Here is a 42,394-nt window from a genome sequence, read left to right as displayed (position 1 = left end):
TCTAAATACCTTCTTTGCTTATCCAGCCGAGATACGCAAAGCCATCTATACCACCAATGCGATCGAATCATTAAACAGCGTAATACGTCAGGCGATCAAAAAGCGTAAAGTCTTTCCAACGGATGATTCTGTACGTAAAGTGATTTACCTGGCAATTGATGCAGCGTCTAAAAAGTGGAATATGCCTATTCGCGACTGGCGTTTAGCCATGAGCCGCTTTATTATTGAATTCGGTGACCGCTTAAGCAATCGCCTTTAAATTTATGAAAAGCAATTACACAAAATTATTTACAGACTCTTTGTTTCTTGCCAAATCCATAAACGGTGGCCCCTTGCTCTTTAATGCGTATTGCTAAGGCTGTAAAGTCACTGTCACTTGATACAAGGCAGAAGCCATCAAAACGGTCTGTATAAAGTAAATCCATTGCATCAATAATCATAAAACCATCGGTTGCATTTTTACCTGTTGTATAAGCAAATTGCTGCATAGGTTTAATCGCTAAATTATTAATAGCTTGCTTCCAACTACCATTTTGACTGACAAAGTTACCATAAATACGTTTTACCGTTGCCTCACCGTATTGAGTGATCTCATTTAAAATATTTTCAATATCTTTTGCAGAAGCATTATCTGCATCAATTAATACTGCTAATTTTGCTGTTTTTTCTTCTGAAACATTAAAGATCGTCTTTAAAACCATTATTTTCTCTAAAAATAAAACCCTACACAAGGTAGGGTCTTTATCTCATAAAAACAAAGAATTAGTCAATTAATCAACCAATCATATTCTTCATCAATTTATTCACCTGTGTAGGGGAATCCGACAAACTTAATCTTTGGCTTTCCATGAGTACTTTATAGGGTTACTAGCCCCTTTTTTTCTGAACTTTTCAGGAATTCTTTTGCCTAAATACTTGGTCTGAAATTCTGGAGGTGCATTTTTCCCAGTGAACCCGTATCTTTTTGAGCGTGTTTCGTGATTATAGACATCCTCACCCAACAGCATAAAGTTCGGGAAGTTTTCTTGTGTGGCTTCTAACCATTGTTCAGCCACAAATACGCCTTTGATCACACCTTGTACCGTGGCTAAAATTATTTTTGCTTTATTGGCTTCTGAAGGAGTAAGTTTCCATGCAAATCTAACTGCATCATATACGCCACGTTCTAAAGCAGTTCTATTAATTGAAATCAATAGAGCATCATCTGTAATTTCTACGGTTTCAGTTTGATATGCTGTAACAATTTCATGAATATTAGCTACTCCATATTCATTACTACCTTTGCCATTCATAATATTTGTTAGACCTGAATAAGCATCAATTAATGAAGCCTCAACAACTTCAGCCATATTTTTGCTTTCTAAAGCATGGCGATGAATAATATGGATAACATCTAAACCCGATAATTGAATATCTCTGATCTGTTTCATTTTTAAACTAAGAAGATCTTCTTCTGCATCTTTATCAGTTAGTAGCCCATTTACATGATCAAATATACGATTGTTAAGTCCACGACCGATGTAAAAGGTCGAACCATCTCTTGGATCGACTAATCGATAAACATACCATTTAAGATTTTCACAGCCTTCTGGACTGAATTTTTCTATTTTCATTTTATTAACCGTAAAAAAACCCTACATAATGTAGGGTTTTTATCTCATAAAAACAACGAATTAGTCAATTAATCAACCAATCAATTTCTTCATCAATTCATTTACTTGCGCAGGGTTAGCTTTGCCTTTCGCAGCTTTCATCACTTGACCAACAAGACCGTTGAAAGCTTTCTCTTTACCAGATTTATACTCTTCAACCATCTTCTCGTTCGCAGCAAGCACGTCTTTGATGATTGCTTCAATCGCGCCTGTGTCAGTTTCCTGTTTCAAGCCTTTTTCCGCAATAATCTCGTCCGCAGATTTGCCTTCGCCCCACATAAAGCCGAATACTTGCTTCGCGATCTTACCGTTAATCGTGTTGTCCACAATACGCGCGATCATACCGCCAAGTTTCTCAGCAGATACAGGAGAGTCCGCCAATTCCAAGCCTGCTTTGTTTAAAGCACCAGAGAATTCACCCATTACCCAGTTTGCAGCAATCTTACCTTGTGCCGCACCACCAGCCGCAGCAACTACAGCTTCGTAAAATTCTGACATTTCACGAGTCAATGTAAGTACGTGAGCATCGTACTCAGTCACACCAAAGTCCGCCACGAAACGCGCACGACGTGCCGCAGGAAGCTCAGGCATAGTTGCTTTAATGGCTTCAATTTGCGCATCAGGAATAATCACAGGCAACAAGTCTGGGTCAGGGAAGTAGCGGTAGTCATTGGCTTCTTCCTTCGAACGCATTGAACGCGTTTCCATCTTCACAGGGTCGAACAAACGAGTTTCCTGATCAATGGTACCATCCCATTCCAAAATTTCCATTTGACGTTCAATTTCAACATTAATCGCTTGTTCAATGAAACGGAATGAGTTCAAGTTTTTAAGCTCACAACGTGTACCGAATGGCTGACCCGGACGACGTAGCGACACGTTACAGTCCGCACGGAATGAACCTTCTGCCATGTTACCGTCAGAAATGCCTAACCAGCGTACCAAAGTGTGAATTGCTTTAATATAAGCAACCGCTTCTTCAACCGAACGCATATCGGGTTCAGATACGATTTCTAATAAAGGCGTGCCTGCACGGTTTAAGTCAATGCCTGACATACCTTCAAATTGGTCATGGATGGATTTACCCGCATCTTCCTCAAGGTGCGCACGAGTTACGCCAATGCGTTTCACCGTGCCATCTTCAAGTTGAATGTCGATATGACCCAAGCCCACAATCGGGTTATCCATCTGGCTAATTTGGTAGCCTTTAGGCGAGTCAGGGTAGAAGTAGTTTTTGCGCGCAAACACAGAAGCTTGGTCAATGTAAGCATCAATGCCCAAACCAAAACGGATTGCCAAATCCACCACTTCTTTATTCAATACAGGCAAGACGCCCGGCATAGCTAAATCAACAAGGCTGGCTTGCGTATTTGGGTCTTGACCAAATTCGGTTGATGAACCTGAGAAAATTTTAGAATGGGTTGCAAGCTGAGTGTGAATCTCAATACCAATCACGACTTCCCAACCATCAATCAGGTTTGATTTTGGTTTAGCAGTATTCTTCGCCATTACGCGTTCTCCTCAGCAATTGCAGCGCGTTGAGTATGCCAATCGGTCGCTTGTTGATACTGATGTACCACAGATAGCAGTTGTGATTCAGACCAGTAATTGCCAATTAATTGTAAACCCACAGGCAAGTGATCTTGGTCAAAACCAACAGGCGCACTAATTGCAGGTAAGCCCGCCAAGTTCACCGCGATGGTGTAAATATCACCCAAATACATTTCAACAGGGTCTAAAGACGCGCCAATTTTGTAGGCAGTTGTTGGTGCAGTTGGTGCTGCAATTACATCGACCTGTTCAAAAGCTTTTAAGAAGTCTTGCTGAATTAAACGACGCACTTTTTGCGCTTTCACATAGTAAGCGTCGTAATAACCCGCAGAAAGAGCATAAGTACCAATCAAGATACGACGTTGCACTTCTGCACCAAAACCTTCAGAACGTGAGCGTTTGTAAAGGTCTAAAATATCTTGAGGATTTTCTGCGCGGTAGCCATAACGCACACCATCATAACGAGAAAGGTTAGACGAAGCTTCTGCAGGGGCAATCAGATAGTAAGTTGGCACGTAGCTTTCAGTCATGTTGAGATCAATCTCAACCAATACTGCGCCCAATTCTTCTAATTTTTTTAGTGATTCTTCAACACGTGCTTTCACTGCAGCATCTAAGCCTGCCACATTGAAGTATTGTTTCGGGATACCAATGCGTAAGCCTTTTAGCGTTGTTGCATTCAGGTTCGCGACATAATCTTCAACCGCTTTATCCACAGAGGTTGAGTCTTTGGCGTCATGACCTGCCATCACATTCATTAAATATGCGCAGTCTTCTGCAGAGCGTGCCATTGGGCCTGCCTGATCTAAAGATGATGCATAAGCAATGATGCCGTAACGTGAAACACGTCCGTAAGTGGGTTTTAGACCAGTTAAGCCACAGAAAGACGCAGGCTGACGAATTGAACCGCCGGTATCGGTACCTGTAGCAAATGGCGCAAGATCAGCCGCGACCACCGCAGCCGAACCACCGGATGAGCCACCCGGTACATGGTCAAGTGCCCACGGATTTTTTGTTGCACCGTAGAATGAGCTTTCAGAGGTTGAGCCCATTGCGAATTCGTCCATGTTCACTTTACCTAAAGTGACCAAACCTGCGTTTTTACCTTGTGCCACCACAGTTGCATCATAAGGTGAGATAAAATTGTCCAGCATTTTGGAACCCGCAGTGGTTTTAATGCCTTGGGTACAAAAAATATCTTTATGCGCAACAGGAACACCTGTTAAAGCTGTCGCTTGACCCGCCTGACGTAATGCATCGGCTGCATCCGCCTGTGCCAGTGCTACGTCATTGGTCACGGTGACATAAGAGCCTACTTGCGGATCAATTTTGGCAATACGTTTTAAATAATGTTCTGTTAGTTCGCGAGAGGAGAATTTGGCTGCCGCTAAACCCTCAGAGATTTCACGAATCGATAAGCGATGTAAATCTGTCATGAGAAAAATTCTTTTACCTTTTTATGAAGTCAAAATGTAACAGCCGAATAAATTATTCAATCACACGTGGAACAAGGTACAAGCCATCCTCAACTGCAGGGGCAACAGCTTGATATTGCTCACGATGATTGTGTTCGGTTACCACGTCTTCACGTAATGGTTGCGGGTGGTCAAATGGGCTTTTTAAAGGCTCAACGTTATCGGTATTTATGCCTTTTAAGCTTTCCATCATGCCTAAAATTTTATTTAGACTTTGAGCATACTCAGTAGATTGCGTATCATTGAGTTTAAGACGAGCAAGATGGGCAATTGCTGAAACTGTTTGTGCATTTAAATCTGCAGAATGCTGAGCATCCGAGGTAGACATAACATCACCTAAAATCAGTATTAATAAAAAATTTCAAAATATCGTGCGTTATAATAAGCGATTGACTTGTTCAACGCACCACATTTAGTTAAAGTTGCCAACTTGCGTCCACATAAAGTTTAATCGAGAACGACTCCGTGATTCTAAAACGACTAATTGGCTTGTTTTCGCCAGACCTAGCCATTGATTTAGGTACAGCAAATACACTTATTTATGCGCCAGGACGAGGCATTATATTAAATGAACCGACGGTTGTGGCAATTCGTCACAGCGGTTCACAGAAAATTGTTGCCGCAGTCGGTCTTGATGCCAAACAAATGTTGGGTCGTACCCCTGCAAACATTTCTGCAATTCGCCCAATGAAAGATGGTGTCATCGCTGATTTTGAAGTGACTGAAACCATGCTGAACCAATTTATAGGCAAAGTGCATGAAAAGCGTTTATTCCCACCTGCACCGCGTGTAGTGGTGTGTGTACCATGCAAATCGACTTTGGTCGAGCGCCGTGCAATTCGTGAAGCCGTATTTAATGCGGGTGCACGTGATGTACGTTTAATTGAAGAGCCAATGGCAGCAGCAATTGGTGCAGGTATGCCAGTCGAGCAAGCTTGTGGTTCAATGGTGGTAGATGTTGGTGGGGGCACGACAGAAATCGCGATCATTTCATTACAAGGTTGTGTTTATTCAGATTCATTGCGTATTGGGGGCGATGTGTTTGATGAGCAAATCATTAACTACGTGCGCAAGGCACATGGTTGTGTGATTGGTGAAACCACAGCAGAAACCATTAAGAAAGAAGTCGGTATGGCTTTGCCAGATGAAGGTGCTAAACCACTGGAAATTGAAGTGCGTGGCCGTAACTTGGCAGAAGGTGTGCCACGTGCCATTACGGTAACTTCTGATGAAATTACCCAAGCTATTTCTGATCCATTACAAAGTATTGTATCGGCAGTAAAATCTGCACTTGAGCAAACTCCACCTGAACTTTCTTCAGATATTGCAGAGCGTGGAATTGTGCTGACTGGTGGTGGTGCGTTATTGCGTAACCTAGACAAGCTTTTGGCACAAGAAACAGGCTTACCTGTGGTGGTTGCTGAAGAACCATTAACTTGCGTGACCCGTGGTGGCGGTAAGGTCTTGGAATTCTTTGATAATCCAAACCACGATATGTTATTTGTTGGCTAATACATAGGATTCGGCGGTGCAAACAAATCTGTTTTCCAGACAACCGCCATCTTTTCGCTCTTTTATCATTGCGGTCATTACTTGTTTGGTCATCCTGTTTTTTAACTGGCGTGTTCCTCATGTAATTCAACCTGCACGTGATGTCTTGTATGCGGCATATAATCCAATTTATGCCCTTGCAAGCTATCCTGTATTGTCGCGAGAATGGCTAAGTCAACAAAGCAAGTCTGAGGCTCAATTGCGTCGTGAAAATACCGCGATGCAGGCAGAGCTATTACAGGCTCAAGTCCGTTTGCAAAAATTATCTGAACTCTCTGCAGAAAATACCCGCCTGCGTGGTCTACTCGATACTCCTCTAATCATTGATGGACGCATGGAAATTGCCGAAGTGATTGGCACAGATGCCGATCCTTTGCGTCACATTATTGTGATTAACCGTGGTTCACAAAATCAGCTCAAAGTCGGGCAAACCGTTTTGGATGATAAAGGCATTATGGGGCAGATTATCGCTGTGTATCCACACAGTAGCCGTGTCATGTTGCTTTCTGATAAGGAACATTCGCTTTCGGTGCGTTTAGAGCATACAGGCATGCGTGCGATTGTGTCAGGTACTGGCGATTTGGGACGTTTAAAAATGGAATATGTGCCGACCAGTGCCAATATTCAAGTTGGAGAAAAGGTTTATAGCTCAGGCTTGGGCGAGCATTTTCCCGCAGGATATTTGGTTGGCAGCATTACCAAAATCAGCCGACATAATTCTGGTGAGTTTGCACAAATTGATGTGATGCCTGCAGCACAATTGGCGGGTGGTCATCATGTAGTGGTGCTTTTCTCAGAATCTTTAGCGAAGGAGCAGCCAAATGCCAATCGCTAAAATTGGACAAACTCGACTGGGACAAAACAAGAATAAAGATCCACTGTTGCCGATTATTTTTTCTGTCATTGCTGCATCCGTACTTATGGTGTATCCATTGTCTTATACAGCCTCGGGTTGGCGACCATTGTTTATGTTGATGGTGACTTTGTTTTGGGTGCTTGGGCAGCCAACGTGGTGTGGCATCTGGTTCGCCTTTGGTACAGGATTGTTTGCAGACTTACTTCTCGATGCTCCTTTGGGGATGAATGCCCTGAGTTTTGTGGTGATTACTTTTGTGGCGCGTTTCCTGACTCGTGAACGCCGTATTATGACGTTTGCGAATTTATGGGTCATCAGTGCAATCGCAATTTTGGCACACCTCGCTTTGATTTGGGTGATGCAAGTCATGGGTGGGATTCAGTTCCCATTTGCGCGTCATTGGCAACCTTTACTAAGTAGTATTTTACACTGGCCTGTGCTGTATTATTTCTTGCGAAAATGGCGCATTTAATTCTCGCTTCAAGTTCACCGCGTCGTCGTGAACTCCTACAACAGCTCGGACTGGAATTTGAAATTTACAGTCCAGATATTGATGAATCTATTTTAGCGGGCGAAGATGTTGCCACATATGTTGAGCGTTTGGCGTGTGCCAAAGCCGATGCCGTTTTGCAGCTATTTCCTGATGCTATGGTGATTGCTGCCGATACCAGTTTGGGCGTAGATGGGCAGATTTTGGGAAAGCCGGAATCCAAAGTACATGCCTTTGCCATTTGGTCACAACTTTCTGGTCGARAACATGATGTTTTTTCAGGCGTTTGTGTGCGTACAAAACAGAAAAAATCCAGTATAGTGGTACGTACACAGGTTGAATTTCAATCGCTTAGCCTAGATGATATGGAAAGTTACTGGGCAACAGGTGAGCCGATTGGAAAAGCGGGTGCTTATGCAATTCAAGGCATCGCAGCACGTTATATTCCGCGTATTGAGGGCAGTTATAGTAACGTTGTTGGCTTGCCACTCTATGAAACCGTACAGTTATTACAGACAGTTAAGGCACTAAATTAACTGCTGCACAAAAATTTTTATAATGTTTTGAGTTTTATTATGTCTGACGAGTTGTTGATTAATGTCACACCGATGGAGTGTCGGGTGGCGTTAATTCAAAACGGCACGGTCAATGAATTATTCGTTGAGCGTACCGCCAAGCGTGGTTTGGTGGGTAATATTTATAAAGGCAAAGTCGTGCGCGTGCTGCCAGGTATGCAAGCCGCTTTTGTCGATATTGGCTTATCACGTACTGCTTTTTTGCATATCAATGACATGATTTGGCCGCGCAGCCAACCTACACCGAATGTCTTTGAATTATTGCAGCCTGGGCAAATTCTGACCGTTCAAGTGATGAAAGATATGCTTGGTACTAAAGGTGCACGACTAAGCACTGATCTTTCTATTCCTTCACGTTATTTGGTGTTAATGCCCTATGGTAGCCATATTGGCGTATCACAACGTATTGAATCGAGTGAAGAGCGTGAGCGTCTACGCGGGATCATTGAAACCATTCAGGCCGAGCATAAACTGCCAGGTTCAGTGATTGTACGCACAGCAGCCGAAGGCGTCGATGAGGCCGCCTTAATGCAAGATATGTGTTACTTGGCTAAACTCTGGGAATACATTCAGCGTAAACAAAAAAGTATTGCTGTGCCTTCTTTGATTTTTGAAGAATTACCATTGCCACAACGCGTAATCCGTGATTTAGCGAATGATAACACCGCTAAAATTTATGTCGATTCACGTGAAATTCACGCCAAGTTAAAAGAATTTGTGGATGAGTTTGTGCCCAATATGCACAATCGCCTGATTCATTACCCAGGTGAGCGCCCACTGTTCGATTTATACAATGTCGAAGAAGATATTCAAAAAGCATTGCAAACCCGTGTGGCATTAAAGTCGGGTGGTTATTTGATGATTGATCAAACCGAAGCCATGACTACTATTGATGTAAATACGGGTTCTTATGTCGGTGGTCGCACTTTAGAAGACACTGTATTTAAAACCAATATGGAAGCCACACAGGTCATTGCTCGCCAATTACGTTTGCGTAATTTGGGCGGTATTATCATTATTGACTTCATCGATATGCAAGAAGTGCAGCATCGGGATGAAGTTTTGAGTCAGTTTGAGCGTATGCTTGAACGAGATCATGCCAAGACCAAAATTACCCAAGTGTCTGAGCTAGGCTTGGTCGAGATGACCCGTAAACGTACCCGTGAATCTTTAGAACATTTACTTTGTGAAGCCTGCCCAACTTGTCAGGGGCGGGGATATGTTAAAACAGCAGAGACAGTGTGTTACGAAATTTTTCGAGAAATTTTGAGATATGCACGTGCATTTGAATCACAACGTGGCTTTACTGTCGTTGCGCATCCATCAGTGATTGACCGTTTGTTAACTGCAGAAGCGCCAGCAGTGGCAGATTTAGAGCACTTTATTAGCCGTGTAATTAAATTTCAGGTGGAAAATTTATATACGCAAGAGCAATACGATATCATTCTGAGTTGAAATGTAACAGGATATCGCTAAACAGTTGTTACATCTGAAATTTTACTTTTTTGAGCGAATTCTCAATACTAAGGATACAGCGTAGCCAAAGCCGAATATCTCCTTCGGTTTAGCAAATGAGGTATGTCATGGGTATGAGTGAAGTAGTAATTCAAAAGAGTTTTAAAGTGTTAGATCGTAAAGTGACACATAACGGTTATATTGTGGATGAGCAAGGTAAAGAAACTCAAATTACCACTGCAATGATTAACGCAGTTTGTCAGCAATTATTAAAACAGTGTCGTACTATTCAAAAATAAGGGGCAGCAATTGCCCCTTAATTGTTTTGATGGATTGGCCTATCAATCCACGATTTTATTGACCCCTTCAGGTGCATCAATAATCTGTTCAAAACGCTGAATTTCATCTTCCAAGTGCTGCAATAAGTTTTGCATTTTGGGTAAGGCTTGACGACAAGCGGTTAAACCAACTTCCAATTTGTCTAAATAGCTAGTCATGGTAATGTTTAAAGCTTGCCCATCTAACACAATTGAAGCAGGATAAAGCGCATCTAGTTTTGCACCATTCCAATACAAAGGTTCACGCGGACCAGGTACATTAGAAATCACCAAGTTAAAGGCCTGACGCTTTGGCATAATACCTGACAAAATATTTAAACCTGCAGCGCCGTAAACAAAAGCACTATAGTTCATAATCTGATTAGGATTCATGCGCTTAAAACGCTGCTTAGAATTTTGCACACTGCGGCGCACAATTCTTAAACGCTCAAGCGGATCTTCTTTGTGTGTACCTAAGTTGGCTAAAATCATGGTGATTCGATTGGATACTTCAGAATCGTCATCACGAATAGAGGCAGGCACCATCGCAATGAGCGGTTTTTTAGGTAAGGCATATTGGCTGAGTAAATACTCACGTAATGCGCCTGAGCAAATTGCCAGCACCACATCATTAATGGTTACGCCTAAAGCTTTGGCAATACGGTGCAAACGTGCAAACTCAAAAGATTGAGCGGCAAAACGACGTGAGGCGCTCACACGTTGGTTTAAGATGGTGCTTGGTGCTTGGAAGCTGGAGACATAATCAGGGTTACGTCCCATATCTTTGGCAACAGTTTGTGATACTTCATAAACTGCGCGAGGGGTTGCTTCAAACTGACCTTTAAGTCCACCAAAAATTTTCTTTAAACGGCTGACTTTCGGTTCTTTTAGACGTTTAGCACGTGGGCCTTCTACACACCAAGGTGGTACAATTCTTTTTGCATTTTCGTCGTGCGAAAGGGATTTTTCCACCAAACGCATGCCAGCAATACCATCTACCATGGCATGATGAATTTTAAAGAACATCGCAAAACGATTATCTTCAATACCTTCAATAATATGGCAAGTCCAGAGTGGTTTGGCGCGATCAATCAACGAGCTGTGTTCTTGTGAAATATAAGTTAATAATTCACGAATACGGCCTGGCTTTGGCAAGGCGATATGACGGAAGTGATGATCGAGATCGAATTCTTCATCTTCATCCCAAAATAGACCATTGAGCTTATTGTTAAATGGTGCAATAGGCATTGACTTTGAATTGCGAATATCGGCAACCAAGTCTTGAATAAATGTGTCTGGCGCATGTTCCGGAATTTGGAATAGGAATAATCCACCCACATGCATGGGCTGTTGACGTTTTTCGAGTGACAGGAAAATAAAATCAATAGGGTGTAATGGTCGCATATTGTGGATTGCCTCACTGCAATTTCTACGCCTGTTCTTTGCTGAACGGGCTTTTTAGAGTTATATAAGATTTAATTTCAGTATATCTTTTTTATCAAACAAATATAGTGGTTTTTGCGCCATCATCCGTCAATAAAAATCACAGTAGGTGGGTGATTTTTATTGACCTTAATAGGGTAATAGGGTGGAGATTATTTGAGATTTCCTGCATGCAGACCACATTCTTTGTGCGTTGCTTCTTCCCACCACCAACGACCTTCGCGTTCATGTTGGTTTGGGAGCACAGGGCGGGTGCAAGGTTCACAGCCAATTGAAATAAAACCTTTTTCATGCAAACGATTGTATGGGATTTCCATCATGCGAATGTAGTTCCACACGTCACTGCTTGACCAGTTTGCCAGTGGATTGTATTTAATTAGTTGTTTATTTGGACCAGCAAAACCTGCATCGGCTTGTACCACTGGAATATCTTGGCGTGTACCCGGGCTTTGGTCTTTACGTTGTCCTGTAATCCAGCCATCTAAAGTTGCCAGTTTTTTTCGTAAAGGTTGAACTTTGCGAATTCCGCAACATTCCTGATGTCCATCTTCAAAAAAGCTAAACAAACCTTTTTCTTGTACTAATTGTTGGACTGCTTCGGTTTCAGGAAAGCAAATTTCGATCTCAATATTATAATATTTGCGTACAGTTTCTAAAAATTGATAGGTTTCAGGATGCAAACGTCCTGTATCTAAACTAAATACACGAAATGGCAAACCTAAATTAGACGCCATATCAATCAGTACCACATCCTCTGCACCAGAAAAAGAAATTGCAACTTCACCCTGCTGGTTCAAAGCAAGTTTTAAAATTTCGCTAGGCGATTTGTCAGCATATTCGGTTGCGAGTGCATCAACGATATCTATAGTTGGAATGGTGGTCATAATATGTTCCTAGCATTCGGCTTGGAGAAGCTAATCTTACTGAATTAAGCGCTTATTTTAATAGAATTGTCAAAACTCTATTATCACTAAAAAATAAATGCTTATGAACTAAATAGATTTAAAAAAGAACAAGGCAAAAACCGAATCTTCGGCTATGATAGTGAAAATTTTTATTGGTATTTTGGGAGAACTCATGGAAATCGTATGTCTTGATCTTGAAGGTGTGTTAGTTCCAGAAATTTGGATTAACTTTGCTAAAAAAACTGGAATTAAAGAACTAGAAGCAACTACACGTGATATTCCAGACTACGATGTGTTGATGACTCAGCGTTTAAATATTCTAAAACAGCATGGCTTGGGCTTAAATGATATTCAAGCGGTGATTGCAGACATGGGGCCATTCCCGGGCGCGAAAGAGTTTGTAGAGTGGGTGAGCACACACTTCCAATTGATTATTCTTTCAGACACGTTCTATGAGTTTGCACACCCGTTGATGAAGCAATTGGGCTGGCCAACCATTTTCTGCCATAAATTAGAAACAGATGAAAATGGCATGATTACCGCGTATAAATTGCGTCAACCTGACCAAAAGCGCCAGGCGGTTAAAGCCTTACACGGTTTAAATTTCCGCGTAATTGCTGCGGGCGATTCATATAACGATACAACGATGTTGGGTGAAGCGGACAAAGGTTTTTTATTTGATGCACCTGAAAATGTGATTGCAGAATTCCCACAATTCCCTGCAATTCATGGTTATGCAGCATTAAAAGAAGCAATTCGTGGTGCTTCGGTACGTGATATTCCTGCTTAATCTGAAGCTGAATACAATAAAGGGCATCATTTGATGCCCTTTGTTTTTTTATGCGGTTTTAACTGTGTATTGATTTAGAAGCGGTAGCCAATACTTAATCCATATGCAACTGCATAATTATTTTCAAACTTGCCTGCTTCCGTATGTGCACCTGTGACGGCATCAGCATCACCTAACCAGAAGTATTTAAATCCTGCACCAATGAAATAATTTTCGGTAGGTGAGTAGCGAACACCTATACCTACACTCCAGTAGCCCTCAGTTGGACCTAAGGTCGTAACAGGGTTGCCGGCACCAGAATCCCAGCCTACAGATACATTGCCACCCCAACGATCATTGAACTTACGTCCTACACCAACAGCTGCAGAAATTTGGTCATCTTTATAGTCAATAAGGTTAAATCCATTAGGTTTGGTTGGTACATAACCAGCTTGGCCTAATATTTGAGTAAGCTTGCCAAATTTGTATGGTTGTACTTTAAAGTTTGACCAGTCCACCCAGCGAAGGTTGGCAAATGCAACGGTGTTCGCCATAACTCCTGTTTGGAAATCTAGATTGACAGATTGTGGTGTTGTTAATTGGGTTTTACCTGTTATAGAACTAATTTGCGTCATAGTTGCATCTAGTGTAGGGTTTTTGGTAAATCCTATTGCACCAAAGTTTTCATAAGCAGTCATTTCATGCTCAATTTCAGAGCGGTAAGTAACAGAAGCTCTAAGCGCGATTTCAGGGATTTGATACGCAACACCCGCTAACCAACCCACAGACTCATCTTCACCTGTTTTAAAATCATAACCATTAAAGGCTGAGTATGCAGTACCGCGTAAAATAACAGTACCATCTACTGTCTGATATACAGCACCTGCATATAGATTCCAATTTTCATTAGGTTGATAACCCACTAACAGGTTTAAATTTTGGGTATCAACCACAACAGAAGTACTGCCTTGAAATGGTACAGGTCTACTTTCAACAAAATTATTGTTGCCAAAATATTCAGCATCGGCGCCAAAAGGCTGATCGTAAATTAAACCAATCGAAACTTTGTCAGTTGCTTGAACTTTTAATGCAGCGTGTGGGAAGTAATAATCACCTGCCATGTCATCTGCTTGGTGTTTATCTTTGTCTTGACCAGATACATTTGGATCTAAAATTGAAATACCTGCTTCTGCATAATTACCCGGTTGTAAAAATGCAGCAATAGACTGACCAGAACGGTCTAAACCAGCAGCAAGCGCAGGTGTAAGTGGGAGAGTGCTAAGTAAAATAGCTGAATAGATTTTATTGAGCTTCATGGTCGTTCCCTGATGCTTTATGTAACAAAAAGTGCAGGAAAGGTAACATATTAAAAAAAAGAGTAAATGCTCAACTTCGCAGAATAAATGAACTGAATAAGTTATAAATAGCAGTTGATTAGAGTAAAAGTACTATTTTTAGGTCTTAAGTAAATGAATTTTATTAAATAATTTTTAAGGGTAATGTTTGAGTAAATATGAGTGTAATTGCTTTAAATTTAAACATTTGGTTAACACTTGTATAAAAACGAGTGGGTTTTAAGTGCAAAAAAACCACCCCGAAGGGTGGCTCCTTTGAAAACTAAGAGATTAGAAGCGGTAACCAATTTTTAAGCCGTATGCCCATGCATCGTTGTCTTCAAACTCTGCAACATAATCAGAACCACCTGCTTGAGCACCTGTTTGGGCTTTAACATCACCCAACATGAAGTATTTTACACCACCTGCAATAAAGTAGTTTGGTGCAGGTGAGTATTGAACCCCTAGACCCACGTTCCAATAACCTTCAGTAGGACCAAGAGTTGATACAGGGTTACCTGCACCAGAGTCCCAACCTACAGAAACGTTACCAGCCCATTGATCATTTAATTTACGACCAACACCCACAGTTGCAGAAATTTGGTCATCTTCATATTCAACTAGATTAAAGCCATTAGGACGTTGAACTAGAGGACCTACAGCCTCACTTACAAGACCAAATTTATGTGGGCGGATAGAGAATTTAGACCATTCTACCCAGCGTAAGTTTGCAAATGCCACAGTATTTGCCATGATTCCAGTTTGGAAATCTAAATTTACAGACTGTGGTGTGGTAATTGTGGTTTTACCTTCTGAAGTTGCGATAGCACCTGCTGCTGCCGCACCATTTGGCAGTAATGCTAATGCCCCAAGCGTTGGTAGTGTTTCTCGCACATTAATATCGTGATCGATTTCTGAACGATATGTCAAAGATGCTTTTAAGGCAATTTCAGGAATTTGGTATGAAACCCCAGCTAACCAGCCCATTGCACTATCTTCAGGGATTGATGCATCATAACCATTGAATAGGCTATATGCTTGTCCACGAAGTGCTACATTACCTTTAATGGTTTGGTAAACGGCACCACCATAAATATTCCAATTTTCAGTAGGCTGGAAACCAGCAATAAAAGAAAGGTTTTGTGTATCAACTTCTACGCTCGTATTTCCTGTGCCTAATAGACTATTAACACTAGCTAGACCAGCATCTACACGAGCTGTAACACCAGCAAGAACGCCAGCGTCGATTTGTTGCTTAACTGCATCTACAGTTTTGTATGCCGCTAAAGTACCTTGGTATTGAAGTTGTCCAGCAGCAGTTGTTAAGTTGACACCTTGGGCTTGCAGGGCAGCACCAACTCTTTGCTCTGCAGTTAATCCTTCAAAAGTTGAAGTGATAGTGTTTTGACGAATCCCAGCCAAAGCTGCAGGCGCTAGAATTGTATTGGTCGCATCTGAAACGAAAACATTGCTACCAGTATATTCAGCATCAGCACCGTATGGTTGATCGTATAAAATACCAAATGAGAAGTTTTTTGTTGGTTGAAGTTTTAGGGCTGCACTTGGGAAATAATAATCGCCCGCCATATCGCCAATATTACGGCGAGTAGGGGTTTCACCTGCTTCCTTACCAGAAACACTTGGATCTAATACAGAAATTCCTGCTTCAAAATAGTTACCCGGTTGTAAGAACGCAGCCATAGATTGACCAGAACGATCTAGAGCTGCAGCAAAAGCACCTGTCATTGGTACAGTTGCTAAAATCATTGCTGTGCTTAGTGCTTTTAATTTCATTATACATTTCCCTTGGGCTATAAAGTCTTTTATGACAGTTTTTGTTGATGCTTTAAGCTTTCATCTAGGATGATTTCGGCTTGTACTCACCGAGACCATTTATTACTCCATGTGACAAAAATATCACAATTAAAATAAGAGTAAATGCTCTAGAAAAAACTAATCAGTATAAAAAACACGCTGAATAGAGTATTTGTTCTAATTAGTGTGGGATTTTGGCTTGTTAGTGATTGAAACTAAAGAATAAAATATAAAAACCAATCTCTTGTTTAAATGTTTTTAATTGGTTAAAAAAAATACTTTTTTATCAAAACTCATTTTGTTGCTAGGCATATCTTGCAACAAAATGGGGTGCATTAACGTGTGGTTTTTCCAAGCTTTGCCAAAAGAATGACAGGAATCAGCCCAACCAATACAATTAGTAAAGCTGCTACGGCACCATCTTCATAAGTGCCCCTAGAGGCTTCTGCATATAGCTGGGTAGCGAGTGTTTCCATATTTAAGGGACGGAGCAACAAAGTGGCAGGTAGCTCTTTCATGCAGTCTACAAAGATTAATAAAGCTGCAGAAATAATGGCAGGACGCAATAATGGCAAGTGCACACGCCATAAAATCGCAAAGCTGTTTTGTCCTAAATTACGTGCAGCATCATCAAAAACACCATGAATACGGTTATAGCCTGACTCAATGCCACCTACTGAAATAGCTAAAAAACGCACAGCATAAGCATAAATAAGGGTAAAACTGGTGCCGAGGAATAATAAACCTGTGTGTATCCCTAATTTAAATTCTAAAAAGTCGGCAATAGTATGATCAATTTTACCCAAAGCCAGCATGAGACCAATTGCCAAAACCGTTCCTGGAATGGCATAGCCTAAGCTCGAAATGCGGCTAAACCAAGTGTGTTTGCTAAAACGTGCTGCACTGACAATAAAGAAGCCAATCAAAATAGTTACCACAGTTGCAAGACTGGCAAGTGTCAGTGTGTTGATGGATGCTTGGATCAGATAATCTGAGAACCCTGCATATTGAATGCGTTTATAAGATTCTACAAGTAAGTGACTGGTTGGAATTAAAAAGCCAATACAAACAGGAATTAAGCACAAACCTAGTAACACAAGCGCTTTAAGCCCTTTGACCGATTGTGCAGGCATTAAACGGCTGCGTTGAGCCGAGTTCATATAGCGCTGTTTACGCCGACCTAAACGCTCTACTAACACCAATAAGGTAATAATCATCAACATGAAAATGGCAATTTGTGCGGCGCTGGCTAAATCGGACTGATTGGTCCAGGTTGAATAAATCGACAAAGTTAAGGTTTTAATGCCTAAAAATTCTGTTGCACCGATATCATTAATGGTTTCCATTAAAACCAGACTGGTACCCACAGCAATCGCAGGACGTGCCAGTGGAATTGCAACACGTAAAAACACTTGATCGGGTTTTAATCCTAATGTACGTGCGACCTCAATTAAACTGGCCGATTGCATCAGAAACATTGCACGGGTACTTAAATACACATACGGATACAGCACAAAGCTAAGCAAGAAAATGCCGCCCCAAACGCTACGAATATTGGGAAACCAAAACTGTTGTAATTCTAAATTAAACCAATCACGCAGAATGCTTTGCACAGGACCAATAGGATGCAAAATGTCGATATAACTATACGCAATAATATAAGTTGGTACAGCTAAAGGCAGCAGTAAGGCCCAATCTAAAAATGCACGACCTCGGAATTGATACGCTGTTACAATCCATGCGCTGCCTGTACCAATCAGGATGGTGAGAATTCCCACACCCAACAATAAAATCGCTGTTTCTGCCAACGTGTGTGGAATAACATAACGCAGCAGATGCCCCCAAATTTCGCTATCACCTTGTAATGCCGTCCAAATTAAAGCGAGCACAGGTAAACAGGCGAGTAGCGTCAATAACCCACTGAGCGAAAATAAAAAATTAAATTTATTTTTAAGCATTGCAATAGAGGTATTAAATAAGGGGGAGGGAACAGCTGAGCATCTTACAGTGCAAAGCGCTGCACTGTAAGACAAAAGCAGAAAATTTTAGCGGTTAAACTGGACTTTATCGACCAATAAGTTGGCGGCTTTGCGGTGACGTGCAATATCGCTTAAACGAATTGAATCAATATTCAGTTTGCCAAAACTAGCGATAATCGGGTCAATTTTTACCCCAGGTTTAACAGGGTATTCAAAGCCGTTTTGTGCGTAGATGGCTTGCGCATGATCTGAAGCTAAAAACTCGAGCAGTTGTACAGCTTCTTTACGGTTTGGTGCATGTTTAGAAACCACTGCACCCGATACGTTTACATGCGTTCCACCATTTTTAAAGCGTGGTAACACAACATTAATCGCATTGCCCCAGCGCTTTTGTTCCGCATCACCTGTACGCATTGTGCCGACATAATAGGTGTTGGCAACGCCAATATCACAAATTTTACCTAAAATATCACGTGCTACATCACGGTCACCACCGCTGGCTGGGCGAGCTAAATTGGCTTTCACACCACGCAACCAAGTTTCGGCTTGTTTTTCACCATGATGAGCGATATAAGCCGCAATTAAAGCAGTGTTATATGGATGGTTGCCTGAGCGAATACAGATTTTATTTTTCCATTTTGGATTGGCTAAATCTTCATAAGTAATCGCATTAAGCGGTGTACGGTCTTTAGAGGCATAGACGGCACGTGCACGCATCGACAAGGTATACCAATGACCATTGGCAGCACGTAAATTGGCAGGAATTGCACTATTTAAGGTTTTAGAACTCACGCGTTGAGTTAGACCACTTTCAACCAAATCAACCAAGTTCCCAAAATCTACAGTCAACATAACGTCGGCAGGCGAGCGACGGCCTTCTGCTTTCACACGTTCTAATAAACCATCTTTAATAAAAACCGTATTCACTTTTACCCCAGTTTTTTGGGTAAATTCAGTTAATAAAGTTTGAATCAGCACAGGTTCACGTGTGGTGTATAAATTGACTTCCGCTGCTTGTGCGACACTTGCACCAAATGCAAGTAAACCTGTAACAAGCAATGAGAGTTTCGACAATGGTTTCATACAGTATTCCTAATTAAAAAATTTAAATTGAAAATCTAAACCTGAATCGCGGCCTGAGCAGAAGGCGGTGTGGTGGCTGATTGCTCATCAGAAGCCAAGTAATAACAGCTGTTTAAATCGACAGAAACATAGACCTGGTCAGTAGGTTGAATATCTTGAAGGTGGTTCACTTGTGCTAAAAGCGTGAGATCATGATCGCGTAGTTTTAGATGCAGTTGTTGCGCATGCCCCATAAAACTGGATGACACAATGCTTGCTGGTAATGCATTTTCACTTTTTGTTTGACTGAGGCGCAATTGATGCGGACGGAAGCAGCAAACCAGTGAATCTTGAGCGGTGGTATGTTCTGGTAAATCAATCTTGCCAAATACAGTGTGAATTTCTTGCTGCTTGATGCGCGTTGGAATTTCATTCAACGAAGAAAAATAGCGTGCAGCAAACAAGGTTTTAGGCTGTAAATAAAGTTGTTTCGGTGAACCAATTTGAATAATTTGCCCTTGATGCATCAAAATAATTTGATCGGCAATTTGCAATGCTTCTTCTGGGTCATGTGTCACGATAACCGTAGTCGTTACAGTTTGTTTGAGCAGTTGAATGGTATTTTGACGAATTTGATCACGCAGACGATGATCCAAATTTGAAAAAGGTTCATCCATCAACAAAACTTGCGGTTCTGGTGCTAAGGCACGTGCTAAGGCAACGCGTTGTTGTTCGCCGCCTGAAAGTGTATATGGATAGCTGTCTTGATGATGCAACATGGAAACATGCGCTAAAGCTTGTTTGGCAATGGTTTCCCGCTGCGCTTTGGGAAATTTCTTTAAGCCAAACATAACATTGTCTAACACACTTAAATGTGGGAAAAGTGCGTAATCCTGAAACACTAAACCAATATGGCGTGCTTCCGCAGGAATCTGTGCTTGCTCACTCCACAAGGTATTTTGTTCCAGTTGGATTGTGCCGCTGCTTGGTGTTTCCAAGCCTGCAATCAGACGTAGCATTGTGGTTTTGCCGCAGCCTGAATGACCTAATAAACACACAATTTGTCCACTCATCGCTGACCATGTTGCTTGTTGCACTGCAAAACGCGAACCAAACTTTTTACTGAGCTGTTGGATCGTCAAGACATTGGCAGGTTGAGCAGCGTACGCATTCATAGTTTATTCACACGACAAATTTTGTGCTCAAATGATAACTAAGAATTCTTCTCATGTAGAGTCTTTTTATCATTTAGAATGTAAATGATGTGGCTTTTGCTACAAAAAAGTTGAAATATCAACTGAAAAGAATGGGTTGGAATTTAAATTATTTTAAGTGCAGCACTTTATTTATGGGCTATTAAAAGGGGGGCTTAAAAGCAAAAAGTTACTGCCGAAGCAATAACTTTTTAATTTTTAGAAATCTGTACTATGCGTACTATGCAAATTAAGGTTTTTTCGCATTAAGCACTCTAAATAAAATGTACATCAAGACCACCCATACAGGAATCATAATGACTGATTCTTTAAAGCCTTGTGTCCACATAATATAAAGTACCACTGCAATAAACGCTAAAACCAAATAGTTGCTAAATGGTGACCATAGCGCAGGGAACTTGGTTGGAATCGCTAATTTTTTCAGTGTGCTGGTAAATTTAAGGTGAGTCAAACTGATCATCGCCCAGTTTAAAACCAATGCACCCACGACAATATACATGAGGTGGCTTAAAGCTTCTTCAGGTACAAAGTAATTCAACAATACACAGCCGAAAATTAATACTGCAGAGAATAATACTGCTGGAATTGGCACACCTTGTTTATTCACTTTCAGGAAAATCTTTGGTGCGTTGCCTTGTTTGGCTAAACCAAACAGCATACGGCTGTTGGCATACATCCCACTGTTATATACAGAAAGTGCCGCAGTCAAAATCACGAAATTCAGTAAGTGTGCTGCCCATTCAATGCCCATTTGACTAAAGATCATCACGAATGGACTTTTATCTAACCCACCTAAATCTAACTGATTCCAAGGCACTAATGATAATAGAATGGTGAGTGAACCGATATAGAAAACCAGAATACGGAACACTACTTGATTAATGGCTTTTGGAATGGTTTTTTCAGGATCTTGCGCTTCTGCGGCTGCCATACCAATTAACTCAATGCCACCAAAAGCAAACATGAGGAAAGCCAACATAAAGAACAGACCTTCAAAGCCATTCGGGAAGAAGCCACCATGCGTCCAAAGGTTGCTGAATGATGCGGTTGAATTGGCATCTGCAGAAAGTAAGAGATATAAACCAAACACAATCATCGAAACCACAGCTGCTACTTTAATGATTGCTAGCCAGAACTCTGATTCACCGTAGAACTTTACATTGCCCAAGTTAATAATGGTAATTACAATGAAAAAGAACAGTGCCGAAGTCCAAGCAGGAATATGCGGCCACCAATAGTTAATATATTTGGCAACTGCGGTGAGTTCTGCCATTGCCACCAAAATATACAAAATCCAGTAATTCCAACCTGCTAAAAAGCCAGGGAATTTACCTGCATATTTATAGGCAAAGTGACTGAATGATCCTGCAACGGGCTCATGAACAATCATTTCCCCCAATTGGCGCATAATTAAAAATGCAATAAGACCACCAATGGCATAACCCAAAATAATAGAGGGGCCAGCAGATTGGATGACCTGCGCGGAACCTAAGAATAAGCCTGTACCAATTGCGCCACCCATGGCAATCAATTGAATATGGCGGTTCTTTAAGCCACGCTGAAGTTGTGAAGACTCGTTGTTCAAAGTATTCAGCCCGACAAGGAAAAAGTGACAAGATTGTAATAGATCAAATTTCATTAGCCTAGTAGCTAGACAATAATGAAATAAATTTATGATAAATATTAAAATACTTTATCGTTTTTATTTGTATAAAAAATAAGTGAATCAATATATTAATTTTATTTTTACCATATAAATCAAGATGACTGGTTAGGGTAAAATTTACCAAATGTTGTTTTTTTATACTTAAGTCAAGACAGCGATACCTTTTGAATAAAAACCGTTATGATGCAAAAAGGTCTTTTTATATGGCCATAACAATCAAAAAACAAGGGAATAAAATTCATGCGTTTTGCACCACAAGTTAAAATTCCAGCAACATATATGCGTGGCGGTACCAGTAAAGGCGTATTTTTTAAACTTGATGATTTACCTGCAGCAGCGCAGCAGCCAGGGAAAATTCGAGATCAAATTTTATTACGTGTGATTGGCAGTCCAGACCCCTATGCCAAGCAAATTGATGGAATGGGTGGTGCGAGCTCGAGTACCAGTAAAACCGTGATTTTAGCCAAAAGTGCTCAACCCGATCACGATGTTGATTATTTGTTTGGACAAGTTTCGATTGATCAGCCATTTGTAGATTGGAGTGGTAACTGCGGTAACTTAACAGCTGCAGTCGGGGCGTTTGCAATCAGCAATGGCTTAGTCGATGCCAGTAAAATTCCAGAAAACGGCATTTGTACCGTACGCATTTGGCAAAAAAATATTGAAAAAACCATAATCGCGCATGTGCCAATCATGAATGGTCAGGTGCAAGAAACGGGTGATTTTGAGTTGGATGGCGTGACTTTTCCTGCCGCAGAAGTACAAATTGAATTTTTAGACCCTGCCGATGATGGCGAAGAAGGTGGGGCAATGTTCCCCACTGGAAATGTGGTGGATACTTTGCATGTGCCAGATATTGGAACATTTCAAGCGACTTTTATTAATGCGGGTATCCCAACAATTTTCCTCAATGCAGAAGAAATTGGTTATACAGGCACAGAACTGCAAGATGCAATCAATGGTGATGCACAAGCTTTGGCTCGTTTTGAAACTATTCGCGCTTATGGGGCTAAACAAATGGGGTTGATTCAGGAAATCACTGAAGCTGAAAAACGCCAGCATACGCCAAAAATTGCCTTTGTTTCTGCGCCAAAAAGTTATGTAACTTCAAGTGGCAAACAGATTCAGGCTGAAGACACTGATTTGTTGGTCCGTGCATTGTCGATGGGTAAATTACACCATGCCATGATGGGCACTGCAGCTGTCGCAATTGGTACAGCTGCAGCTATTCCAGGAACTTTGGTTAACTTGGCTGCAGGCGGGGGCGAGCGTGAAGCTGTACGTTTTGGACATCCATCAGGTACGCTTCGTGTGGGTGCGCAAGCTGTACAGGAAAATGGACAATGGCAAGTGAAAAAAGCCGTGATGAGCCGGAGTGCGCGTGTATTAATGGAAGGTTGGGTGCGTGTACCTGCGGAAACATTAGAATAAGTTTTGCTTTGAACAAATAATAGCTAGCGATATATAGCCTCTATTTCAATAGGGGCTTTTTTATGGCTGGAATGTTATATCAGTTCAGTTAAGGCTTAAAAAACTTTGAATTATAGGTACAATGCAGCTACACAGGTAGCTTACTGCTTATTAGACATGAATCAACAACTCGAGGCGAATGTGTCATCTCTTCATGATTTACAGGCGCATGCATTAACCGCAGCCCAACAACGTATTCAGCCAGACTTGCTTACCGCTTTAGAGGCTTTTGCATTGCCAGAACCGTTAAAATCTGCTGTGCATCATGCAGTCATGTTGGGTGGAAAACGTGTTCGTCCTGCCTTGTGTTATGCCACTGCAGCATTAAGACCGAATCAAAACTCTGCTGCGGTACGCCGTGCTGCGGTTGCGATTGAACTCATTCATTGCTACTCATTGGCTCATGATGATCTGCCATGTATGGATAATGATTTATTGCGTCGTGGGCAACCGACATGTCATGCAGCGTTTGGTGAAGATACTGCGTTGCTTGCAGGCGATATTTTGCAGTCGATGGCATTTGAAATCTTAGGCAGCCGATTGTTTGATCAGTCTGCTGCGGTAGATCAAGGCATTGTGCTCAAACAGATGCAAATTTTAGCCACTGCTTCTTCAAAAATGGTGTGTGGTCAGGTTTTGGATTTGCAGTCTGAAGGTAAACAGGTGGATCAGGCGACTTTGGAAAATATCCACCGTAATAAAACAGGTGCGTTAATTTCTGCAGCCGTGATGATGGCCGCTGTGACCGTGTTCGATGGACGTGATAAAGCGATTCCGCAATTACGTGAATATGCGCAGGCGATTGGTTTAGCCTTTCAGGTACAAGACGATATTTTAGATATTATTTCTGATACAGAAGTATTGGGTAAAACTGCAGGGAAAGATCAAGAAGTTGAAAAATCGACTTATCCTGCACTTATGGGCTTAGAAAAAGCACAAGCTTATGCACAAGAATTACACGATCAAGCCTTTGCAGCACTAGCATATTTTAAAAACGACAACGTCTTAGAGTTACAGCAGATTTCAGAGTTTTTATTGTCACGTAAAAGCTAAATTATTTTAGATGTGATTCTTGTGGTAATAAATACTTAAAAGCGAGCAGATGCTCGCTTTTTTGTGCTTTATGAAAGTGTTAGCTGTTTAAAACACACTTTAATGCAGATTCTATACGGATTTATTCTTGCAGGGTTGCATCGGGTGCCAAAATTGCTTTGCCTTGTTTTAAGCTGTCTAAAGCCTCACGGTTAAAATCGACCAACAAAGAATTGTTTTGTGGATCAATCGCATAACGACTAATTAATTTTTGATCGCCCTGTAAGGTTTCAAGGCGGTATTCATCTGCAATATTCATAATGCCGTCTAAATTAATGGTGGCAGATGCTTTGTCTTGGCGAAATAATTCATAAATATCACGCAGGTCAAAAATTGCATTTTGTGCATCAGGATGCTTTTCAAAATAATTTTGCAAATGACGAATAAATAATTGCGCAAACATAAAGTAATTTGGTTTGTGGGTATAGTCTAAGCTCATGTGTTTACTCCTTATTATTCAGATTTTTAATGCTTACTAGGAATAGCACACTCTGGGCGAAAAATTAAAGAAACTCAGGGTTTAAGTTGCAAAAAATACACAAACTTTTGTGTGGCTTAAACTAAGCTGAAACCTGAAGTTGCGATGATCTCTCGATAAATTTAAAAACTTTGCAACGAAGCGCTTAATTGGTGTTATGGAAAAAATAATCACAACTGATTTATCTATTTATTAAAGCGATTAAGAGCCCTGCGGAGTAGTGGAATTCTAAAATATCAAGTATTTGAATAAAAAATCATCCGAAAGACTAAGACTTATGAACTAGCAAGTGAAATCATAAATCAGGTACAATTGGCGTGATTAATTTTGTGTTTGGTGTATTTGAAGGCCAATACATACATTCTTTGTTAATAAATAGGCCTGCCAGGAGTTATCCCCGCATGAGTGCCATTACTCCATACGAATGGGCAATTATTGCCTTCGTGATCGGCGTTACATTTTTATGCGTCTTTATGCTGACTGTTCCTTTACTCCTTGGGGGTAAATCATGGGGGCGTGCGAAGCAAGAGCAGTTTGAGTCGGGTGTTGTAGGTGCTGGTGGAGCACGTATCCGCTTATCTGCAAAGTTCTATTTGGTTGCAATTTTCTTCGTTGTTTTCGACTTAGAAGCACTTTATCTATACGCATGGGCAGCTTCTGTTCGTGAAGTAGGTTGGGTGGGCTTTGCAACTGCTGCTGTATTTATTTTAGTTTTACTCGTTGGCTTAATTTATGAATTATCAACCGGTGCGCTGAACTGGGCGCCATCTGATAAGCGTAAAGCAGCAGGGATTAAACCTAAAATTGGTTCGCCAAATATGGATCTTGCAGAAATCACACGCTTTAACTCAATTGAAGAATTGGTAACGGACCCTACCGGTCAAATTCCAGCTCAATCCTCTGGTCGTGTAAAAAAATCTGCGACTACCTCATCTGACAAGGAGTAACTCGGGATGAAATATACCTTGACCCGTGCGAATCCCGATGCTGATCAATATCCACTTCAAGAGCGTCAAATCGTTACAGATCCGCTTGAAGAAGAAGTGAATAAAAATGTGTTCATGACTCGTTTAGAGGACTTGGCACATACAGCAGTAAACTGGGGGCGTAAGAACTCAGTTTGGCCGTTCAACTTTGGTACATCATGCTGCTACGTAGAGTATGCAACGACCTTAACAGGTGTGCATGACTTGTCACGTTTTGGTGCCGAGGTTATTCGTGCTTCACCGCGTCAGGCAGACTTGATGATTGTTGCAGGTACGTGTTTCGTAAAAATGGCACCTGTAATTCAGCGTTTGTACGAGCAAATGCTTGAGCCTAAATGGGTTATCTCAATGGGCGCATGCGCAAACTCAGGTGGTATGTACGACATTTATTCAGTTGTACAAGGTGTGGATAAAATCATTCCTGTGGATGTGTACATTCCAGGTTGCCCACCGCGTCCTGAAGCATTAATTCAAGCATTAATGTTATTACAAGACCAAATTCAATTAGAGCGTCGTCCGTTGTCTGCGGTGATTGGTGATGATCTTAAGCCAGTGTATAAGCCGAAGATGATGCCAGAACGTGACCGTAAGAATGCACAGCGTATTGCGGTGAAAAACTTACGCTCTATGGATGAAATTAAATAATTTAAACGTACAAATATTGATGCACCCGAAGGGTGTAGTTGTCGTTTAGGTTGACTGAATTTGTATTAAATAGGAAGCCAAGCCAATGGCTGAAACTGACATTGCTATGCCAGAATCGACAGCAGTTGATTCACGCCCAGCATTTGCAATTGTAGAAGAGCTTAAAACCAAATTTGGTGAGAACTTCTACGTGCAAACGACTTTTGAAGATTTTCCAACAGTCTGGGTTGAGCGCGCACGTGTACAAGAAGTTTTAATGTTCTTGCGTACAGTGTCACGTCCATACGTGATGTTGTTCGACTTGTCTGCGGTAGATGAGCGTTTACGTACTCACCGCGACGGTCTACCTGCGTCTGACTTTACAGTGTTCTATCACTTGTTATCGCTTGAGCGTAACACGGACATTCGTATTAAAGTTGCCTTGAATGAGAGTGATCTCAATATTCCTACAGCAACCAACATTTGGCCAAATGCCAACTGGTACGAACGTGAAGCTTACGATATGTTTGGTATCAACTTCGAAGGGCATCCAATGCTCCGTCGTATTTTGTTGCCAACATACTGGGAAGGTCACCCGTTACGGAAAGAGTATTCTGCACGTGCTACGGAATATACCCCGTACATGCAAAACCAAGCCAAACAAGACTTCGAGCAGGAACACCTACGCTTTGTGCCTGAAGATTGGGGCTTAAAGCGCGGTAATAAAGACGAAGACTTCATGTTCTTGAACTTGGGTCCTAACCACCCATCTGCACACGGTGCGTTCCGTGTAATTTTGCAGTTGGATGGTGAAGAAGTGAAAGACTGTGTGCCAGATATCGGCTATCACCACCGTGGTGTGGAAAAGATGGCTGAACGTCAAACTTGGCATTCATTCATTCCTTACACCGACCGTGTGGACTACTTAGGTGGTTGTGCCCAAAACATGCCGTATGTAATGGGTGTGGAACAACTGGCAGGCATTACGGTGCCAGACCGCGCACAATGTATTCGTGTCATGATGTCGGAATTATTCCGTATCAATAACCACTTATTGTTCATTGGTACTGCAATTCAGGATGCGGGCGGTATGACCCCTGTATTCTATATGTTCGCAGACCGTCAAAAAATCTACGATGCGATTGAAGCCATTACCGGTTACCGTATGCACCCAGCATGGTTCCGTATTGGTGGTACCGCACACGACCTACCAAACAACTGGCAGCACCTGATTCGTGAAATCTTGGAGTGGATGCCAAAGCGTATGAACGAATACTACACTGCGGCATTACGCAACTCTGTATTCATGGGTCGTACGCAAGGCGTTGCACAGTATGATGCGAAATCTGCTTTGGCGTGGGGTGTAACAGGTACTGGTCTACGTGCAACAGGTATCGACTTTGATGTGCGTAAATACCGTCCATACAGTGGTTATGAAAACTATGACTTTGACGTGCCAGTAGAGTACGAAGGCGATGCTTACGCACGTGTATTGGTACACTTCCGTGAAATCGAAGAGTCATTGAAAATCATCAAACAATGTCTAGATAACATGCCTTCTGGTCCATATAAAGCGGATCATCCATTGGCTGTTCCACCACCAAAAGACAAGACATTACAAGATATTGAAACCCTGATTACGCACTTCTTAAGCGTGTCTTGGGGTCCTGTAATGCCTGCTGGTGAAGCATCTGTAATGGCAGAAGTGGTGAAAGGTGCATCTAACTATTACTTGACTTCAGATAAGTCGACGATGAGTTACCGTACCCGTATTCGTACACCAACTTTCACGCATTTACAGCAAATGCCTTCTGTGATTAACGGCAGTCTGGTATCTGACTTAATCATTTATTTAGCGACCATTGACGTCGTAATGGCAGACGTGGATCGCTAAGGGGTAAACGCATTATGATGATTTTGACTGATAAAAAGCCACGTGTGAATGTTGAAGGGATTTTGACTGCGGAAGAAATCCATGAAATTGAACATCACATTGGTCATTATCCGTACCCACGTGCAGCATCTTTAGATGCCCTGAAGTGTGTACAGCGCCGTAATGGCTGGGTAGATGATGCGCAGCTCAATGCGATTGCACAGCTTCTCACCATCAGCGTTGCTGATTTAGAAGGTGTCGCAACATTCTATAACCGTATTTATCGCCAGCCTGTAGGTCGTCACGTGATTTTATTGTGTGACTCGATTGCATGCTTTTTGATGGGTGCAGAAACACTGGCAGAAGCATTCCAGCGTGAATTAGGCATTCAGTTTGGTCAAACGACTGCAGATGGTCGTTTCACCTTATTGCCAATTTGCTGTTTAGGTAATTGCGATAAGGGGCCAACCTTGATGATTGATGAAGATACTCACGGTTTAGTTGAGGTGACATCGGTGCAACAGTTATTGGAGAAGTATGTATGAATACCGAACCAAGACCAATTTATGGTGACGGTAACCCAGAAACACATCCATTAACTTGGCGTTTAAGCAAGCAAGAGCACGTGCGTAATGCAGATGATTACGAAGCGCTAGAAGGCTATGCAGGCTTTAAGAAAGCGATTTCTATGCCGCCTAAAGATGTGCTTGAAGTCATTAAAGCTGCGACTGTTAAAGGTCGTGGTGGTGCAGGCTTCCCAGCAGGGATCAAATGGTCACTGATGGCGCCAAACGACAATTCAGGTCCACGTTACCTGATTTGTAATGCCGATGAGATGGAGCCGGGTACTTTTAAAGACCGTTTGTTGATGGAAAAACTTCCCCACCAACTGATTGAAGGTATGCTGATTGCTGCGTACACGCTTGAAGCAACACACGGGTATATCTTTATTCGTGGTGAATACATCGAAGCCGCACAGTACTTAAATGAAGCGATTGAGCAAATTCGTGCCAAAGGTTATTTGGGCGAAAACATTTTAGGTACTAACTGGGGCTTTGAGCTATACGTGCACACAGGCGCAGGTCGTTATATCTGTGGTGAAGAAACCGCATTGATTAACTCGCTTGAAGGTCGTCGTGCAAACCCACGTACTAAGCCACCATTCCCGCAAGTTGCAGGGGCATGGGGTCGTCCAACAATTGTCAACAACGTAGAAACCTATAACAACTTACCTGCAATCATGTTGCGTGGTGCAGAGTGGTATATCGGTTTATCTGCAGGCAAATCGAAAGACCCAGGCACAAAAATTTACGGTGCTTCTGGTAAGGTAAAATTCCCAGGTCTATGGGAGCTTCCATTTGGTACGACTGCTCGTGAAGTAATTGAAGACTATGCGGGTGGTATGCGTGATGGCTTGAAGCTAAAAGCATGGTTACCAGGTGGTGCATCTACCGACTTCTTGGCAGCAGAACACATTGACTTGCCAATGGATGCAGAAAGCATCATGAAGGCAGGTTCACGTTTAGGTACGTGTTTGCTTATGGTGGTCGATGAAACCCAGTGTATGGTTTCTGCAACCCGTAACTTAGAAGAATTCTTTGCGCGCGAATCATGTGGTTTCTGTACCCCATGTCGTGATGGCTTACCATGGGCTGTAAAAGCACTCAAAGCAATTGAAAATGGCGAAGGGAAAGAAGAAGACATTCAACATCTTCAGGAACTCACCAAAAAATTGTGGATTGGTAAGACCTTCTGTGCTCACGCACCAGGTGCGATGGAGCCATTAATGGGCGCACTCAAATATTTCCGTAGCGAGTTTGAAGCAAAAGTGGTAAATAGCCGTCCTGCTGCTCAAGCTAGCAACGTAGAACAAGCTTAAGGAATTCGACTATGGCTACAATTCATGTCGATGGAAAATCKTACGAAGTCAATGGCTCGGAAAACTTGCTGCAAGCATGTTTGAGCCTTGGGATCGACATTCCGTACTTTTGTTGGCATCCATCCTTAGGTTCTGTCGGTTCTTGCCGTCAATGTGCCGTGACCCAATATGCGAACCCTGAAGATACTCGTGGTCGCTTGGTGATGTCATGTATGACACCTGCTGCTGACAATACCTATATCTCGATTGAAGACAAAGAAGCGACGGAGTTCCGTGCTTCAATTGTAGAGTTTTTAATGACCAACCACCCACACGACTGCCCAGTCTGTGAAGAAGGTGGTCACTGTCATTTACAAGATATGACAGTAATGACGCAGCACGATCGTCGTCGTTACCGCTTTACCAAACGTACGCACTATAACCAAGAGCTTGGTTCGTTCATTGCACATGAAATGAACCGTTGTATCGCATGTTATCGCTGTGTGCGTTATTACAAAGACTATGCAGGCGGTACTGACTTTGGTGTCTAYGCCAACGCATCGCGTGTTTACTTTGGTCGTCCTGAATCGGGTACTTTAGAATCTGAATTCTCTGGTAACTTGACTGAAGTATGTCCAACTGGTGTATTCACCGACAAAACTCACTCTGCTCGTTATAACCGTAAGTGGGACATGCAGTATGCACCTAGCGTATGCCAAGGCTGTTCTTCAGGCTGTAACATCTCTCCAGGTGAGCGTTATGGCGAATTACGTCGTGTAGAAAACCGCTTTAACGGTGAAGTTAACCAATACTTCCTGTGCGACAAAGGTCGTTTCGGTACAGGTTATGTGAACCGTGAAGATCGTCCGCGTCAGCCACAGTTCCGTAATGGTGCGAGTGTAGAAACCATTTCTGTAGATACTGCACTTGATACGATTATTGCCAAAGTTCAAGGCAAAAAAGTTTTGGGTATTGGTTCGCCACGTGCATCGCTTGAATCAAACTTTGCTTTGCGTGAGTTAGTGGGTCAAGACAACTACTCAACAGGCTTATCGCAAAAAGAGCAAAACTTGGTAGAGCTTGCAGCTTCAATCATGCAAACCGAAGGTATTTACAACCCAGGTATGCGTGAAATTGAAGATTACGATGCTGTGTTAATTTTGGGTGAAGATTTAACCCAAACTGCACCACGTATGGCCTTATCTGTCCGTCAAGCGGCGAAAAACAAAGCCAAAGAAATGGCTGCAGAGCGTCGTACCCCAGACTGGCTGGCTGAACCTGTGCAACGTATCGCACAAGATGCAAAATCACCAATTTACATTTTGGCTGCAACGCAAACGCGTTTAGCCGATGTAGCAACCGGTGAAGTGGTTGCATCTCCAAACGACATCGCACGTTTAGGTTTTGCGATTGCAGCTGCAGTAGCAGGCGATGTAATCACTGGTTTAGATGACGATGCCAAAGCATTTGCACAAACTATTGCCGACACGTTAAAAGCTGCGAAAAAGCCATTGGTGATTTCAGGTACAAGTTTACAAGAAGCTGCCATTATGGAAGCGGCTGCACAAGTGGCACAAAACTTGGGTGAGAACGCAGGTTTAACCCTAACTGTGCCAGAAGTGAACTCAATGGGCTTGGCAATTTTAGGTGGTCAAAGCTTAGAGCAAGCATTTGCACAAGATTATGATGCTGTGATTGTGGTTGAAAATGACTTATACCGTCGTTTACCTGCGGCACAAGTTGATGCCGCTTTGGCAAAAGCACAAGATGTAATCGTGCTTGATCATGCTGAAACAGCAACAGTGCAAAAAGCCAACATCGTACTTTCTGCAGCAAGCTTTGCTGAGGGGGATGGTACTGTAGTGAGCCAAGAAGGTCGTGCTCAACGCTTCTTCCAAGTTTATGACCCAAGCTACTACAAACCTGAACTAGCAATCAAAGAATCTTGGCGCTGGTTACACGCACTTGAAACAGGCTTAAAAGGTAAAGCAATTTCTTGGACTGTTTTAGATGACGTGATTGAATCTGTTGCGAAAAATATTCCAGCACTTGAAGCAATTCAGGATGTTGCACCAGATGCAGGTTTCCGTGTACATGGCTTGAAAGTTGCGCGTGAACCACGTCGTTACTCAGGTCGTACTGCAATGCGTGCGCCGTTATCTATTCACGAGCCAAAACAACCGACCGATGTCGATTCTGCATTAACTTTCTCTATGGAAGGTTATGTTGGTAACCAAACACCATCGGCACTTGTACCATTTGCATGGTCTGCAGGTTGGAACTCACCACAAGCTTGGAACAAATTCCAAGACAATGTGGGCGGTCACTTAAAAGGTGGTGATTCAGGCATTCGTTTATTCGATCGCTTAGCAAAACGTCCTGCACGTAGCTATGTGGCACCAGCACCTGTGCTAGCTAATCCTGAAAGCTTCCGTTTAATTCCAATGCATCACATTTTTGCATCGGGTGAATTTACGGTGAAAACACCTGCAATGGAAACGCGTATTCCTGAAGCTGTATTTGCTGTAGGCACTCAAGATGCGCAGCGTTTGAATCTACAAGATGGTCAAACAATTACTGTACAAACAGGCGAGACATCTATCGTATTGCCAGTACAAGTGATTGAATATTTACCTACAGGTTATATTGGTTACCCAATTGGTCTCGCACCAACGGTATCTCTTGCTGAGCCTGTTTCAGTCGCGGTAGGAGTGTAATTCATGCAACAAGAATTAATCCGTCAGACGCCGCTTTGGGCTGAGAACTGGCCAATTGCCTATTCAGTCATTCAAGCGATTGTCATTTTACTGGTTGTGGTATTGATTGCTGCACTCATGTCTTTTATTGAGCGTCGTTTACTGGGCTTATGGCAAGACCGTTATGGTCCGAACCGTGTAGGTCCAGGCGGTATGTTCCAGATTGTTGCCGACATGCTGAAAATCATGTTCAAAGAAGACTGGACACCAAAATTTGCCGACAAACTTACCTTCCGTATGGCACCAGCAGTTGCAATGGCAACTGCGGTACTGTCGTTCATGGTTATTCCTGTGTCACCTTATTTAGGTGTGGCAGACATGAGCATTGGCCTGTTGTTCTTTATGGCAATGGCAGGTATCGCAGTGTATGCGGTGTTATTTGGTGGTTGGTCATCAAATAACAAATACGCCTTGCTTGGTGGTTTACGTTCAGCCGCGCAAACCATTTCTTATGAAGTGTTCTTGGGTATTTCACTCATGGGTGTGGTTGCTATTGCAGGCTCATTCAACATGCGTGAAATTGTTGAAGCGCAACGTGATGTTTGGTTTGTGATTCCACAATTCTTAGGTTTCTTGATTTTCGTGGTTGCAGGTGTTGCGGTAACTCACCGTCACCCATTTGACCAACCAGAAGCAGAACAAGAATTGGCTGAAGGTTATCACGTAGAATATGGCGGTATGAAGTGGGGGATGTTCTTCGTTGCAGAATATGTCAACGTAGTTCTGATCTCTGCGCTTATCGTGACTTTATTCTTCGGTGGATGGCTTGCGCCGTTTAACCTTGAAATTCCATTCATTCCAGCAGCTTTCTGGTTCATTATCAAAACAGCATTCTTTGTGATGATGTTTGTCTTGGCACGTGGTTCTTTAATGCGTCCACGTTATGACCAAGTGATGAACTTTGGTTGGAAAATTTGCTTGCCATTGGCGCTTGTTAACCTTTTGGTAACTGGTGCTGTGATTCTTATGAATCATTCGGCCTAAGACAGCAGGGAGAACAATATGTTTAAGTTTCTAGCTGGGTTTGGGTCAATTGTACGTTCACTGTGGATGGTTTTCTCACACGTGACACGTAAACGTGACACCATTTTGTATCCGGAAGTACCAGCCGAAGAAATTGTACCTCCACGCTTCCGTGGTCGTATTGTGTTAACACGCGATCCAGATGGCGAAGAGCGTTGTGTTGCATGTAACCTCTGTGCAGTTGCTTGTCCAGTAGGTTGTATTTCACTGCAAAAAGCAGAACAGGAAGATGGTCGTTGGTATCCAGAGTTTTTCCGTATCAACTTCTCACGCTGTATTTTCTGCGGTATGTGCGAAGAAGCATGTCCAACGACTGCAATTCAATTAACACCTGACTTTGAGTTAGGTGAATATGTGCGTCAAGACTTGGTGTATGAGAAAGAACATTTACTCATTTCAGGTCCTGGTAAATATCCTGACTACAACTTCTACCGTGTAACGGGTATGGCTGTTACAGGTAAAGACAAAGGTCAAGCGCAACGTGAAAGCGCACCTGTTGATGTACGGAGTTTATTACCATGATGTGGCCGTTTTATTTGATGGCACTCGTGGCCATTGTCTCTACGGTTCGTGTAGTCACTAACGCGAACCCAGTACATGCTTTATTAAGCTTGATCGTGTCATTGCTTGCAGTTGCAGGCATGTTCATGATCGTGGGTGCTCCATTTGCTGGCGCATTGGAAATCATTGTTTATGCGGGTGCGATCATGGTCTTGTTCGTATTCGTAGTAATGATGCTGAACCTTGGTCAGCAAACCGTTGAACAAGAGCGTAAATGGTTGACTTCATCGGCTTGGGCATATCCAGCTTTGATGAGCTTCCTAATTGGTTTGGTTTTAGTGTGGTCATTAAGCTCAGACTACACCACACCAAGCGCTTTAATGGGCACTGAAATGGTTGGTCCAAAAGCGGTTGGTCAAGCACTCTTTACTCAGTACTTATTATTGGTTGAAGTTGCCGCAATGTTATTACTTGCAGCTTTAGTTGCAGGCTTCCACATCGGTAAACGTGAACCAAGTGCAGAAGAGGAAAAAGAATAATGGGCAACATCCCTTTAGAACATGGTTTGATTGTCGCGACCATTCTTTTTGCACTCGGTTTTTACGGTGTGATGGTGCGACGCAACCTACTATTTATTTTAATGGGCCTTGAAATCATGATGAACGCTGCGGCACTGGCGTTTGTTTTGGCTGGTAGTGCATGGGTACAACCAGATGGTCAGATCATGTTTATCTTGATCTTGACACTTGCTGCGGCAGAGGCGTGTATCGGTCTTGCGATCGTCCTTCAGTTCTATCATCGCTTCCATCATTTGGATGTGGATGCTGCTAGTGAGATGCGCGGATGAGTTATTTATATCTAACAGTATTGTTTCCGCTCATTGGTTTTATCCTTTTAGCGGCAGGGCGTAACAACTTACCTGAAAAAGTTGCTGCGATTATTGGCGTAGGTTCAGTAGGTCTGTCTGCATTATTTGCGTTAATTGCGGGCATGGACTTTGTAAACAACGGTTCGGTTGCAACGACTCAACATTTATGGACTTGGTTCAATGTGGGTGGTTTTGCACCTGCGTTTAGCTTGCACTTAGATGGTTTATCTTTGCTCATGCTGGGCATGATTACAGGCGTGGGTTTCTTAATTCACATCTTTGCATCATGGTATATGCGTGGTGAAGAAGACTTTGCACGTTTCTTCTCTTACTTCAACCTGTTCGTTGCGAGCATGTTGCTGTTGGTTTTAGGCGATAACTTAGCGTTATTGTTCTTAGGTTGGGAAGGTGTAGGTCTGTGCTCTTACTTGCTGATTGGTTATTACTACCAAAACCCTGCAAATGGTTTTGCGGCAATCAAAGCATTTACCGTAACACGTGTGGGTGACGTTTTCCTACTGATTGCGTTGTTCTTGTTATATCAACAATTCGGTACTTTAAATACACAATACATCGTAGAAAATGCTGCCAATGTAATGACTCAAAGCTCGTCTATCACTATTTGGACAGCGTTAATGTTGTTCTTGGGTGCTGCGGGTAAATCTGCACAAATTCCGTTGCAAACTTGGTTAGCCGATGCGATGGCAGGTCCTACACCTGTATCTGCATTAATCCACGCTGCAACCATGGTAACTGCAGGTGTTTACTTATGCTGTCGTATGTTCAGCGTATTTGAACTAGCACCAGAAGTGATGTTGTTCATTTCTATTACAGGTGCGGTGACCTTACTAGTTGCTGGTTTTGCTGCATTGGTTCAAACCGACATCAAACGTATTTTGGCTTACTCAACTATGAGTCAGCTCGGTTATATGTTTATGGCGGTAGGTGCTGAAGCGTATCAGGCTGGTCTATTCCACATGCTAACTCACGCATTCTTCAAGGCATTATTATTCTTGTCTTCTGGTGCGGTGATTTTGGCTTACCATCACGAACAAAACATTTTCAAAATGGGCGGCTTGTTCTACAAGAACAAATTCCTATTTGCATGTTTCGGAATTGGTGGCGGTGCATTGGCAGCGATTCCATTCTTGACCATTGGTTTCTTCTCAAAAGACGCTATTTTGGCAGCAGTTTGGACGCAAAGTCATATTGCAGGTATTCCGTTATATAACACCTTATATTGGGTGGGTGTAGCTGGTGCATTCTTAACTTCAATTTATACATTCCGTTTAATTTGGGTTGTATTCTTTGGTAAAGAAAACACGCCATATCACGAAATCAAAGGCGCAACTTACTGGTTCCCATTGGCAGTGCTTGCAGTACTTTCAACTGGTTTAGCGATTGTATTAAAAGCGCCAGTGATGAGCATTCTTGATGCTGCAAAAATCCCAGCATTTGTGATTCCTGAAGCATTAGAAGCAGGCGCACATGGTGCAGAGTATGTTGCAATTGGTGTGGCTTTGGCTGGTTTAGCCGTAGGCGTGGTGTTATTTGCCTTCGCTTATAATGCTGTAAAAGGTTTTGCGCAAACTTCATTGGGTGCGGGCCTTGCCAACATTTGCCGTAATGCACTTGGTTTCGATGCGTTGTATGACATCGTATTTGTAAAACCATTCTTGCTGATTGCCAAACTATTAGGTCGTGATCCAGTTGATGGCATGTGGTTAGTACTGCCTGCACTGGTGAAAGGTGGTCATAGCTTCACAAGTTCACGTCAAACAGGTTCATTACGTGAGTACGCATCGAGTATGGCACTTGGTGTTGTGGTCTTACTAATGATCTTGATCGTGATTCAGGTCGTGGGGAAATAAGATGGACGCTCCAAACAATTTAATTCTACCCGCGCTGATCCTTGTTCCGTTCATTGCAGGTTTTATTTGCTGGTTGGTCGATAAACTCGACGATAAATTACCGCGTTACATTGCTTTAGTGGGTATGCTCGTAACTTTGGGCTTAACTATCGCATTGTGGCAAGGTGCCAGCTATAACTACGAATTAGGCGCTCAAGTTCCAACTTGGTCGGCTGAATTTATGTTGCCTTGGATTCAAACCCTAGGCATCAACATTCACTTAGCGGTGGATGGCTTATCTTTACTTATGGTCGGCTTAACTGCATTACTGGGTGTTTTAGCAGTAGGCTGTTCATTTGGTGAGATTCAAAAGAACGTTGGTTTCTTCCACCTTAACCTTTTATGGTCTTTGGGTGGGGTAATTGGTGTATTCCTTGCGATTGACTTGTTCCTGTTCTTCTTCTTCTGGGAGATGATGCTTGTACCAATCTACTTCCTGATTGCGTTATGGGGTCATAAAGGTTCAAATGGTCGTTCACGTGTTTATGCTGCAACCAAATTCTTCATCTACACGCAAGTTGCTGGTTTAATCATGTTGGTGGGTATCTTAGGTCTAGTGATCTACGGATACATGATGTCAGGTACGATTTCGTTCAACTACAACTATTTATTGGCTGTAGCGAATACGCTTGATGCACAGTTACCAGCAGTCGCTTATGCATTTATGATCTGCTTATTTATCGGTTTTGCGGTAAAACTGCCTGTTTTCCCATTACACGGTTGGTTACCAGATGCGCACGCACAAGCGCCTACAGCGGGTTCTGTTGACCTTGCAGGTATTTTGATTAAAACTGCAGCGTACGGTTTACTACGTTTCGTAATTCCATTCTTCMCAGCGGCATCTGCTCAGTTCGCAGACATTGCCATTATTTTGGGTTTAATAGGTGTGTTCTACGGTGCGTGGTGTGCTTTCCAGCAAACCGACATGAAGCGTTTACTAGCTTATACCTCTATTTCGCACATGGGCTTCGTATTACTTGCAATTTATGCAGGTAATATCCTGACTTACCAAGGCTTAATGATCATGATGTTGGCACATGGCTTGTCATCTGCAGCACTGTTCATTATGTGTGGTCAAATTTATGAGCGCGTACACACACGTGACATGCGTTTAATGGGCGGTATTCGTGGTCAATTCCAATACCTTTCATTCTTCCTTATGTTCTTTGTGGCAGCGTTAGTCGGTATTCCTGGTTTAGGTAACTTTATTGGTGAATTCCTGATTCTGATGGGTTCATTCGAGCAGTTCCCAGCCTTCACAATTATTGCGGCAGTGAGCTTGGTCTTTGCAGGTGTTTACGGTTTAATCCTGATTCACAAAGCTTTGTTTGGTGTACCAAACGAAGAGCAAAAACAGCACTATGCAAATCCGTTAAAAGATTTAAATGCACGTGAAGTTGTGATTCTTTTAATCTGTGCGCTGGGTCTAGTATGGCTTGGTCTTTATCCACAAACCTTCCTTGATATTTCAAACTCAAGTATGGCGTGGTTAGCGAATAGCTACATCCCAGTTCAAGAAGTAGTTGAAGTTACTCATGAAGTAACAACTCAACTCGAAAATGTGGAGATCCAATAAGCCATGAACTTCACAATGTCATTTTCTGAGCTTATGCCTTTAGCTCCTGTGATGATCGTGGCCTTAACTGCGATTGTCGTGATGATTCTTACTGCAATTAAGCGTAATCATAACTTAATTGCAACGGCATCAGTTGTGGGCTTGAACATTGCTGCTGCTTACCTTTTACTCATGATGTTTGGTGGGAATTTTGCGCCTGCCAGCGTGATGGGTATGTTTATGATTGATCCGTTCACCTTGTTGTATCAACTGGTGATTCTGATTGCAGCATTGGCATGTTCGACTTTATCTCATGCTTATATTGAGACCTATAAAGACAACCGTGAAGAACTTTACATCTTAATGTTGTGTTCGGTTACGGGTGCTATGTTAATGGTGTCAAGCTCGCACTATGCGTCGTTCTTCATTAGCCTTGAGTTAATGTCAATTCCTGTTTATGGCTTATTGGCATACACTCACCAGCGTTCTAAATCTTTAGAAGCAGGCGTGAAGTACTTAGTCTTGTCTGCAACTGCATCTGCAATGTTGCTCATGGGTATGGCGTACATTTATGCATACACAGGTTCATTGTCTTTCTATGACTCTGTACAAGCATTAATGCAAAATATCCAACAGCCATTAGTCGTTTTAGGTCTAGGCTTAATTGTCTTTGCTGTTGCATTTAAATTGTCTTTGGCACCATTCCACAAATGGACGCCAGACGTTTATGACGGTGCGCCTGCACCAATCGCAACCTTCCTTGCGACTGCGGCAAAAGTAGCAACCATTGGTTTGTTTGTACGTTACATTTTGGGTTCAGGTGCAATCCTGATTGACTCAATTGTAACCATCATGACCATTATTGCTGTGCTTTCAATTTTGGTGGGTAACTTCCTTGCTGTACGTCAAGTTAACTTGAAACGTATTTTGGCTTACTCATCAATTGCACACTTTGGTTATTTGATGATTGGTTTAATCAGCATGACTTATGCAAGCTTGGGCAATGTCAGCGTTTATGTGATTACTTATGTCTTAACCACGATTGGTGCGTTTGGTGCAGTGGCATTAATGTCTAGCCCGTATAACAATGTAGCTGAAGCAGAAAGCTTGGCTGACTACCGTGGTTTGTTTTGGCGTCGTCCAGTATTGACTGCTGTATTGACCGTGATGATGCTTTCTCTTGCGGGTATTCCACTCACTGCAGGCTTCATTGGTAAGTTCTTGGTGGTGATGGCTGCGGTCACGACTCAGCACTGGTTCTTAGCTGCGATGATCATCGTAGGTTCAGGTATTGGTTTGTACTACTACTTGCGCGTTATGGTGGTGATGTATATGACACCGCCAGATGATCCAAAAATGGACGCTGTTGATCATTGGGGGCAAAAAGTGGGTGGTATTATGGTATTGGTTGCAGCTTTAGCGGTATTGGTGATTGGTGTTTATCCAGACCCAATTATCAAAATGGCACTGGAAGCTGAAATTTTGTCACCCATCCATTTCATGCTGTCACAGCAATAATTTGAAAGAAGTTTAACTTTCAGTCAAAAAGCCTTCATAAATTGAAGGCTTTTTGGTTTATATACACAATAAAAACAGCATATAATAAAAGGATATTTGCTTTTCTTTCCTTTTAGGTGTTCTCCCGTGGCTATTCATGAAATCCGTCATCCACTTATTCGTCATAAATTGGGGTTATTACGTCGTGCAGACATCAGCACCAAAAACTTCCGTGAATTAGCACAAGAAGTGACCATGTTGCTGACATATGAGGCGACTAAAGATTTGCCAGTGGTCGAACACGAAATTGCGGGTTGGAATGGCGCAGTCACCGTAGACCGTATTGCGGGTAAAAAAATTACGGTTGTGCCAATTTTACGTGCAGGTATTGGCATGTTAGATGGTTTCTTGAACCTAATTCCAAGTGCTAAAGTGTCTGTACTTGGCCTGGAACGCGATGAAGAAACTTTAGAAGCGCGTACTTACTACAAAAAATTAGTACCAGATGTACAAAATCGTATCGCGATGATTATTGACCCTATGCTTGCCACAGGTTCATCTTTGGTGGCAGCGATTGATTTGCTCAAAGCCAGTGGTTGTAAAGACATTCGTGTGATGGTTTTGGTTGCAGCGCCAGAAGGCATTCAACGTGTAGAAGCAGCGCACCCAGATGTGGTGATCTTTACTGCATCGATTGATGAAGGTTTAAATCAAGATGGTTATATTGTGCCAGGCTTGGGGGATGCAGGCGATAAAATTTTTGGTTCAGTCCAAAAAGATTAAGACGAATATTGGTAAAAAAGAGGCATTAACTGCCTCTTTTTTATATACTCACATATAGTGCAGCTCGTAAAAGGTTAAGCCATGAAATCTGAACAATATCAAGGGAAAATCAAACAATACAATGCCGAAAAAGGCTATGGATTTATTGCCGCACCTGAAGGTGAAGTGTTTTTCCATATCTCAGATTTTCCTGCGGCAGTAGGCGAACCAAAGCGCAATGATCGGGTTAAATTTAATGTGGTCCAAAATCGAGATCGTTACAAAGCCATTAATATTGAACCTGTAGAAGATAAATCTAAGAAAGCGAAAAAAGCCAAAACGGTTGCTGCAAATACGTCAATTACGTCTGCATTGTTATCGAACTTAAAGCGTTAGTTTTAAATATTTTCATGATCAGAAAAGAGGCATTTTCGCCACTGCTGTCCCACAATTTTTCACAAGAGGAAGCTTAAATAAGCTTCCTCTTGTTTAATGGGATTTTATCGGGTGAGAATAAAGCTTTTAACGTTTTTCTTTCAAACAAATTCACTTGAATGATTCTGAGTAAGCGCTGCACTGTCCAGCCTTCTTTCCCCAGATGTTGAGCGAAACTCACCAGCAAATAGGCGATTAACGCGATCCAAATTTGAGTTTGTATGGCATTACGGCTTCGACCTAGAAATGACGAGCCTGTAAATAATTTTGTGTAATTGCTTTTCATAAATTTAAAGGTGATTGCTTAAGCGGTCACCGAATTCAATAATAAAGCGGCTCATGGCTAAACGCCAGTCGCGAATAGGCATATTCCACTTTTTAGACGCTGCATCAATTGCCAGGTAAATCACTTTACGTACAGAATCATCCGTTGGAAAGACTTTACGCTTTTTGATCGCCTGACGTATTACGCTGTTTAATGATTCGATCGCATTGGTGGTATAGATGGCTTTGCGTATCTCGGCTGGATAAGCAAAGAAGGTATTTAGATTCTCCCAGTGTGTACGCCAGCTTTTGCTGATCTGTGGGTACTTGTCA

At 42.2% G+C, this 42,394-nt stretch carries 39 protein-coding genes and 2 pseudogenes; 25 read left to right on the top strand and 16 right to left on the bottom strand.

Translation table 11 applies throughout. The annotated features are described in order from the left end of the window. On the top strand, positions 1–259 hold a 259-nt coding region (locus BJN41_RS10600), incomplete at its 5' end, for a transposase (protein ID WP_141730395.1). A gap of 40 nt (positions 260–299) precedes the next feature. Here BJN41_RS10600 and BJN41_RS10595 read toward each other — a convergent pair. The 5 genes and pseudogenes from BJN41_RS10595 to gatC form a co-directional block, all read right to left on the bottom strand. Next, positions 300–701 (bottom strand): annotated as a pseudogene (locus BJN41_RS10595) (NYN domain-containing protein); the annotation flags it as partial. Between the two features lie 129 nt (positions 702–830). Continuing rightward, on the bottom strand, positions 831–1,613 hold the full coding sequence (locus BJN41_RS10590; RefSeq protein WP_070155100.1) for an LEM-3-like GIY-YIG domain-containing protein: 783 nt from the start codon (positions 1,611–1,613) through the stop codon (positions 831–833). A gap of 72 nt (positions 1,614–1,685) precedes the next feature. Continuing rightward, entirely contained in the window at positions 1,686–3,161 is a 1,476-nt protein-coding gene (gatB, locus tag BJN41_RS10585) for an Asp-tRNA(Asn)/Glu-tRNA(Gln) amidotransferase subunit GatB (RefSeq protein ID WP_019838363.1), read from the bottom strand. Further along, complete coding sequence (gene gatA, locus BJN41_RS10580; RefSeq protein WP_019838364.1) at positions 3,161–4,639, bottom strand: Asp-tRNA(Asn)/Glu-tRNA(Gln) amidotransferase subunit GatA; 1,479 nt, start codon at positions 4,637–4,639, stop codon at positions 3,161–3,163. Before gatA ends, gatB begins: the two co-directional genes overlap by 1 nt. Positions 4,640–4,691: 52 nt before the next feature. Beyond that, on the bottom strand, positions 4,692–5,006 hold the full coding sequence (gatC, locus tag BJN41_RS10575; RefSeq protein WP_070155098.1) for an Asp-tRNA(Asn)/Glu-tRNA(Gln) amidotransferase subunit GatC: 315 nt from the start codon (positions 5,004–5,006) through the stop codon (positions 4,692–4,694). Between the two features lie 137 nt (positions 5,007–5,143). Between gatC and BJN41_RS10570 the strand changes: the two genes are divergently transcribed. The 6 genes from BJN41_RS10570 (at position 5,144) to BJN41_RS15625 (ending at position 9,904) form a co-directional block, all read left to right on the top strand. Beyond that, complete coding sequence (locus BJN41_RS10570) at positions 5,144–6,190, top strand: rod shape-determining protein (RefSeq protein ID WP_004975408.1); 1,047 nt, start codon at positions 5,144–5,146, stop codon at positions 6,188–6,190. Between the two features lie 16 nt (positions 6,191–6,206). Beyond that, on the top strand, positions 6,207–7,064 hold the full coding sequence (mreC, locus tag BJN41_RS10565) for a rod shape-determining protein MreC (RefSeq protein WP_019838366.1): 858 nt from the start codon (positions 6,207–6,209) through the stop codon (positions 7,062–7,064). Further along, positions 7,051–7,557: a rod shape-determining protein MreD gene (mreD, locus tag BJN41_RS10560; RefSeq protein WP_070155096.1), complete on the top strand. Its 507-nt coding sequence runs from the start codon at positions 7,051–7,053 to the stop codon at positions 7,555–7,557. Before mreC ends, mreD begins: the two co-directional genes overlap by 14 nt. Then, complete coding sequence (locus BJN41_RS10555; protein ID WP_070155094.1) at positions 7,545–8,111, top strand: Maf-like protein; 567 nt, start codon at positions 7,545–7,547, stop codon at positions 8,109–8,111. Before mreD ends, BJN41_RS10555 begins: the two co-directional genes overlap by 13 nt. A 39-nt stretch (positions 8,112–8,150) precedes the next feature. Next, a complete protein-coding gene (gene rng, locus BJN41_RS10550) occupies positions 8,151–9,605 on the top strand; it encodes a ribonuclease G (RefSeq protein WP_070155092.1) in 1,455 nt (484 codons plus the stop codon). A 128-nt stretch (positions 9,606–9,733) separates the two neighbouring features. After that, entirely contained in the window at positions 9,734–9,904 is a 171-nt protein-coding gene (locus BJN41_RS15625; protein ID WP_413772611.1) for a PA1571 family protein, read from the top strand. Positions 9,905–9,946: 42 nt separating this feature from the next. Here the strand turns inward: BJN41_RS15625 and BJN41_RS10545 are convergent, their stop codons facing one another. Together BJN41_RS10545 and BJN41_RS10540 are read right to left on the bottom strand one after the other, a co-directional pair. Continuing rightward, a complete protein-coding gene (locus BJN41_RS10545; protein WP_070155090.1) occupies positions 9,947–11,326 on the bottom strand; it encodes a WS/DGAT/MGAT family O-acyltransferase in 1,380 nt (459 codons plus the stop codon). Between the two features lie 191 nt (positions 11,327–11,517). Continuing rightward, a complete protein-coding gene (locus tag BJN41_RS10540) occupies positions 11,518–12,249 on the bottom strand; it encodes a phosphoadenylyl-sulfate reductase (protein WP_070155088.1) in 732 nt (243 codons plus the stop codon). Positions 12,250–12,442: 193 nt separating this feature from the next. On the opposite strand from BJN41_RS10540, the gene thrH reads away from it, so the two are divergent. Further along, on the top strand, positions 12,443–13,060 hold the full coding sequence (gene thrH / locus BJN41_RS10535; protein WP_070155104.1) for a bifunctional phosphoserine phosphatase/homoserine phosphotransferase ThrH: 618 nt from the start codon (positions 12,443–12,445) through the stop codon (positions 13,058–13,060). A gap of 74 nt (positions 13,061–13,134) precedes the next feature. On the opposite strand, the gene BJN41_RS10530 is transcribed toward thrH, so the two are convergent. The 6 genes from BJN41_RS10530 to BJN41_RS10505 all read right to left on the bottom strand — a co-directional run bounded on the left by BJN41_RS10530 (position 13,135) and on the right by BJN41_RS10505 (position 22,028). Beyond that, complete coding sequence (locus BJN41_RS10530) at positions 13,135–14,355, bottom strand: OmpP1/FadL family transporter (protein WP_070155086.1); 1,221 nt, start codon at positions 14,353–14,355, stop codon at positions 13,135–13,137. A 309-nt stretch (positions 14,356–14,664) separates the two neighbouring features. Further along, complete coding sequence (locus BJN41_RS10525) at positions 14,665–16,167, bottom strand: outer membrane protein transport protein (protein ID WP_070155084.1); 1,503 nt, start codon at positions 16,165–16,167, stop codon at positions 14,665–14,667. Between the two features lie 356 nt (positions 16,168–16,523). Further along, positions 16,524–18,146 (bottom strand): ABC transporter permease, encoded by a 1,623-nt coding sequence (locus BJN41_RS10520; protein WP_070155082.1) that lies wholly within the window; start codon positions 18,144–18,146, stop codon positions 16,524–16,526. A gap of 87 nt (positions 18,147–18,233) precedes the next feature. Then, positions 18,234–19,250: an extracellular solute-binding protein gene (locus tag BJN41_RS10515; RefSeq protein ID WP_070155080.1), complete on the bottom strand. Its 1,017-nt coding sequence runs from the start codon at positions 19,248–19,250 to the stop codon at positions 18,234–18,236. 35 nt (positions 19,251–19,285) lie between these two features. Then, entirely contained in the window at positions 19,286–20,404 is a 1,119-nt protein-coding gene (locus BJN41_RS10510) for an ABC transporter ATP-binding protein (protein ID WP_070155078.1), read from the bottom strand. Positions 20,405–20,672: 268 nt separating this feature from the next. Further along, the gene (locus BJN41_RS10505) at positions 20,673–22,028 is read right to left on the bottom strand and encodes an amino acid permease (protein ID WP_171257438.1); all 1,356 of its coding nucleotides are present in this window, start codon (positions 22,026–22,028) and stop codon (positions 20,673–20,675) included. Positions 22,029–22,349: 321 nt separating this feature from the next. Here BJN41_RS10505 and prpF point away from each other — a divergent pair, with 321 nt between their 5' ends. Continuing rightward, on the top strand, positions 22,350–23,540 hold the full coding sequence (gene prpF, locus BJN41_RS10500; protein WP_070155074.1) for a 2-methylaconitate cis-trans isomerase PrpF: 1,191 nt from the start codon (positions 22,350–22,352) through the stop codon (positions 23,538–23,540). Positions 23,541–23,696: 156 nt separating this feature from the next. Next, complete coding sequence (locus BJN41_RS10495; protein WP_201787568.1) at positions 23,697–24,632, top strand: farnesyl diphosphate synthase; 936 nt, start codon at positions 23,697–23,699, stop codon at positions 24,630–24,632. A 121-nt stretch (positions 24,633–24,753) separates the two neighbouring features. On the opposite strand, the gene BJN41_RS10490 is transcribed toward BJN41_RS10495, so the two are convergent. Next, positions 24,754–25,110 carry a hypothetical protein gene (locus BJN41_RS10490; RefSeq protein WP_070155072.1) on the bottom strand — a complete coding sequence of 119 codons (357 nt, stop codon included), beginning with the start codon at positions 25,108–25,110 and terminating at the stop codon, positions 24,754–24,756. Positions 25,111–25,550: 440 nt separating this feature from the next. Here BJN41_RS10490 and ndhC point away from each other — a divergent pair, with 440 nt between their 5' ends. From ndhC to BJN41_RS10415, 15 genes are all read left to right on the top strand, one after another. Then, positions 25,551–26,096 (top strand): NADH-quinone oxidoreductase subunit A, encoded by a 546-nt coding sequence (gene ndhC, locus BJN41_RS10485; RefSeq protein WP_004975445.1) that lies wholly within the window; start codon positions 25,551–25,553, stop codon positions 26,094–26,096. Between the two features lie 6 nt (positions 26,097–26,102). Next, complete coding sequence (locus BJN41_RS10480) at positions 26,103–26,780, top strand: NuoB/complex I 20 kDa subunit family protein (protein WP_004975447.1); 678 nt, start codon at positions 26,103–26,105, stop codon at positions 26,778–26,780. 85 nt (positions 26,781–26,865) lie between these two features. Further along, on the top strand, positions 26,866–28,653 hold the full coding sequence (gene nuoC / locus BJN41_RS10475) for an NADH-quinone oxidoreductase subunit C/D (RefSeq protein ID WP_070155070.1): 1,788 nt from the start codon (positions 26,866–26,868) through the stop codon (positions 28,651–28,653). A gap of 14 nt (positions 28,654–28,667) precedes the next feature. After that, complete coding sequence (gene nuoE / locus BJN41_RS10470) at positions 28,668–29,177, top strand: NADH-quinone oxidoreductase subunit NuoE (protein ID WP_004975451.1); 510 nt, start codon at positions 28,668–28,670, stop codon at positions 29,175–29,177. Next, positions 29,174–30,511 (top strand): NADH-quinone oxidoreductase subunit NuoF, encoded by a 1,338-nt coding sequence (gene nuoF, locus BJN41_RS10465; protein WP_070155068.1) that lies wholly within the window; start codon positions 29,174–29,176, stop codon positions 30,509–30,511. The genes nuoE and nuoF overlap by 4 nt, the downstream gene beginning before the upstream one ends. Before the next feature lie 11 nt (positions 30,512–30,522). Beyond that, positions 30,523–33,207, top strand: coding sequence for an NADH-quinone oxidoreductase subunit NuoG (gene nuoG, locus BJN41_RS10460; protein WP_070155066.1), 2,685 nt, complete (start codon positions 30,523–30,525; stop codon positions 33,205–33,207). A gap of 3 nt (positions 33,208–33,210) precedes the next feature. Then, positions 33,211–34,230 carry an NADH-quinone oxidoreductase subunit NuoH gene (nuoH, locus tag BJN41_RS15415; RefSeq protein WP_004975457.1) on the top strand — a complete coding sequence of 340 codons (1,020 nt, stop codon included), beginning with the start codon at positions 33,211–33,213 and terminating at the stop codon, positions 34,228–34,230. A gap of 18 nt (positions 34,231–34,248) precedes the next feature. Further along, positions 34,249–34,791, top strand: a complete 543-nt coding sequence (gene nuoI / locus BJN41_RS15410; protein WP_070155065.1) for an NADH-quinone oxidoreductase subunit NuoI — start codon at positions 34,249–34,251, stop codon at positions 34,789–34,791. Further along, the gene (gene nuoJ / locus BJN41_RS10445) at positions 34,791–35,309 is read left to right on the top strand and encodes an NADH-quinone oxidoreductase subunit J (RefSeq protein WP_171257437.1); all 519 of its coding nucleotides are present in this window, start codon (positions 34,791–34,793) and stop codon (positions 35,307–35,309) included. The genes nuoI and nuoJ overlap by 1 nt, the downstream gene beginning before the upstream one ends. After that, positions 35,309–35,617, top strand: coding sequence for an NADH-quinone oxidoreductase subunit NuoK (gene nuoK, locus BJN41_RS10440; RefSeq protein WP_004975463.1), 309 nt, complete (start codon positions 35,309–35,311; stop codon positions 35,615–35,617). Before nuoJ ends, nuoK begins: the two co-directional genes overlap by 1 nt. After that, a complete protein-coding gene (gene nuoL, locus BJN41_RS10435) occupies positions 35,614–37,509 on the top strand; it encodes an NADH-quinone oxidoreductase subunit L (protein WP_070155061.1) in 1,896 nt (631 codons plus the stop codon). Before nuoK ends, nuoL begins: the two co-directional genes overlap by 4 nt. A 1-nt stretch (position 37,510) precedes the next feature. Then, positions 37,511–39,124, top strand: a complete 1,614-nt coding sequence (gene nuoM, locus BJN41_RS10430; RefSeq protein WP_070155059.1) for an NADH-quinone oxidoreductase subunit M — start codon at positions 37,511–37,513, stop codon at positions 39,122–39,124. Between the two features lie 3 nt (positions 39,125–39,127). Beyond that, positions 39,128–40,621, top strand: coding sequence for an NADH-quinone oxidoreductase subunit NuoN (gene nuoN / locus BJN41_RS10425; protein ID WP_070155057.1), 1,494 nt, complete (start codon positions 39,128–39,130; stop codon positions 40,619–40,621). Positions 40,622–40,747: 126 nt separating this feature from the next. After that, positions 40,748–41,383, top strand: a complete 636-nt coding sequence (gene upp, locus BJN41_RS10420; RefSeq protein WP_070155055.1) for a uracil phosphoribosyltransferase — start codon at positions 40,748–40,750, stop codon at positions 41,381–41,383. An 81-nt stretch (positions 41,384–41,464) separates the two neighbouring features. Next, positions 41,465–41,758 (top strand): cold-shock protein, encoded by a 294-nt coding sequence (locus BJN41_RS10415; protein ID WP_070155053.1) that lies wholly within the window; start codon positions 41,465–41,467, stop codon positions 41,756–41,758. A 73-nt stretch (positions 41,759–41,831) separates the two neighbouring features. On the opposite strand, the pseudogene BJN41_RS15885 reads toward BJN41_RS10415, so the two are convergent. Both BJN41_RS15885 and BJN41_RS10405 read right to left on the bottom strand, forming a co-directional pair. Further along, positions 41,832–42,047 (bottom strand): annotated as a pseudogene (locus BJN41_RS15885) (IS4 family transposase); the annotation flags it as partial. 40 nt (positions 42,048–42,087) lie between these two features. Continuing rightward, a partial coding sequence (locus tag BJN41_RS10405) for a transposase (protein WP_141730397.1) occupies positions 42,088–42,394 on the bottom strand: 307 nt, incomplete at its 5' end.

Source organism: Acinetobacter towneri (genome assembly GCF_001758345.1).
GTDB classification, from domain to species: domain Bacteria; phylum Pseudomonadota; class Gammaproteobacteria; order Pseudomonadales; family Moraxellaceae; genus Acinetobacter; species Acinetobacter towneri_A.
The sequence above is the reverse complement of the archived record's forward strand: the minus strand, read 5'-3'. Positions and strand labels throughout refer to the sequence as shown.

Bases quoted from the DNA above. Each gene is read 5' to 3' on its own strand.
- ndhC (WP_004975445.1), top strand. From the start codon at position 25,551: ATGAGTGCCATTACTCCATACGAATGGGCAATTATTGCCTTCGTGATC.
- thrH (WP_070155104.1), top strand. From the start codon at position 12,443: ATGGAAATCGTATGTCTTGATCTTGAAGGTGTGTTAGTTCCAGAAATT.
- BJN41_RS10490 (WP_070155072.1), bottom strand. From the start codon at position 25,110: ATGAGCTTAGACTATACCCACAAACCAAATTACTTTATGTTTGCGCAA.
- BJN41_RS10510 (WP_070155078.1), bottom strand. From the start codon at position 20,404: ATGAATGCGTACGCTGCTCAACCTGCCAATGTCTTGACGATCCAACAG.
- rng (WP_070155092.1), top strand. From the start codon at position 8,151: ATGTCTGACGAGTTGTTGATTAATGTCACACCGATGGAGTGTCGGGTG.
- BJN41_RS10540 (WP_070155088.1), bottom strand. From the start codon at position 12,249: ATGACCACCATTCCAACTATAGATATCGTTGATGCACTCGCAACCGAA.
- prpF (WP_070155074.1), top strand. From the start codon at position 22,350: ATGCGTTTTGCACCACAAGTTAAAATTCCAGCAACATATATGCGTGGC.
- nuoN (WP_070155057.1), top strand. From the start codon at position 39,128: ATGAACTTCACAATGTCATTTTCTGAGCTTATGCCTTTAGCTCCTGTG.
- nuoI (WP_070155065.1), top strand. From the start codon at position 34,249: ATGTTTAAGTTTCTAGCTGGGTTTGGGTCAATTGTACGTTCACTGTGG.
- BJN41_RS10525 (WP_070155084.1), bottom strand. From the start codon at position 16,167: ATGAAATTAAAAGCACTAAGCACAGCAATGATTTTAGCAACTGTACCA.
- nuoJ (WP_171257437.1), top strand. From the start codon at position 34,791: ATGTGGCCGTTTTATTTGATGGCACTCGTGGCCATTGTCTCTACGGTT.
- BJN41_RS10590 (WP_070155100.1), bottom strand. From the start codon at position 1,613: ATGAAAATAGAAAAATTCAGTCCAGAAGGCTGTGAAAATCTTAAATGG.
- BJN41_RS10530 (WP_070155086.1), bottom strand. From the start codon at position 14,355: ATGAAGCTCAATAAAATCTATTCAGCTATTTTACTTAGCACTCTCCCA.
- nuoE (WP_004975451.1), top strand. From the start codon at position 28,668: ATGATGATTTTGACTGATAAAAAGCCACGTGTGAATGTTGAAGGGATT.
- nuoH (WP_004975457.1), top strand. From the start codon at position 33,211: ATGCAACAAGAATTAATCCGTCAGACGCCGCTTTGGGCTGAGAACTGG.
- BJN41_RS10545 (WP_070155090.1), bottom strand. From the start codon at position 11,326: ATGCGACCATTACACCCTATTGATTTTATTTTCCTGTCACTCGAAAAA.
- nuoF (WP_070155068.1), top strand. From the start codon at position 29,174: ATGAATACCGAACCAAGACCAATTTATGGTGACGGTAACCCAGAAACA.
- nuoK (WP_004975463.1), top strand. From the start codon at position 35,309: ATGGGCAACATCCCTTTAGAACATGGTTTGATTGTCGCGACCATTCTT.
- mreD (WP_070155096.1), top strand. From the start codon at position 7,051: ATGCCAATCGCTAAAATTGGACAAACTCGACTGGGACAAAACAAGAAT.
- BJN41_RS10495 (WP_201787568.1), top strand. From the start codon at position 23,697: ATGAATCAACAACTCGAGGCGAATGTGTCATCTCTTCATGATTTACAG.
- nuoL (WP_070155061.1), top strand. From the start codon at position 35,614: ATGAGTTATTTATATCTAACAGTATTGTTTCCGCTCATTGGTTTTATC.
- gatB (WP_019838363.1), bottom strand. From the start codon at position 3,161: ATGGCGAAGAATACTGCTAAACCAAAATCAAACCTGATTGATGGTTGG.
- BJN41_RS10480 (WP_004975447.1), top strand. From the start codon at position 26,103: ATGAAATATACCTTGACCCGTGCGAATCCCGATGCTGATCAATATCCA.
- gatA (WP_019838364.1), bottom strand. From the start codon at position 4,639: ATGACAGATTTACATCGCTTATCGATTCGTGAAATCTCTGAGGGTTTA.
- gatC (WP_070155098.1), bottom strand. From the start codon at position 5,006: ATGTCTACCTCGGATGCTCAGCATTCTGCAGATTTAAATGCACAAACA.
- BJN41_RS15625 (WP_413772611.1), top strand. From the start codon at position 9,734: ATGGGTATGAGTGAAGTAGTAATTCAAAAGAGTTTTAAAGTGTTAGAT.
- BJN41_RS10515 (WP_070155080.1), bottom strand. From the start codon at position 19,250: ATGAAACCATTGTCGAAACTCTCATTGCTTGTTACAGGTTTACTTGCA.
- BJN41_RS10415 (WP_070155053.1), top strand. From the start codon at position 41,465: ATGAAATCTGAACAATATCAAGGGAAAATCAAACAATACAATGCCGAA.
- BJN41_RS10520 (WP_070155082.1), bottom strand. From the start codon at position 18,146: ATGCTTAAAAATAAATTTAATTTTTTATTTTCGCTCAGTGGGTTATTG.
- nuoC (WP_070155070.1), top strand. From the start codon at position 26,866: ATGGCTGAAACTGACATTGCTATGCCAGAATCGACAGCAGTTGATTCA.